Origin of the sequence: Chryseobacterium sp. C3 (genome assembly GCF_014218905.1) — a bacterium.
Lineage (GTDB): Bacteria > Bacteroidota > Bacteroidia > Flavobacteriales > Weeksellaceae > Chryseobacterium > Chryseobacterium mucoviscidosis.
On record NZ_JACLCU010000001.1, the window covers coordinates 177,486 to 235,156 of the forward strand.

Genomic DNA, 57,671 nt, shown 5'->3' on the forward strand with positions numbered 1-57,671 from the left:
CTGTTATCGATATTTTTAGGATTTACGATTCGCCCGAAAGTTCCGGAAAGACTGGTTGTAAGGTTTTCCGCCCCTCCAAAAATATTTCTCGTGGTAAGATCGATGGAAGGAGAAACCCCGAAATTCAGGACTTCGGAATAGTTTAAATCTGTTCCCACTTTCAGGTCGTATTTCGGAAGCGGTTTTAACACGTATGTTACATCTACGATGCTGTCATTCGGGCTTGTACCGCCACCTCTTCTTAAAGAATCTCTGGCTTTCAGAATGCTGAAATTATTCATTGCCAGAATATTTCTTTTGGTGAGATCGAGCTTTTTCTGATCGTAAACCTGCTTATTTCCTACGATAATGGCTCTCCAGATCGCACGGGAATCGTAGCTGTTGTCTGTTTTATGAAAACGGATACCTCTTAAGCTGTCTTTTTTTGTGTTATTCGGAAAATCTTTTGCTTCGTCTACAATAGCAACATCAATATTTCCGATGGTTGCCTGTTTATAAGGACTATCAAGAGAATCTTTGCGGATTTCCATAACCAGCGGAACCTGTTTTGTGCTTTTTAGAGAATCTGCCACAAAACCTACCTCATCGCCCAAACTGTTAAAACGGTAATATCCATATTCCCTCATAAGATCATTAATCCTTCCAACTTCTTTTTCCAAAACAGTCTGATCCAGAATTTGTCCTTTCTTTATAAGAGTTTCACGGATTTTCTGCTGATAAAGGCTTTTGATATTTGGATCTGATATATTGTAATAATAATCCTTAATATAAGTAGGCTGATTGTGGGTAATAAAATAATTAACGGCAGCTTTTTTTGCAGCGGAATCAAGTTCATGCTTAAATTTCACTTCTGCATCCCAATAGCCGCGGTACGTCATCCTTTTTTGGATAGATTCAGCACTTTTTGAAGTTTTTGTCTGGTCGAGAATCACCGGTGCGGAACCCCAGTTGTGGTATAACCTGTCGAAAAACAGACTTTTACCCACACTGTTTTTCATGTTGTATTTAATGAAAAGAGAATCTCTCAGTTTTTGATTTCTCAGTTCATTAGGGTACGTCATGTACTCGTTAAGAAGCGTGTCGTATTTGGGATTGGCAGCATTGTAAAGCCAAAGGCTTAAAGGCATGAAAAGAAGCTGTCTTTTATTGGGCTTTTGCTGTACGTAATCTTTCAGTTCGCCATCGAAAGGTTCTTTCTTATCTTCAAACTGAAAATTGTTTTTTACCAGCAAATATTCGCCGTCCGGAACTTTTTTAGTGGTACTACAAGCATAAAGGAGACCTACAAATGTTGCAAATGATATAATTTTATAATACTTTTGAGGAGAATTCTTATAATGCTTACAGCTCATACAATAAAAATTTTACAGTCTTTAGATAAAAAGAAGTTCAGGCAAAAATACAATTTGTTTTTGGTTGAAGGTAATAAAATCATTCGTGAACTTCCTGATTCCAGATTTAAAATTAAAGAAATATTTTCTACGGATCCGCAAAAATTAGACCGTATGGAAGCTCCGGTAACTCATATCTCTGAAAATGAGTTGAAAAAAATCAGTTTTCTGCAAAATCCAAAAGATTCTGTGGCGGTCTGTTATCTTCATCCTGAAGAAAAAACAGAGGATAAAAATCTCCAGTTGGTTTTGGATGGGATTCAGGATCCCGGAAATCTGGGAACGATGATCCGTCTTGCAGACTGGTTCGGTATCGAGCAGATTGTCTGCAGTGAAGATACCGTAGATTTCTATAATCCTAAAGTTATTATGGCAAGTATGGGTTCTTTTACGAGGGTAAATATCGTTTATACAAACCTGACTGAATATTTATCCGAAACAGAAAATATCAACATCGGAACCGATATGGACGGTGAAAATATCTACACTTTCGAAAGACCTGAAAAAATGAATTTAATTTTAGGAAATGAAGGCAACGGGATGCGTCCGGAAACGGAAAAACTGCTTCATAAAAGTGTGATGATTCCTAGATTCGGAAAATCGCAGTCTACAGAAAGTCTTAATGTTTCAATGGCAGCAGGGATTATTTTAGGACAGTTGTTTGGAGGAAGTGAGTAAGTTTGAGTAGTAGAGTTTTAGAGTGGGAGTGTTTGAGTTTTTTTATAACCCTTAAAAAATCTCCGACTCTAAAACTCTAAAACAAAATTAGATAAGCTGTTCCATACTGGAAACACTTTTGTTTTTCTGATACGTTTCAAGTTTCTTTCTTACATATCTTAAGGCGACAGGAGCGAGATAGATCATCGCAGCGCCAATTAATTTATTCTTCCAGTTTGAACTTTTAAAGTTTTTTCTGGCATAATTTCCGACAAATGTTGTGACTGCAAGGTTTATCATAATATCCGCCGCATCTCCTTTGAAGGCAGAATTGGCGATTCCCATTGCTGTATTTTTATTGATCAGGGCTCCTTTAATTTCGGAAGTAATCTGTTTAGCAATAACATCTTTTCGCAGGACTACTTTTTCATCACCGTCTTCATCTACTTTTTCCTGAAGGTACTGGTCTGTTAAGCCATTGGTAAAAGCACTAAGGCTTTCCTTGGTATTTTTGAAGGTAAGGAGATCTTCCAGACCGTCTATTTCCTGCTTCAGCAGCTTTTTCTTTCTTCTTAGTTCCTCTAAGCTTTCATATTTTCTGCTCATAGTTTAATGATTTAAAAATTTAATTACCTGATCTGCCACATAATTTACGATTTTCTTTTTAAACAGCACGATAAGAATCATGGTTAAAAGATAGAATGCGGCTACAATAAGGAATCCGTAAGATTGGTCGCCCAATGCTTTACCGATAAGAAAGGCAATTCCGAAGTTGAACAGAATGATGAAAAAACCAAAAGCGACCAGTAAAACCACGAAATAGGTGATCATTCCTGCCGAAAGAGAGGATTTTTCGGTAGCTTCAATTTTCAGGAGATCGATCCTTTTCAAAGCGTATTCTTTAATAGTTTCAATCATTGTTTTTCTTTAAAGTTACAAAAAAAGGAACTTTCGTTTATAAAGTTCCTTCTCATAATTTACCTAAAAAAATAAACTATATTATTATTTTAGATCATTTAGTTCAGATTCTACATTTTTTACTACGTCTGCAGTTTTAGAAACGATCTGATCTTTGTATTTATCATATCCGTCTTTTACAGTGTTTGCAACACTGTTTGCTGTTTCTTTAAAAGTAGAAGAGATGTTACCATACTGGTCTTTTACTTTTTCAGAAACTTCTCCGTATTTATTTTTAGCCTGATCTTTAAGATCGTTCGCTTTTGTTTTAATTTTCTTTCTTGTTTCTTTACCTTCTTCAGGAGCATAAAGCATTCCTAAGATAACACCCGCTGCAGCACCTGCAAGAAGTCCTGCCAAAATACCCGCTGTATTGTTTTTTTTAGACATTTTCGTTTTTTTTAATAGTTAATAATATTAGCTTTTTACTTATGATGAAATGTACAATTAACATACCAAAGGAGAAAGACATCTATTAAAAAATGTTAAATCTTTTGGATGTGAGATAAAATCTCATCAATAGTTTCTTTTTTAGAAATGTTGGTATTATCAATAACAATGGCATCTTCAGCCTGCTTTAACGGGGCGATCTCGCGTTCGCTGTCTATTCTGTCGCGTTCTATAAGGTTTTCTTTCACCTGCTGTTCATCTGCTTCAATTCCTAAAGAAATCAGTTCCTGATAACGTCTTCTGGTTCTTTCGTCGATACTTGCGGTAAGAAAAAATTTATATTCCGCATTTGGCAGAACTACTGTCCCGATGTCACGTCCGTCCATAATAATGCCGCCTTTTTCTGCCAAATTGCGCTGAGACTGAAGAAGAAAATCTCTTATTTCTTTTTGTTTGGCAACAAAACTTACATTCTCCGAGACTTCATTCGTACGTATTGCTTTGGAAATATCAATATGATTCAGGAAAAGAACCAGTTCTCCATCAAGATTTTTAAATTCAAGCTCGATCTGATCAAACGAAGAAAATAATTTCTCAAGATCAATGGTTCCGCTGTCATTTAAACAGTTCTGAAGAGCAAACCATGTTACTCCTCTGTAAAGCGCACCTGTATCCAGATGAATAAGTCCCAGCTTTGCAGCAATGACTTTAGAAATTGAACTTTTTCCGGTAGACGAGTACCCGTCGATAGCTATTACAGGTTTTTTCATACTGCAAATTTCAAGATTTTTTCTTAAAAATCAAGAAACCTCAAGAGATTTTCTTGAGGTTTCTGATATTTATTTCGTTTTGAAAAATGATTAACGATTAGTATCCTGCATGGCTTGTAAGGTCAATAGAAACTCCTATCTGATTGACATTCGAAGAATTATGATATCTTACATGTGCGTAATCTACACGGAATCTGGAGATTTTAATCCCGAATCCTGCCGAAAGTCCTGAGAAATTTCTCTGATCTGCAACGGCTAATTCATTTCCTCTTTTTACATTGTACCCCAATCTGATGTTGAAGCCTTTTTCCGGAAACAGTTCTGCGCCTATCGAAAAATGATCGGCGATTTTTCTGCCTGTATTTACTTCCTGTCCGTTTACATTGTACTGGGAAGAGATATTAAATTCCTGTAAATCGTGCGCTGTAATGGTAACCGCCAAAGGAATTACTTTTAAAATTCTTGTATATCCCAAATCTACACGAAACGGAAGGTTTTCCCTTGTTCCGTTGAAAGAATTGAACTGATATCCGAAATTTCTGAAAACAACAGATGCTGTTTCCTTATTTTTTTTGTTGTGGTAGGTAATTCCTGCATTTCCTGAAATGGCAGAAGAAGTATAGGTATCAATTTTCGAAGTAATGAAATTCAATCCACCTCCGATCGTCCAGTCTTCTTCAAACTGATAGGCATATCCTGCTCCAATGGCAACATCCGAAGCTTTGAAAGTTCCGTTTTCGAAACCGCTGTCGTCTGTTCGCGGAATATCTCCGTAGCTCATGTATCTTGCATTGATGGTCGCCATGTGACCGTTATCAAAGTCTTTTGCATAGGCAATCGTTCCGTATTTAGAATCTGCAAGATAGGCAGTTGCGTTTACAGACAGTTGGTTGTCGGAATCTTTATTCAGTAGTGAGGGGTTTGCAATAGCAAAGGAAACATCACGATCTCTCACAGAAATTGCATCTCCTCCCAAAGCTGCCTGTCTCGCTGAAACAGGGATATTTAAGAATGGATAAACGTTTGTTCCTGTTTGTGCATAAGAAACAATTCCTGACAGAAATAATGAAAAAATGACAATTTTCTTCAACTCAGTTTATTAGTAATGCAAAAATAATTCTTTTTCGTACTTTTCAAAATATTTCTCACATTATTTATATTTAAATATTTAAGTTTTGTGAAAATCGTGGTTTTCTTTTAGGTTTCATTCCATTTTATTGAAGTTAATTTTTTAACGAAGGATTAGCCAAAAGATTGTATCTATTGTAAATCTTCATGTTTTGTAATTTAATTAAACAGCCATGTATTCACTCAAATTATAAAAACAGGGACTTTATTTATCCGGAAAAATGCTTCGTTGATCCCATAAAACATCACTTTTAAAATTTATAATGTATAATGAAAAATCAACCTTATTAATGATTATATTTGCAAAGTCAAATTTTAGACAGATATATCTAACGAAAAAAAGTTATTTACATACAATGAAATATAAAAGAATCCTTCTGAAACTGAGTGGTGAAGCCTTAATGGGAAACAGACAATATGGTATTGATAATGAAAGGCTACAGGAATATGCTGCAGAAATTAAGAAAGTGGTAGAAAAAGGCTGTGAAGTTGCCATCGTAATCGGAGGAGGAAATATTTTCCGCGGAGTAGCAGGAGCTGCAAAAGGAATGGACAGAGTACAGGGAGATTATATGGGAATGCTTGCAACGGTAATCAACGGGATGGCTTTGCAGGGTGCTCTGGAAGATGCGGGAATTAAAACAAGACTGCAGTCTGCCATCGAAATGGATAAAGTGGCGGAACCATTCATCAAAAGAAGAGCAGTAAGACATCTTGAAAAGGGCAGAGTAGTGATCTTCGGAGCCGGAACAGGAAATCCATATTTCACAACAGATACTGCCGCAACGTTAAGAGCCATCGAAATCGGGGCAGATGTTATTTTGAAAGGAACAAGAGTAGACGGAATCTACGACAGCGATCCTGAAAAAAATGCAGATGCGGTAAAATATAATTCACTATCTTTCGACGAAGTTTATGCGAAGAATCTAAAGGTAATGGATATGACGGCATTTACTTTAAGCCACGAAAACAAACTGCCGATTATTGTTTTTGATATGAACAAAGACGGAAATCTGGAAAAAATTGTTGATGGCGAAAATGTTGGTACTTTAGTTGATTTGTAATAGTAAGTTCAGGGTTTTGAGTTTAAAGTTTTAAAGATTACTCATTACCAATTATTTATTACTTATCATTAACATATGTGTAACTTATCAAATTTTATTATAGTAATGGAAGAATTAGATCTTATAGTAGAGTCTGTACAGCAGGACATGGAAGCAGCTATTAAGCACCTGGATCATGCATTTCAGAGAATCAGAGCGGGACGTGCGTCTACAACAATGGTTCAGGATGTGATGGTGGAATATTACGGAGCATTAACTCCAATTAATCAGGTTGCCAATGTTTCTATTCCCGATGCAATGACGATTTCTATTCAACCTTGGGACTCAAAAGCGATTAATGATATTGAAAAAGCGATCATCAATTCCAATTTAGGTTTTGCCCCTTCTAATAACGGGATCAACATTATCCTTAATGTACCGCCTTTAACGGAGGAAAGAAGACGTGAACTGGCAAAACAGGCTAAGTCTGAAACAGAAGACACGAAAGTAGTTGTAAGAAACGCAAGACAAAACGGTCTGAAAGAGCTTAAAAGACTGGAAGGAGTTTCTGAAGACATCATTAAAGGTATTGAAGCAGATATTCAGACGCTTACCGACAAATATGTAAAAGCTTGCGATGAGCATCTTAAAGTAAAAGAAGCTGAAATTATGAAAGTATAATTTTCGGCTCCTGAAAATATAAAAAGCGGTTTCATTTTGAAGCCGCTTTTGTTTTGGGTAGAGTTTAAAGACAATTGATTTCTTCTTTTCGGTCTTTATTTTTAAGGATTAAATGATAGTTTTTCATCAGATCGGAAATGTTGCATTTTGTTTCTTTATTCGGAACCGAATCAGGATTTTTATTATTGCCTTTTGAACGGATCGTATAATTTTTTTCGAGACATTGAATGGCTTTATTGTTTAAAACGTAGATTCTTTTTTCATTGATATCATCTTTCGTTTCGGGTTTTTCGGGCGTTCCGCCTTCATCAAAATTCCATGCCGTTTCCTCTTTAAAAATGAAAAATACGCTGTTGTTTTTTACATAATATTTTGTGAATGAAGAAAAATGACTGTGTTCTGCATAAGAATCTTTAACCATTCTAAGATCTTTGTTTTCATAATACAAAACAACTTCACCTTCTTTTTCGTCGCAGTTATAGGTGAATTTAGTTGAGTCCAATTGTTTCGCAGACAAAAGATTATTTATAGCTGCATATTCTTTCTTTATATCTTCAACGGAAGTAATGGAATCACTCAATTTTTCAGAAACTGTATTCATGGTTGTATTATCAGCCACTGAATTATTTTGAATGGTTTCTGTATTTTCTTTCTTACAGGAAACAATAGCAAGAAAACCTAAACTGAAAAGAAGTATTTTCATAAAAATGATTTTGATACATCGTACTGCAAAAAATATGCGCAAAACTTATTTAAACTTAATAGCTTTAACCATCGCGAAAGCACAAAGATTGTATCTAAAATAAAATTAAGCATCATCGTTATTGAAAATCTTTGATTTTCTTGCGCCTTAAAGATTTGAGATTAATAAAAATCTTGCTTTTTTGTACTTTTTGACAAGAATATTTCCATTAATAAAAAACTAAAATAAAAAAGCAGCTCCAAACTGAAACTGCCGTAAAAAATATTTTAATTGATTATTTACAATTTTCGTTATAATCGTAGATCACTTCATTCACGATCGAAAGATTATCAGCCATTGCATTGTCGATTTCATTTCGGATGAATTTTCCTAAACCTGATCTCTTTTTGGTGTCATTTTTCAAAGAACCGTATTCTCCTTTTGTTATTTTAGCTTTCACAACAGGACAGTCTGCGGTAATGATTTTTGCTTTTGCAACATTAAGTTCTTCAGGTTTTCCGCCTTTTTTGGAATAAACATAAGCCGGATTTTCTCTCATTCTTTTGTTTTCCTCGTCTGCAACAGCGATTTGTCCGCCTGCTGAGAAAGTAGTCGGGAAACCGTATACCTTGTACACTTTAATTTTTCCGTCTGCCACAACTTCTGCAAACTGATTGCTTTTTGTAAGGTTGTTGAAAGCTTTTAAACCACCGCTTAAACCTCCGTTTTGGGTGTTGTATGCTTCTTTGGTATTGGTGTATTTTATGGTTTCAAAAACTCTTTCCGTATTGTTGTCGATCGCCATATAACCTTTAAGATCATCAACATCATACGTTTTGAATTTTTGCTTTTTCTTTGAGTTGTCAATGTCCGAAGTTGCAATGAATTTCACTTTTTTCTGATTCGTCCACGGATTCATTTCGTCTCCGGCAAGTCTTACAATACCTTCGATCTTTTTCCCGCTTTTATCAATAATGTATCCCGGCTTTTCCCCGATTCTCATTTCATATTCCGTATTGTCTTCCTGCGCATAAGCATTGAAAGAAACAATACTGAATAAGCCAATCAATAATAATTTTCTCATATAGAATTGTTATAATTTTTGACAAAGATAATTTTTTACAGCTAAAATGAAATTGAAATTCATTTTTTAACATACCACAAAAAAATCCGGAAAAATTCCGGATCTTTTTATATTGTATAAGGTACAGCTTATTATTGATACCTTTTGTGTTCTTCATTCTTTACAAAAAGTTTGATAACAGGCTTGAAAGCCGCTTTGTATTTTTCGGCATCAAACAGTTGAGAATCCGTAAGAGCTTTGTACGTCATCCATACTCCGAAAGGAAACAGAACCAGATTCGGAACCCACGCTGCAAGATAAGGGTTGATCTTTCCGGACCACGCCATGTTTTCAAAGCCTACATTAATCACGTAGAAAATAATGAAAATAACAATTGCAATTACCACAGGAAGTCCCATTCCTCCTTTTCGGATAATGGAACCCAAACTCGCACCGATCAGAAAGAAAATGATGCAGGTGAAAGAATACGTCACGATTCTTTGCTGATAAATCACGACTTTGCTGTAATATTTTACGCCTGGATCAATCTCGTTATTTTTTCCTTCAAGCGTACTTTTCAGGTTATCAAGACGACTGTAAGCATTATTAATAATCTCCAGTTTTTTCTCACCTTTCACCGTATCAAGCTTAATGCTCTGTTTCGGTTTTGCCTTTGCACTGTTCTGTTTGGTGTCCATATAACTTACCACAGAATTGGTCTGTCCCAAAACATCATTGCTTACATTGGTGAAGAATTTCTGATTGTCTTTCTTTGTTTTATCAATCGTTGTATTCAGTTCATTGAAGGTCTGAAAACGGTAATCATCCGTGATTTTTTCTTCTTCAATGGCTTTGTTAATGATCTCACTTACGTCGAAGTGGAGCGTTAGAGTATCAAATTTAATTACCTGATCGGGCTGTTTTAAACGGACATTTTCTCCTTTTCCGGCAAAATTATCTTCATAAACAAATCCGTTAAACAATTTAAGTTTCAGATAATTCGTATTTTCTGCCGGAGCAAAAACACCTTTCTGGGCAATTACAGTCTGCTGATTTTCATAGGAACTTGCTTTCTTATGAACAAAAACGCCTTCTATATTTTCATCATTTTTACCATAAATTTTATCGAACTTCACCATGTTTCCGGGAATCTGATCGATAAACTGTCCCGGTGTGAAATTCAGGGCAGGTTTGGTTTGCGCAATATTGAAAAGCATATTTTTCGCCTTCCTCTGAAAATCCGGAATGATATTATTGGAGAAAAAATACAGCATGATGGAAAGTACAACGGTTACTCCCAAAAGTGGCATCATTACTCTGGTGAGCGAAATTCCTGCGGCTTTCATGGCAGCAAGTTCATATCGTTCCCCGAATTCCCCGAAAGACATAATGCTCGCAAGAAGAATCGTGAGCGGTAAAACCATACTGATTACACTTACCCCGAGGTAAAAAAGAAGTTTCATGATTTGCCAGTAGCTCAGTCCTTTTCCCATAAACTGACCTAGCTGAATCCAGATAATGTTCACAATAAAGATGAAAAACAATACGCTGAATATAAAGAAAAACGGTCCGAAGAAGGTTTTTATAATATATCGGTCTAGTATTTTTAACATTCGCCAAAATTAAACAAAAAGCCACAAAGTTTTCTTTGCAGCTCTTATATTTTATGAAATTTTTATAATAAGTTTCTTTAAACTAATTTTAAATGTAACCGCAAAAGAGACGAAAGACTTTGTTGAGTTTATTTAAAGTATTTCAAAAGTCTGCAAAGAGAAAAATCTTTGATTTTTTTAACTTATGTGCTCTTTTTACATTTAAGTATTAAACTTAATGACTAAAGTGTTACAATCTTTTGCATCTTTTGCGGTAAAAAAGTTTAGACAAGTTTAATTAAAAGCAAATCCGCGTATTCGCTTATCTGCTGATTATTTTTAAAGTTCTGTGATCAGGTAATTTTTGTATTTGTTTTTATCAAATGTAAACATTCCCGGATCCAAAGTCTGGTTTTCCTTGTATTCTTTAATCGCAATTACGGCAAGGTCTTTATTGTTTCCGTGCTGTTCCAGTTTTACCATCTGTTTTTTAGCAGAATCTACAAAAAGATACACATATTTAATTCCGTTGGATTTTACCGGAGTTAATTTAATGAAATCCGCATTTACACCATCTACATTTTTCTTTCCTCCGTACGTTACATTATAATCTTTTCTGTAGGTAGAAAGGTAATTGATAGGGGAGAACATGGAGCTGCTTCCGTTAGGTTTCGCTACCGTAACTTCCATATCTTCTGTATTGATGTTATAGATTTTACTTCCGTCGAAGATCTGCTCCGTTTCCATGATCTTCAGTTTGTATTTATCTCCCGCAGCGTAATAAATTCCTGGTTCCGATTTATCTACTTTTCCGTTGGTTCCGCTTCCGAAAGAAAACTTGAAATACGAATTTTTCTTAGAGTTATAATTAGCTGTAATATCATCAAGAATTTTTTTTGCCTTTGCATCAATCTTCTGTGCATTCGTAAATCCGACCGCTCCAACTACCAAACTGCTTACTATAACTTTTGAAATAATATTTTTCATTTTATTAAATTCTTTAATCTTTAGACTTTCTTTAATGTTAAAAGTTAAACTGAAATTTCGCTTTAACTGCGCAGATCTTCCAAAAACTGTTCCAAAGAATGAAGGTCACTGATGAGAACCTCTCTTGCTTTTGCCCCGTTAAATCCGCCGACAATTCCGCTGGCTTCCAGTTGATCCATAATTCTTCCGGCTCTGTTGTAGCCCAGTTTCAGTTGTCTTTGAAGCATTGAGGTAGAACCTTGCTGAGTAGAAACAATAATTCTCGCTGCATCTTCGAACAAAGCATCTTTTTCATTCGGATCAAAAGCTCCCACTGTACTGGTAGAATCTTCAGAAACATATTCCGGAAGAATGAATGCGGAAGCGTATCCTTTTTGTTCCCCGATAAATTCTGCAAGTCTTTCCACTTCCGGAGTGTCTACAAATGCACACTGAAGTCTTAAAATTTCATTTCCGTTAAAATAAAGCATATCTCCTTTCCCAATAAGCTGATCTGCTCCCGGAGAATCCAGAATCGTTCTGGAATCTACACTGGAAATTACCCTGAACGCTGCTCTTGCAGGGAAGTTCGCTTTAATCATACCTGTAATTACATTTACGGAAGGTCTTTGTGTTGCAACAATTAAGTGGATTCCCACCGCTCTTGCCAACTGAGCCAATCTGGCAATCGGTAATTCAACCTCTTTTCCGGCAGTCATAATTAAATCGGCAAATTCGTCCACCACCAAAACAATGTATGGTAAGTAACGGTGACCGTTTTCAGGATTTAATTTTCTTTCCGCAAATTTTTTATTGTATTCCTTTAAATTTTTACAAAATGCATTTTTAAGCAGATCATATCTCGTATCCATTTCGATACAGAGAGAATTCAGCGTGTTGATTACTTTATTCGTGTCTGTAATAATTGCCTCTTCTGCATCCGGAAGTTTGGCAAGATAATGTCTTTCGATTTTTGAATACAATGAAAGTTCCACTTTCTTAGGATCTACCATTACAAATTTCAGTTCGCTCGGATGCTTTTTGTATAATAGTGAAGTAAGAATTGCATTAATACCGACCGATTTACCCTGTCCTGTTGCTCCTGCCATCAGTAAGTGAGGCATTTTGGATAAATCTGCCATAAAAATTTCATTGGAAATGGTTTTACCGAAAACAACCGGAAGATCCATATCTGTATTCTGGAATTTTTGCGAAGCAATCACCGAACGCATAGAAACCATCGTCGGATTTTTTCTCGGAACTTCAATCCCGATTGTCCCTTTTCCAGGCATTGGTGCAATAATACGGATTCCCAAAGCGGAAAGATTCAGGGCAATATCATCCTGCAGTTTTTTAATCGCTGCTACACGAATTCCTGCTTCCGGTACAATTTCATATAAAGTTACAGTCGGTCCTATCGTTGCTTTAATTTCGGCAATTCCTACGTTAAAGTTTTTCAGCAATCCGACAATTTTATTTTTGTTTTCTTCCAGTTCGTCTTTGTTGATCGAAATTTCTTCGTTTCCGTAATCTTTCAGCAATTCAACAGGCGGCATCTGGAATTTGGCAAGATCCAGTTTATGATCGTACAATCCATGTTTATCTACCAATTCCTGAGACTGTCTTTCGGAATCATCAAGAATATCGATAACCGGAGCTACTTCTACATTAAATTTAATATTTTCCTGAGGTGCAGCCGCAATAACTGTACTTACCGGAATAGAAGGTGTCATATCAAAAGCCTGTTCCGGACTTGTAGTAGGAACTTTAGGTCTGGAGTCAAGATTTAAATTGATGGAGTTTGAAAAATCATTCTTAGGTTCCTCATCAAAAGAAGTTTTATTCGGCGTTACAATCGGATCCAGATTGCTTGATACCGGAACTTCCGGAAAACCTTTCGGAACTTTTACAGGTTCAGGCTCCGCCATTTTGGGAGCTGGTTTTTCTGCAACTTCCGTTACTTTTATTTTAGGTTGTTCTTCTTCCTGTTCTGCCGTTTCTATTTCCTCAATCAGTTCTTCATCCGCTTCAAAATTTTCATCAGAACTCGGCATCATCGATCTTACTTTTCCGATGGTATTTTCATTGATGTCATTTAATTTAGACTTGATAGAACTCGGACGAAGATTAAACTCTAAAATAAAATACAAAGCAATACTTGCAATTAAAACCAGCCAAAGACCATAAGAACCAATAATCGTATTCAGAGACTCCATGATCTGATATCCGTAAACTCCGCTTAAAACACCCTGTCCTTTAGTAATCGCTCCAAACAGAATCGGAAGCCAGCAAATGAAAAACAGGGAATGCCCCACCGTTTTCCAAGGTTTGAACATTTTCTTTTTCAGGATAACGGTTCCGAAAACCAGAAATAAAAAGGCAATGATGAATGAAGCCACTCCGATGCTTTCGAAAATAAAAATATTTCCGAGCCAGTCGCCCAGTTTTCCGAAAAGATTGGAAGATTTTATACTTTTATCGAGCATCGTTCCTGCCTGACTCTGATCTGCCTTCCAGTTCATCAGGTAAGAAACGAACGAAAAAGTAAGCACTACAGAAAAAAGGATGAAAGTAAGCCCGAAAAATACTCTTGGCTTAGATAGAAATTTGCCCTTATCAGGCGATTCAGTCGGTTTGTTTTGTGTGTTTTTATTCATAATGTCAATTGGCAAATTTAATGTTTTTCTTACATTAAACGGATGCGCATAAGCTTAAAAAAGTAACTAATTTTTCCCTTATTTTAAAAGAAATTTAGATTGATTTGGTTTTAATGATTAAAAATATTTAAAATAAAATGAACTGGGAAAAAATATTCGATCATTTTTTACTGTTTTAAAAATTTGAATCAAATAAAGATTAAAAATTTGGGAAAGATAGAGCTTGTCAATCAGTTTTATAGCTTTTATGAATTCAATTCTGATGATTTTTTCGTTTTAAATTTTCCTCAAAGGAAATTTGCTTATTAAGAATCAATAAAAATAAGATTAAAAGCAGTCTCAACTGATAAATGACAGTTTTTTTTGGAGTCTTTATGGTTTATCATCCTTATTTTTGCATGTCAAGTATATAAATCATGAAGAAGCTGCAAGATATTCTTATCTCGACCAGGACAATGGCTGTATTGTTACTGGTGTATGCATTTGCGATGGCTTATGCAACGTTCTTGGAAAACGACTACGGTACTCCTACAGCAAAAGCATTAATTTACGAAGCAAAATGGTTCGAACTTATCATGTTCCTGCTCATTCTCAACTTCATCGGAAACATCGGAAGATACCGACTTTGGAAGAGAGAAAAATGGCCGGTTCTGGTGTTTCACCTTGCTTTTATACTCATCTTCATCGGTGGTGCAATCACAAGGTACATCAGTTTCGAAGGGACTATGCACATCCGTGAAGGGGAAACATCCAATGAAATCGTAACGGATAAAAACTTCCTCAAAGTACAGATTGAAGAGAAAGGTGATGTTCTTAACTATAAAGATATTCCTTACTTAATGTCTCCTTTGCACAAGGATCTGGAAGCAACCTACGATTTCCACGGAAAGCAGGTGAAAGTAGTTGCTAAAGAATATGTTCAGCGAAAAAAAGACAGTCTTCTGGCTGATCAGAATGGGGCAGAATATCTTCATTTGGTTTCCACAGGACAAACCGGAAGACAGAATATTTTCATCAAGCCGGGCGAAACAAAATCAATCAACGGAACTTTGGTAACGTTCAACAGAGCTATTGAAGGTGCGGTTGAATTTAAAAACGAAGGCGGAAAACTGTTCATCAAAACTCCTGTGGATGCAAGTTATATGACGATGGCAACTCAGGCAACCGGAACAACGGTGAAAGATGAATTCCAGCCTTTGGCTTTAAGAAGTTTATATTCCATCAACGAATTAAAATTAGTAGTTCCGGAAGGTCTTAAAAAAGGAAAACTGATGGCGATTGAAGGCGACAGAAAGAAAGATCAGAATGTTCCGGATATGTTAACCGTAGAACTTCAGGGGCCTAAAACAAAGCAAATGGTAGATCTTTCGGTAGAAAAAGGAAATCCGAATGCTTACAAACAGGTAACAATGGACGGTTTGAACATTATGATCGGTTTTGGTCCTAAAATTTACAATACACCTTTCTCGCTTAAACTGGATGATTTCATCATGGAAACTTATCCGGGAAGTTCTTCTCCGAGTGCGTACGAAAGCCACATTAAAATTATTGATGAAGGAAAACAGACTCCTTTTAAAATCTATATGAACCACGTTCTGAACCATAAAGGATACCGTTTTTTCCAGTCGAGCTTCGATCCGGACAGAATGGGAACGGTTCTTTCCGTAAACCACGATTATTGGGGAACTTTGATTTCCTATATCGGGTATACATTCTTATTCGGGGGAATGTTCTTTATGTTCTTCTGGAAAGGAACCCACTTCTGGAAATTAAACAAAATGCTGAAAGACGTTAACAAAAAGAAAGCAGCAGCAGTAATTTTATTATTGTTGAGTTTCGGCTTAAATGCCCAGAAAATTGAGACACATGGCACAACCGACGGAAGCAGGGAACATATCCATGTAGAAGGGGATAATCACAGTCACGCTCAGGGCTCAGAAACATTAAAACCACAGGGAGCGCAGCCGTTTACAAAAATGAAAGTGGTTTCTGCCGATGAAATTATTGCAAGAAATAAAATCAGCGCAGAACATGCTGATAAATTCGGATATCTTTTGGTGCAGAATTTTGAAGGAAGAATCGTTCCGATTAATACCGAAGCTTTGGATGTTTTAAGAAAGCTTTATAAAAAGGACGAGTTTAAAGGAACAGACGGAAAATCTTTAACAGCAAACCAATGGTTTTTATCGGTGAATATCGATACGCCAAGCTGGACAATGGTTCCGATGATTAAAGTAGGAACAAAAGGCGGAGACGAACTGAAAAATAAAACCAAAGCAGACGAAGATGGATATACTTCTTTAATGAATCTTTTCCCGGCAGATGCCAACGGAAATTTAAGATATATCCTTGAAAGCGATTACAACACTGCGTTCCGTAAAAAACCGGCTGAACAGACCAATTATGATAAAGAAGTGATTGCGGTAAACGAAAGAGTTCAGATCTTCAACGAATTTTTTAGCGGTCAGTTCATGAGAATTGTTCCGGTAAAGAACGACGCCAATCACACATGGCATTCATGGCTGGATCAGAAAATGGAACCGGATATGGAGTCTCAACAGGTTATGGGACCATACTTTGCAGAAGTTTTGCAGGCTCAGCAATCAGGAAATTGGGCAAAAGCAGATGCGCAACTGGCGAAACTTTCAGAATATCAGCAAAAATGGGGCAAAGCTGTCGTTCCTGCAAAATCTAAAGTTGATCTTGAGGTGTTCATGAATAAAGTGAATATCAACTTCAAATTGTTGATCTTCTACACATTAATCGGAGGATTGTTATTAATCTTAGGTTTTGTTGAATTATTTAAGTCTAAAAAAGTTTTAAACAAAGCAATTAAAGTTATCATTGTTTTAGGAATTGTAGGATATCTTTTCCATTTCCTTGGTTTAGTGGCAAGATGGTATATTTCCGGTCACGCTCCGTGGAGTAACGGGTATGAAGCCATTATTTTCATTTCTTGGGTAGGTATTACAGCAGGTTTATTACTTTACAGAAATTCCAATGCCTTAATTCCGGCAGCCGGATTTATGGTAGCTGTAATTATGATGGGATTTGCGCACGGAGGTTCTGCTCTTGATCCGCAGATTACACCTTTGGTTCCTGTATTGAAATCGTATTGGCTGATTGTTCACGTTGCAATTATTACCTCAAGTTATGGGTTCTTTGCACTGTCGATGATCATTGCAGTAATCAGTTTGGTATTTTATATCATTTCCAATAAAGAAACATATAAATTGCATCACGATACAACATTGAAAGAACTGGTAATCGTTTCTGAAATGTCTTTAACCATAGGTTTGTTTGCATTAACCGTAGGAAACTTCTTAGGAGGAATCTGGGCAAACGAATCATGGGGAAGATACTGGAGCTGGGATCCGAAGGAAACATGGGCATTCATTTCCATTATGGTATATGCATTTGTTCTTCACATGAGACTGGTTCCGGGATTAAGAAGCAGATGGGCATTTCACGTTGCGACGATGTTTGCATTTTGCTCGATGGTCATGACGTATTTCGGAGTAAATTATTACCTGAGCGGACTTCACTCTTACGCAGCGGGAGATCCGGTTCCGGTTCCGGCTTGGGTTTATATCGGACTTGCAACAATGGCACTTTTATCAGCCGCATCTTATTACAAGTTCAGAATTTTAAATAAAAAATAAATTTAAGATTTATCATATATACGATCCCTGAAATTAATTTTTCAGGGATTTTTTTGTGCTTAGAATTTAACCGACAAGTCAAAAGAAATTTTAAAATAAATGATTTTTCATGTGAAAAAAGTCATACCTTTATGATATCAAAATAATATCAAATTAAAAAATCAATATCATGGAAAAAATCTTAAAACCAATGTCGGGATACTTTACTTTGGTCATTTGTCTTGGATTGTTTGCCGTTTCCGTTTATTTATTTGCAATCGGTGTCGATAACAGTGTTACGCTTGTCGTTTTATCATTATTGTCATTTATTCTGTTTTGCTTTTTTATGAAAGGGTTAATGATTATTCAGCCTAATCATTCAAGAGTGCTGAACTTTTTCGGAAAATATGTCGGAACCGTAAAAGACAACGGTTTATTTTTTATCAATCCTTTATATTCCTCACAGAAAATCAGTCTCCGTTCAGAAAATTTACAGGGACAGACTCTTAAAGTGAATGACAAGTTGGGGAATCCGATTGAAATTGCAGTTGTGATTGTCTGGAAAGTGGGAGATACCTACAAAGCGGCTTTTGACGTTGAACGGTATTCAGATTTTGTGAAAATGCAGAGTGAAGCCGCGGTACGTCATCTGGCGATGAGTTTTCCTTACGACAATTTAGAAGACGATCATGCGCCGATTACTTTAAGAGAAGGCGGTGAAAAGATCAATGCAATCTTAGAGCAGGAGCTTACCGAAAGACTTTCAAAGGCAGGAATTACCATTCAGGAAGCAAGAATTTCACACTTGGCTTACGCATCAGAAATCGCAGGAGCGATGTTGCAGAGACAGCAGGCAACGGCAATTGTAGCCGCAAGAACAAAGATCGTAGAAGGAGCTGTAGGAATGGTGGATTTAGCCCTGAAAAAGCTTTCGGAAGAAAATATCGTAGAATTGGATGACGAAAGAAAAGCAGCCATGGTGAGCAATTTAATGGTGGTTCTTTGCGGGGAAAAAGCTGCACAACCAATTTTAAATGCCGGAACTTTGTATAATTGATAATTAAAATTTTCGCAATATTTGTCATTCCGTAGGAAAGCTGTGTATTTAGAAGAATAGCATTAGAAACGTCAATTTGAGCGAAATAGAAAATTTATATTTAAAAGATTTTCACTCTACTGTGCTCTGTTCTGAATGACTATATAACCTTACATCTTTGCTGAGTGAAACGCCTTGGCGAACATAAAAACATAAAGTAGTTCAGAAAAATCTTTGTGCACTTTGCGTTAAATACAAATTAAGCAAAAGAAAAATAGAAAAAATGAAATCAGAAAAAGCTCAGGATCCTTCCGAAAATAAAGGCAAAAAATCTTTTGTTTTAAGGATTGATGAGTCTACATTTAAGCTTCTGGAAAAATGGGCAAATGACGAATTCCGGAGTGTAAACGGACAGATTGAGTATTTGCTGCATCAGAGCCTGATTAATTCAGGAAGGAAAAAGAAAGAATAAAATATCGTCATTACTAATGACCTTGAATCCAAAACAAAAGCTGAGAAATTTCTCAGCTTTTTGTATCTATATATCAATTAATTAATCAAAAATTCCGGTAATATAATCGGAGATCACCGTCCAGAAATTTTTCCCCAGAAAATAAATCAGCGTAGAAGTAATAATTCCTTTGACGGTAAAAAATATAATTCCGCCGATCCCGAATTTCTTTACCAGACTTTTCCATCTGGAGGATTTTTTTTCCTCTGTGGCAGGTTCGTTATTAATCTTATTATTTTCCATTCCTGAAATAAAATGATTCCTATACAAAGATAACTATGTTTATAATTAGTCCAAATAAAAAATTGTTAAAAAATTAAAATTTTGGGATTCGCATAATATTTCTATCTTTAGAGGAAACGAAAAGTAAAATTTTTATGTCTAAAAAAGTAAAGGATTTTGGGATCGAAAAAACACTCAAAAATCTAGGAATTAAGGATGAAAATAAGGGAACTTCAGTAGGCGGAAAATACTTTGCATCAGGGAAAACCATCGAAAGTTACTCTCCTGTAGACGGAAATCTGATTGCTAAAGTGAAGACTTCCGGAGAATCTGATTATGACAAGGTAATTGAGACGGCTGAAAAAGCTTTTAAAGAGTTCAGATTGATTCCGGCTCCTAAAAGAGGGGAAATTGTAAGACAGTTAGGTCAGAAATTAAGACAGTACAAAGACGATTTGGGGAAACTGGTTTCCTATGAAATGGGAAAATCCCTGCAGGAAGGTCTTGGAGAAGTTCAGGAAATGATTGATATCTGCGATTTTGCAGTAGGGGTTTCAAGACAGCTTCACGGGTACACAATGCACTCGGAAAGACCGGGACACAGAATGTATGAGCAGTATCATCCGCTGGGAATCGTGGGGATCATCACCGCGTTCAACTTTCCGGTAGCGGTTTGGGCTTGGAACACAGCTTTAGCATGGATCTGCGGTAACGTTACGATCTGGAAACCGTCAGAAAAAACACCGCTTTGCGCCATTGCCTGCCAAAACATCATGAACGAAGTGTTAAAGGAAAATAACCTTTCCGAAGGTATTTCCAGCGTATTGGTTGCAGATCATGAAATCGGGCAGAAATTAGTGGATGACAAGAGAGTCGCTTTAGTTTCTTTTACCGGTTCTACAAGAGTCGGAAGAATGGTTTCAGCAAATGTTGCGCAGAGATTCGGGAAATCGATCCTTGAATTAGGTGGAAATAATGCCATCATCATTTCTAAAGATGCAGATATTGATATGTCGATCATCGGAGCAGTTTTCGGAGCTGTAGGAACAGCAGGACAGAGATGTACTTCCACAAGAAGACTGATTATCCACGAAAGTGTTTATGATGAAGTAAAGAACAGACTGGTAAAAGCGTACGGACAACTGAAAATCGGAAATCCTCTGGATGAAACAAATCATGTAGGTCCGCTTATTGATATCGATGCGGTAAATATGTATCAGGAAGCCATCAAAAAAGGTAAAAAAGAAGGCGCAAAATTCATCGTGGAAGGTGAAGTCCTGAAAGGAAAAGGATACGAATCCGGTTGTTACGTAAAACCATGTATCGCTGAAGTAAAGAATTCTTATGAAATCGTTCAGCATGAAACTTTCGCACCTATTTTATATTTAATCAAATACAAAACTTTAGAAGAAGCAATTGCTATTCAGAATGATGTTCCTCAAGGATTGTCGTCTGCAATCATGACGCAGAACTTAAGAGAGGCAGAATTATTCCTTTCTCATGCAGGTTCAGACTGTGGAATTGCCAATGTAAACATCGGAACTTCAGGTGCGGAAATCGGCGGAGCTTTCGGTGGAGAAAAAGAAACCGGAGGCGGAAGAGAATCCGGATCAGATGTTTGGAAGTATTACATGAGAAGACAGACCAACACCATCAATTATACCACAAACTTACCTTTAGCACAGGGAATTAAGTTTGACCTTTAAAAACTAACATCATGAGTTTAAAAATTTGGAAACAGATTTTTAAGTCTCAAATTATTATTAAATTTTAATCACCCCTAAGATTTTTATTTAAAAATGGAACAGACAATTGAAATAAAAGCAAATAAAGTAAAAGAAACCGTTGGAAGACACGTTTTGGCAGATGGTTTCGATTTCGTGATGGATATTGAAAAATCCCACGGTTCATGGCTGTACGATAAACTTACAGACAGAGAATATTTAGATATGTTTTCCATGTTTGCTTCGGCATCCATCGGTTACAATCATCCCTATATCGTTGAGAAATCGGCATGGCTGGGAAAAATGGCAGTCAACAAACCCACTTTGGCAGATGTATATTCTGAAGAATATGCGCATTTCTTAGAAGTTTTTGAAAGAGTGGTAATTCCTGAAGAACTGCAGTATGCTTTCTTTATCGAAGGCGGAACTTTAGGAGTAGAAAATGCCCTGAAAGCGTGTTTCGACTGGAAAACGCGTAAAAATTTTGAAAAAGGTCTTAATCTGGAAGCGGGAATCTGCATTCATTTCAAACAGGCATTCCACGGAAGAAGCGGGTATACGTTAAGTTTAACAAATACTTCAGATCCCAGAAAATATCAGTATTTCCCGATGTTCGACTGGCCAAGAATCCTAAATCCTAAACTTACTTTCCCGATCACGGAAGAGAATTTGGAAGAAACCATTAAAAACGAAAGACTGGCTTTATTAAATATTGAAGAAGCGATTTTAATGAATCCTGATAAAGTGGCGTGTATCATCATCGAGCCGATTCAGGCTGAAGGCGGAGACAACCATTTCAGAGACGAATTTTTAATGGGATTGAGAAAGATTTGCGATCAGCATGACATTCTTTTAATTTTTGATGAAGTTCAGACCGGTATCGGAATTACAGGTAAAATGTGGGCATTTGAACATTTTACAGCAAAACCGGATATTATTTCTTTCGGTAAAAAAGCGCAGGTTTGCGGAGTTTTAGCCAATAAAGAAAAATTTGATGAAGTTCCGAACAATGTTTTCAGAGAAAGCTCAAGAATTAATTCCACTTTCGGAGGTAATTTTATCGATATGCTACGTTTCCAGTTGGTAATGGAAGTTATCGAAAAAGAAAACCTTGTGGAAAATGCAAGAGTGGTAGGAGAATATTTGCTTAACGGATTAATCGGTCTTGCAGAAAAATATCCTGAAAAACTATCCAATGCAAGAGGAAGAGGACTGATGTGCGCCATCGATCTTCCGACTTCTGAACAGAGAAATGCATTAAGAGACGAGCTTTGGAACGACGGAATGATTATCCTTTCATGTGGAGATCAGTCACTTCGCTTCAGACCGCATCTGAACGTTACGAAAGAAGAAATTCAGATCGCTTTAGATAAAATCGAAAATAATATTCATAAAATTTAAAAGCTGAAATTTGTGATTTTCAAAAAAACGTTATATATTTAGATACTCAAACGAGATAGAATATGGAAAGAAGTACAAGAGTATCAGTTTTTGAAAGTGACAAACCTGCAGAAATCCAATTGATAAAGTCTAAACTGGATGATGCGCAGATTAAAAATTCAGTAGAAAACAATTACCTTACTTTTACAACCACGCCCACGGCGACATCGCTGAAAGTAATGGTGAAACTTGAAGATGAGAAAAAAGCATTCGAAATTATCGATGCATATCTTCAGCAAAGTGAAAATTAACAAAAACAATTTCATAATTTTAAATTTTACTACTTCGAACCGAAAATTAATATTATTAGTTTTCGGTTTTTTATTTATCTGATAATCATACATTTGTATGAAATAATGAACATAAATAACTGTCATATTTTAACAAAACAAATATGGTTTAACGTTTAACCTTTGTTTTATTTTTAGTATATTAGATGATAATTCAAAAAACAAAAATATGATAGAGCAGATAATTGGTTATTCGGGAGCATTAATTTCATCCATTTCTTTTTTACCGCAGGTAATCAAATTGTGGAAGACAAAATCCGGAAAAGACCTTTCCATGGTTACTTTATCATTTCTTACTTTAAACGCTTTGCTTTGGGCTGTTTACGGAATGATGAAGGATGCAAAACCTCTTTGGATTACAAACGTTTTAATGCTAATTATGCTGATTGTGATGATATTTCTAAAAATAAAATACAGAAATAATAAAACTGATTCTTAATAAACAAACTTAAAATCAATAGAATAAACGTGGCACAGGAAATTAAGCTGAGAAGAGCAGAAATTGAAGACAGAGATATAATCTGGAATATTCTGCAGCAGGCAATCGAAAGAAGAAGAAAAGACGGAAGTACCCAATGGCAGGAAGGTTACCCGAATTTGGGAACCGTGGAAAGCGATATTGCAAAAGGTTTCGGATATGTAATGACGGTAGATGGGGAAATTTCTGTTTACGTTGCTTTAATCCTGAATGATGAACCCGCATACAGCACCATTGAAGGAGCCTGGCTGAGCAACGGAGAATTCGTCGTGGTACACAGAGTTGCTGTTGATGAAAAATTTGCAGGACAGGGAATGGTAAAAATTCTTTTCAACCACATTGAAGAATTCACCAGATCTCATGGAATTCAGAGCATTAAGGTCGATACCAACTATGATAATATTCCGATGCTGAAAATTCTTGAGAACAAAGGCTACAGCTACTGCGGCGAAGTAGTTCTCGCAGGAGGCGTAAGAAAAGCCTTTGAGAAGATTATTTTTTAGTCCAAAAGTTAAATCCGTTTTCATTGAAATTTTAAAAAGCCTGATATTTATAAACTCTATCAGGTTTGTTCGTTTAGTTCAGAACTAATTTCTATTTTTGTTTCAAATTTATATACAATGCATAAGAGTATAGAAATTGATGAAAAAATTTTTCAGAATGCCGTAAAGTTCTACGGTACCATTTTCAGCCTTCCGCCGTTAGCTTCAAAGATTTACGCGTACCTTTTATTCGATTATGATAAAGTGGGCATTACTTTTGATGAATTTGTGGAAGTGCTTTCCGCGAGCAAAAGTTCGGTCTCTACAAGTATTTCTTTACTGCTGAACGCAGAGCTCATCGTAGATCACAACAAAATGGACGAGAGGAAACGGTATTTTTTCATCAATGACGGTTATAAGAAGATAAGATTTGAAAAAATAGTTCAAAAAATGCAAGACGAATTACAACTACTGGATGATTTAGACAATTTTAAAAAAAATCATGACGATTACAATGAAAAGATGGAAGCTTATAAAGCTCTTTTAAACAGGAACATTAAAAATATTCAGGAATCTCTTAATAAACTATAAAAATGAATAATAAGCTAGTTATACTTTCTGTTGCAGCTCTCTCTTTAGTGGCTTGCAAAAAAGAAGCTCCGAAGCAGGACGGTCCGAAACCGTATCCTGTGGTAAAGGTGGAGGCGAAAAATATAGTGGGCTATCAGACTTTTCCGGCTACCATTCAGGGTAAAGTTAATAATGATGTCCGTGCTAAAATTCAGGGATATATCACACAGGTTTTGGTAGATGAAGGGCAGTATGTAACCAAAGGACAGCCGCTTTTCCGTCTGGAAACCAATATCCTGAATGAAAATGCGGCGGCTTCAAAAGCAGGAATCAGTGCTGCAGAATCCAATATTGCGGCAGCTCAGGCTGCTGTTGCGGCGGCAAATGTTGAAGTGAACAAACTTAAACCGCTGGTTCAGAAAAACATCATCAGCAATGTTCAGTTACAGACCGCACAGGCAAATTTAGCACAGGCTCAGGCGCAGCTAAAACAGGCACAGGCTGCAAAAAGTCAGGCAGTTGCCAATTATAAAGGAGTAGAAGCCAATATCGAATATTCTGTTATTCGTGCGCCTATTTCCGGAGTAATCGGAAAGCTTCCTTTAAAAGTAGGAAGTCTGGTAGGACCTTCAGATCAGACTCCTTTAACCACTATTTCAGATACTTCTCAGATTTACGCCTATTTTTCAATGAACGAAAAAGAATATTTTGATTTCCTTGAAAAATCTCCGGGTGCATCCATGCCCGAAAAAATAAAAAACCTTCCGATGGTGGAATTACAGCTTGCCAACGGAAGTCTTTATCCTGAAAAAGGAAGAATAGAAGCCATTACAGGACAGATCGATCCAACAACGGGAACCATCCAGTTCAGAGTTGCGTTTACCAATGCGCAGAAGCTTTTAAGCAACGGAAATAGCGGAACCATAAGATTCCCTCAACGTTACGACAATGTTCTGGTAGTTCCGGAAAGTGCCACTTACGAACAACAGGGAATTGTTTACGTATATAAAGTGGATAAAGACACTGCGAAAAATGTGGTGATTAATGTTATTGATAGAATCGACAATATGGCATTGATAAAATCCGGAGTTAACAAAGGGGAAACCGTAATTGCAGCAGGAATCGGAGGTCTGAAACCGGGAACTGCCGTGATAAAGAAACCTGTGAAAATGGATAGTCTTGTTCAATCTATAAAACCGAAATTCTAATGATTAAAAATTTTATCAACAGACCGGTTTTATCTACCGTAATCTCAATTTTAATTGTGATTCTCGGTGTTTTAGGACTGATCTCGTTACCCGTAACGCAGTATCCTGATATTGCGCCGCCGACGGTAAGTGTCTCGGCAAACTACACCGGAGCGAACGCAGAAACCGTAATGAAAAGTGTGGTTGTTCCTCTGGAAGAACAGATCAACGGGGTGGAAGGAATGGATTATATTACTTCATCTGCCGGAAATGACGGTTCTGCACAGATTCAGGTGTTTTTTAAGCAGGGAATTGATCCGGACATTGCAGCGGTAAATGTACAAAACCGTGTCGCAAGAGCAACTCCTTTACTTCCAAGTGAAGTAACGCGTTCCGGAGTGGTTACCCAGAAACAGCAGACGAGTGCTTTGATGTATATGTCTTTCTATTCTGAAAATAAAGATCTGGATGATGTCTATCTTCAGAACTTTTTGAACATCAATGTTATTCCGAATTTAAAAAGGATTAACGGAGTAGGAGATGCCAATGTTTTCGGAGGTAAAAATTACTCGATGAGAATCTGGCTGGATCCCGCTAAAATGGCAGCTTACGGATTAACGCCTACCGATGTTACCAATGCCATCAATGAGCAGAGTAGAGAAGCTGCCGCAGGTTCTATCGGACAAAACAGCGGAAGTTCTTTCGAATATATCATTAAATATGTAGGGAAATTCAACGATAAGGAACAGTACGATAATATCATCATTAAATCTTTAGCAGACGGACAGAATTTAATGTTAAAAGATGTTGCCAAAGTAGAACTTGCAGGACAGTCTTACACGGGAATCGGGGAAAACGGAAATAACCCTTCCATCAGTATGGGGATTTTCCAGACACCGGGTTCCAATGCGCAGGAAATTATTAAAAATATCAAGTCTTACCTGAAATCGGCAGAAGGAAGTTTTCCGCAGGGAATTAAATATACTTTCAATTTTGATACGAACGAATTTTTGGATGCTTCTATTGAAAAGGTAGTGCATACCTTAATTGAAGCGTTTATTTTGGTTTTCATCGTGGTATATATTTTCTTACAGGATTTCAGATCCACTTTAATTCCGGCAATTGCAGTTCCGGTTTCTATTGTGGGAGCCTTTTTCTTCCTGAATTTATTCGGATATTCATTAAACCTGTTAACATTATTTGCTTTGGTTCTTGCGATCGGTATTGTAGTGGATGATGCGATTGTCGTCGTCGAAGCCGTTCATGCCAAAATGGAACACGGTATTTCGGATGCCAAAAAAGCAACCGTGGAAGCAATGGACGAAATTACAGGAGCTATTATTTCAATTACTTTGGTAATGGCATCTGTATTTATTCCGGTAACATTCATTACAGGTCCTACCGGAGTTTTTTATCAGCAGTTCGGGATCACTCTTATTGTAGCGATCATTATTTCTGCGATCAATGCATTAACGTTGAGTCCGGTTTTATGTTCATTATTCTTAAAACCTCACGATGCGCACCATAAAGAATATAAAAATTTAAATTTCATTCAGAAGTTTTTCTATAAATTCAATATTGCTTTTAAAACAACAACAGAACGTTACGGAAGAGGATTTATCTTCTTACTGAGACACAAATGGGTTACGCTGATTATTTTTGCTGTAACAGGCGGAATTTTATACTGGGCGAGTTCTACCATGAAAAAAGGTTTCGTACCTACGGAAGACCGCGGAATTATCTTTACCGATGTTCAGCTTCCTCCGGGAGCGTCTATGGAAAGAACCTACAATGCATTGAAGACGCTTCAGGCAAATGCTTTAAAAGTTCCGGGAGTACAAAACGTTACAATTTCCACCGGTAGAGGATTCTTATCCGGAAACGGAAGCAACAACGGTTTGGCTTTCATTAAATTAAAACCTTTTGAAGAACGTAAAAAAGACGGGCAGACTTCTGAAGATATTACGAAAAGACTATTCGGAATTTCAGGAAAAGTTCCGGATGCAAAAGTGGTTTTCTTCCAGCCGCCGAGTGTACCCGGTTTTGGTAGCAGTGCCGGTTTTGAAATGGTACTTTTAGACAAATCAGGAGGAGAATATGCAGATTTAGATTCAAAAACCAATGAATTTATCGGAAAACTGATCGAAAGACCGGAAATCGATTTTGCCCAGACTTCATTCAATACAAAATATCCTCAGTATGAAATGAAGATCAATGTTCCTTTGGCTAAACAGTTGGGAGTTTCTGTAAGTGATATCTTAGCAACGATGCAGGGATACATCGGAGGAGTTTATACAGCCGATTTTACAAAATACGGAAAACAGTTCAGGGTAATGGTTCAGGCACTTCCTGAAAACAGACAGAATATTGAAAACCTGAACGAACTGTATGTAAAAACAGGTTCCGGAGCCATGTCGCCGATCTCACAGTTTGTAACGCTTACCAAAGCTTACGGACCACAGTCAGTAAGCCGTTATAACCTTTTTACTTCGGTGAAAATTACAGGAGCAAACTCTGTGGGATTCAGTTCCGGAGATGCCATTTCAGCAGTGCAGCAGGTAGCGAAAGAAACCCTGAACCAGAATTATGATGTAGAATTTACAGGGCTTTCAAGAGAGGAGTTAAATTCCGGATCTCAGACAGTTTTGATCTTCGGATTGAGTTTGATCTTCGTTTATTTCATCCTTTCTGCACAGTATGAAAGTTATATTCTTCCTTTAATTGTAGTGATTTCTCTTCCTCTTGGAGTGATGGGCGCTTATTTCGGGCAGAAAATCATGGGCTTGGAAAATAACATTTATTTCCAGATCGCCCTGATTATGTTGGTCGGTTTATTAGCAAAGAATGCGATTTTGATTGTGGAATTTGCCGTTCAGAGAAGACATCATGGTGAAACCATCGTTATGTCGGCAATTAATGCGGCTAAAGCGAGATTAAGACCGATTCTGATGACTTCATTTGCCTTCATCTTCGGTTTATTGCCATTGGTTTTGGCAAGCGGAATCGGGGCGGTAGGAAACAGATCCATCGCAACAGGAGCAGCAATCGGTTTGTTGATAGGAACTATTTTAGGACTTTTCGTGATCCCTGTTTTATATGTCATTTTTGAATATTTACAGGAGAAAGTAAAACCGATCAAACCGAAAGAAATCAATTTAGCAGAATAAAATTAAGTGAGTTCGGGGTTTTTGATGTAAAGTTTAAATAATAACTAAAAACTGAAAAGCCCTGATCTTTAAACCTTAAACTTCAAATAATGAAGAGTATTTTAAACATCATAAAAGGAATAACATTTTCAGTCGCTGTTCTTGCCGCCATATCATCGTGTATGGCGAGGAAAGAATACCAGAGACCGGATAATGTGGTAGACGAAAAACTCTACCGTACAGATATGCTTCCTACAGACAGCACCAATATCGCGAATGTTTCCTGGAAAGAAATTTTCACAGATCCTGTTCTTCAGGGACATATTACAAAGGCTTTGGAAAATAATCTGGACATCAGAATTGCTTTGCAGAGTATTTCTTCAGCAGAATCTTATTTAAAACAAAGCAAGGCAGCGTATGAGCCAACCTTATCAATAGGACCGAATTACACATTCCAGACCCAGTCTATCAATACCCAGTTTGGGCAGATTATCGGAGAAAGACGATATGTAAATCAGTTCGATATTACGGCAAGTCTTGGTTGGGAAGCCGATATTTGGGGAAAACTCAGAGCACAGGAAAAAGCGCAGTTAGCAACATATTTAGGGACTGTGGAAGCTCACAAAGCTGTAAAAACAGACCTTATTGCTTCTGTGGCTTCATCATATTATCAGTTGCTTACCTACGATGCCCAGAAAAGAATCATCACAGAAACCATTAAAGTACGTGAGCAGAATTTAGAGACGACAAAAGCTTTGAAGACGGCGGGAACTTTAACAGAAGTTGCAGTTCAGCAGAGTGAAGCTTTGGTGTACAACGCAAAATCTTTGTTGATTGATATTGATACACAGATTCAGTTGCTGGAGAACACCATGAGTCTTCTGATGGGAGAGCCATCTCATACCATTGAACGTTCATCTTTGGAAAATCAGAACGTTCCGATTGATCTTAAATTAGGATATCCTGTACAACTATTATCCAACAGACCGGATGTAAAAAGAGCGGAATATAATCTGATGAATGCTTTTGAACTGACAAATTCTGCAAAAGCACAGTTTTATCCGACTTTAAAATTAACAGGAAGCGGAGGCGTTCAGTCGGTGGATATCGATCATCTTTTCAGCGTTAATTCTTTATTTGCGAATGTTGTTGCAGGTCTTGCACAGCCGTTGCTGAACAAAAGAGCCATCAGAACCAATTACGAAGTAAGTCTTGCCAATCAGGAAACCGCTTATCTGAATTTCCGAAAAGCCATTCTTACCGCAGGAAAAGAAGTTTCTGATGCCATAAGAGTGTATTCCGTTCAGGATCAGTACATCGATTTAAAACAGAAAGAACTGGTGAATTATAAAAATTCTGTAAACTATTCTCAGGAATTAGTAAACTACGGAATGGCAAATTATCTTGAGGTACTGAATGCCAGTGTTAATTCTTTAAATGCAGAATTGAATATTGCCAATGCACAGTACAGTAAAATGAAGGCCGGAATAGAGCTTTATCAGGCTCTCGGCGGCGGTTGGAAATAAATTCTGACAATAAAAGTAAAAAGAAAAGCGCATACGGATTTATTTCTGTATGCGTTTTTTATTTGGTCTTAAAAAAATCATTTCTGCTAAAATATTTACAGATATTTCCATCAGTTTTTAAAGAAAATGTAATAAAATGTTTGTATATGTGGTTTAAATACTTACTTTTGTACGGCTTCGGAATTTTGAAGAAAACGAGAGGGGGATTAGCTCATCTGGCTAGAGCGTTAGACTGGCAGTCTAAAGGTGGTGGGTTCGAGTCCCATATCCTCCACAAAAATTGTTTAACTATTTGTAAACTATGAAGAAAATATTTTTACTTTTATTAACAGCTTTCTTATTCGTTGGTTGTGGCAAAGATGAAGATACGATTTATGATTTCATCGGAACCTGGGCGGGAACGTACGAAGGAACCGAAAAAGGCGACTGGAATGTAGTGGTAGCTACCGACGGAAAAGTAACCGGAACATTACATTCTGATCAGACGACAGAAAACTATTATATTTCAGGACATCTTAGCGAATCCGGAGATCTTGTTGCAACGATCGGTTTTCCTGAAGATGGCGAATTCAGAGGAACTTTCACAAGAGAAGACAAAAAAGCTACGGGAACATGGTCTAATGCCGTTCCTACGCCTACAAGAGCCGGAACATGGAAAGGTGCTAAAACTTCAAAATAAAAAGATTTTTACATACAATATAATAAAGCTATCCTTCTGGGATAGCTTTTTTTATTAAGTTTTAAGCAGCGGTTATATGAAAAAGACTTTATTGGATTTATTTTTTGAATATCCGTTAAACAACCTATTACTTTGCACTGATATGAAAATCAATTATTTATAACAGGCACTTCGACAAGCTCAGTGTGACACCTCTAATACTAAACGCTTGATTTCTAGCGATGTCAAGCTGAGCCTGTCGAAGCTTTAGGTTAATAAACGGACAATCAAAATTTATTTAAACTATTTCAAAAGCCTGCAAAGAGAAAAAATCTTTAATTTTTTAACTTATGTACTCTTCCACTTAAGTATTAAACTTAAAAAACTAAAGTGTTTAAATCTTTTGTGGTAAAAAAGTTTAAACATCTAATGTCTTTGTTAGGCTAAAAAATCAACAGACAATTTTAAAAAGAAAACTTCGCATTCTTTGAGTTTAAAAAAATAATATCATTCAAATAAACAGTCTTAAAATTTTTGTGGTATTTCTTACTTAAGCTCTGCGAAAGCATAATTTTATTATATTTGTATAGATTGTAAAATTCAGGGAAATATGATGGATAGATTTTTAGGCAAAAAAAAGTTTGTTAAAAACATATTTATTGTATCACTGTTTTCCGTATTTATCATTTCCTGCGGAAGTTCAAAAAACGTAGTAAAAAAAGCTCCGGTTACCAAAACCGTTGCCAAATCTGAAAACCTCAGAAAACTTGATTCCAGATTTGACGGGAAAATTTCAAAATCCATCAACGAGCTCCTGAAAGACGCAGAAAAATATTTGGGTGCGCCTTATAAATTCGGCGGAAATACTTCTTCAGGTTTCGACTGTTCCGGATTTACCGTAAAAGTTTTTGAGGAAAATGACTTCAAACTTCCGAGAAGATCAGCAGATCAGGCAGAAGCAGGATCTCAGATTGACATCAAAGATGTAAAGCCGGGAGATCTTCTGTTTTTTGCGACAGCGGGAGGAAGCAGAGTTTCACACGTCGGAATCGTTCATGACATCGGAAGTGACGGCGAAGTAAAATTTATTCACGCTTCCACATCAAAAGGCGTTATCATTTCTTCCTTAAATGAAACCTACTGGAACAAAGCCTATCTTCACGCGCAGAGAGTTCTGTAGTTTAAGTTGTTTAGCTGTTTTGTTAAACAAAGAATATTTAAATACCTTCTGATAATCAAAACATTACATTTGTTTTTTGTGTTGCCTTAATAAACAAAAAGGCATTGTATAACTTAAAAACATAAGATTTTTAAAGTAAAAGAGTTTTGCTCCTTTAGGAGCAGAATCTGTGTAGAAATAGTAATAAAAAGACCAACCATCAATCCGTAGGATTGATATCTTTAATGCGACAATATTTTAAACATAAGCGTTTCTGTGACACACTAAACATATTATTTAAATATATCAATAGAAATGGGCTTTAGCCCATTTTTAATAATTAAGAATACAATTGGCTTTAGCCAAAACGTATCATAAATTTCTGCTTTAGCCAATTTTGATTTGCTTAAATCGCATCTGGCTTATACAATTAAATTAAAACATTGTTTAAAGCATCCTGAATATTAAAATCATGAAGTTGTTTAAACTAATTTTAACTTTAGATTTTATTGGATATATTTAAAATATTTCAAAAGTCTGCAAAGAGAAAAAATCTTTGATTTTTTAAAACTTAGGTGCACTTTTTTTCTATTTAACGATTAAACTGAACTTAAAAAACTAAAGTGTTCAAATCTTTTGCGGTAAAAAAGTTTAAACAAGTTTCATTTTAAACAAAATACTTTCAAAAGGTTTTGCTGATCTTTTTTGTATCTTTGGCAGCGTATAATTTTTCAATTTAATATTAAATAATAAACATGTCGTTACAACAAACTATTGAAAATATCTGGGAAAACAGAGAACTATTGCAGAATGAAGACAGCCAGAAGGCGATTAGAGAGGTGATTTCTTTGGTGGATAAAGGAGAGCTTCGTACCGCAGAACCTACAGAAAACGGATGGCAGGTAAACGAGTGGGTGAAAAAAGCAGTAGTAATGTACTTCCCGATTCAGAAAATGGAAACGATTGAAGTCGGTCCGTTCGAATTTCATGATAAAATGCCTTTGAAGAGAAACTACGCTGAAAAAGGAGTAAGAGTTGTTCCGCATGCAATCGCAAGAGAAGGAGCTTATATTGCGCCTGGAGTTATTATGATGCCGTCTTACGTAAATATCGGTGCTTATGTAGATTCCGGAACCATGGTGGATACATGGGCAACAGTTGGAAGCTGCGCGCAGATCGGTAAAAACGTTCACCTGAGTGGTGGTGTTGGTATCGGTGGTGTTTTAGAACCGCTTCAGGCTGCTCCGGTAATTATCGAGGACGATTGTTTCGTAGGATCAAGATGCATCGTTGTAGAAGGAGTTCATGTTGAAAAAGAAGCTGTTTTGGGAGCTAATGTAGTTTTAACGGCATCTACAAAAATTATTGATGTAACAGGTGAAACTCCGGTTGAGATCAAAGGAAGAGTTCCTGCGAGATCAGTAGTTATTCCGGGAAGTTATACCAAAACCTTTCCTGCGGGAGAATATCAGGTTCCATGTGCATTGATTATCGGAAAAAGAAAGGAATCTACAGACAAAAAAACGTCTTTAAATGATGCGTTGAGAGAGAATAATGTTGCTGTTTAAGATTAATATTTTAAACTAAAACCTCACATCTTGAAAGAAAAAATTCTTAAAATATTGCTAAACCCTAAATACATATTTGGGGTTTATCTTATTATAGCTGTTGCAACGGCGTTATCTAAATATTTCAGAGGACCACAGGCGATTAACAATTATCTGATCTTCAAAAATGTTTTCGTGAATACCATCGAGCAGAAAAATCTCTACTTGCAGTATCCCGAAAGATACTTAGATGCCAATCATTATGGAATATTTTTCAGTATTCTGATTGCTCCTTTTGCTTTGATTCCCGATTGGCTTGGAATCTCTTTATGGAACGTTGCCAACGCAGCCATTTTCCTGTTTGCCATTTACAAACTTCCGTTTTCAGACGCTAAAAAGGCACTTTTTGCACTGCTTTGTCTTCAGGAATATATTACGGCAGCAGTAAGTCTTCAGTTCAATATCGCTTTGGTGGGACTGCTTATGCTGTCTGCCATTTTTATTTATGAAAAAAAAGAAGTACAGTCTGCTACAGCCATTTTAGTGGGAGTATTTGTAAAACTGTACGGAATTTTGGGACTTTCGCAGTTTTTCTTCATCAAAAACAAGCTCAAATTTATTCTGTCCGGAATTGCAATTGCGGTTTTATTTTTTGTATTACCGATGGCAATTTCCAGCCCGCAGTTTGTTGTACAGAGCTATACAGACTGGTTCCATTCTCTGGCTGAAAAAAACGGACTCAATCAAAGTCTGGATTCTTATCAGGACATTTCTTTAATGGGATTTGTAAGAAGAATTTTGCAGGATGCTTCAATTTCCAACCTTACTTTTATGGCTTTCGGAGCGCCTTTGTTCTTTTTGCCGTATGTAAGAATTAAACAGTACAAACATTACGCATATCAATTGATGATTCTGGCTTCAACCTTACTTTTTTTAGTATTGTTCAGTTCAGGATCAGAATCTCCAACATACATTATTGCAGTAGCGGGAGTGATGATCTGGTTTTTCCTTCAGAAAAAAAGAACACCGATTGTTTATGCTATGTTGATTTTTGTAATTATTCTCACCTGTTTTTCACCATCAGACTTATTTCCAAAATTTATAAAACAGAATTATATTGTTAAATATTCCCTAAAAGCTTTACCTTGCATCGTTGTCTGGTTCAGGATCATTTATGAACTGGTAACAAAAGACTTCGAAAAAGACTACAGCCTGAACTGATTATGAAAAAAATTTCAATTGTAATTCCTGCGCATAACGAAGAAGGAAACGTGGCTTTGGTTCATCAGAAAATTAAAGAAGTTTTTGATGGACTGGATGATTACGGCTTTGAAATTATTTTCGTGAACGACGGAAGCCGCGACAAAACCCAGCAGAAGCTCGAAGAACTTTCCGCAAAATATGACGAAGTAAAATTCATTGAATTTTCACGTAATTTCGGACATCAACCCGCCGTAAAAGCAGGAATGGATAATGCCTTCGGAAATGCAGTCATTTCCATGGACGGCGATCTGCAGCATCCACCCGAAATGATTCCTGAAATGATTAAAAAGTGGGAAGAAGGCTACGATATTGTTTTTACGATTCGAACCTATCCGAAGCAGATTTCTTATTTTAAAAGAAAAACATCTGACTTTTTTTATAAAATCCTGTCGAGTTTATCCGATGTTAATTTAACAAAAGGAGGCGGATCAGATTTCAGACTGATGGATGCGAATGCGGTAGAAGTGATGAGAACTTTCAACGAGGATGATCTCTTTTTACGGGGTTTAACAAGCTGGATGGGCTTTAAACAGACCGGAATCGAATTTACAGCCAATGAAAGACTTTCAGGCGAAAGCAGCTATAACCTCAAGAAAATGATCACTTTTGCATTTACAGGGATTACGGCTTTCAGTGTAAAACCGCTATATATTGCAGCCTATTTAGGATTTCTTTTTTCCGCATTTTCAATTGTCGGATACGGTTTGTATGTCATTTATTCCTTCGTTGCAAAAACCGAAATTTCAGGTTGGGCTTCATTAATTATGACCATCGTATTTTTTGGCGGTCTGCAACTGATTATTTTAGGAATTATGGGAATTTATTTAGGTAAAATTTTCAAACAGGTAAAAGAAAGACCCAATTATATCATCAAAAATAAAAATTTTTAAATGGTTTTATTAAGTTTTGACATCGAGGAATTTGATATGCCATTGGAATACAAAGGAGAAATTTCCTTTGAACAGCAAATCTCAATTTCTCAGAAAGGCGTCGAAAGAATTTTAGATATTCTCAAAAAACACCATGCAAAAGCAACGTTCTTTTCAACCGTAGTTTTTGCAGAAAACAGCAAAGAACTCATCAGAAGACTGTTAAATGAAGGGCACGAATTGGCTTCTCACACATGGTTTCATTCAGATTTTGAAGAAAAACACCTTAAAGAATCCAAAGAACGACTCGAAGAACTGTTTTCAACACAGGTTACAGGACTTCGAATGCCCAGAATGATGCCTGTCAGCAAAAATGCTGTGGAAAACGCAGGATATTCTTACAATTCGTCCATCAATCCCACCTATCTTCCCGGAAGATACAATAATTTAAAAATATCGAGAACTTATTTTAACGAGGGAAAAGTCGTGCAGATTCCGGCTTCCGTTTCACCCAACTTCAGAATCCCGTTGTTTTGGCTGAGTTTTCACAATTTTCCATTGTTTTTCTACAAAAAACTAGCCTCAAACGTTTTGAAAAAAGACAAATATCTCAACATCTACTTTCATCCGTGGGAATTTACAGAAATAAAAGATGAAGCCTTTAAATTACCCGGTTTTACCGTGAAAAATTCAGGAATAGAGATGGTAAAAAGGTTCGATGAATTTCTTACATGGTTAAAAAGTAAAAATTATTCATTCGGAACATTTCAGGAATTTCAAAAACAAATACAGCCATGAAGATAGCATTTGATGCCAAAAGATTTTTTCACAACACTTCCGGTTTAGGGAATTATTCCCGCGATCTCGTTAGAATTTTAGCACAGTATTTCCCTGAAAACGAATATATTCTGCTCAACAAAAACAAATCGGAAAGAGGTTCGGATATTTTAGAAAATTCCAACGTTCATTTTGTGGAAACTTCCAAAGGAAAAATGTCCCGACAGTTTAAAATGGGGAAGGATGCCCAAAAACAGAACGCCGATATTTTTCATGGATTATCCGGCGAATTGCCTTTGAAATGGGATAAAAAACCCATCAAAAAAATTGTCACCATTCACGACCTTATTTTTGAAAGATATCCGCAATATTATTCTTTTTTCGACCGTAAAATTCACTTCTGGAAATTCAGAAAAGCCGCAAATGCTGCCGATAAAATCATTGCCATTTCAGAACAGACCAAGCGCGATATTATCCAGTTCTTAAAAGTTCCCGAATCGAAGATCGAAGTCATTTATCAGGGATGTCATAAAGCGTTTAAAGAACAGCAATCCGAAGAATTCATTCAGAAAACCAAAGAAAAATACAGTCTTCCGGAAAAATTCATTCTCAATGTCGGAACCATCGAAGAACGTAAAAATCTTCTCAATGTGGTAAAAGCGCTGAAAGACACGAATATTCCGCTGGTGGTTGTCGGAAAAAAAACAAAATACTTCAGGAAAGTAGAACAGTTTGTTCAGCAGCATAAAATCAGCGTGCAGTTTCTCGAAGGAGTTTCCATGGATGAACTCGCGGCAATCTACAAACTTGCCGATATCTTCGTTTATCCAAGCTTTTTCGAAGGTTTCGGAATTCCCGTCATCGAAGCATTATTTTCAAAAACAGTAGTTATTACAAGCAATACAAGCTGTCTTCCCGAAGCGGGCGGTCCCGATTCCGTCTATGTAGATCCGGAAAATTATCTCGATATTCAGTCTAAAATTAAATTTTTATGGGACAACGAATCCGAACGTAAACGCCGTGCTGAAAAGGGTTTTGAGTTTGTACAAAAGTTTAATGATCAGCCCATTACTCAGGAATTAATAAAACTTTATGAAAATATTTTAAAATAATATTTGCATTATTAAAATTTATTGGCTTAAATTTGCATCATACAATTCAAACAAATGAAACCGAATTTTTTAACAGTACATCATTATCATCATCATCTCTGCTAAGACGGAATTGATTGATATGTACTTATGTTAAAAATCAAAATAATTAAAACCGTCTGAGTAAACAGGCGGTTTTTTGTTTCTAAATTCATCCCGGGCAATTTATTTCCAAACCATCTTTTTACTCAGGCACAACAAAAAAGTGAAATGAGTAAATTAAAAATAGCCATACAGAAAAGCGGTCGTCTTTACGAAGAATCTCTTCAGCTTTTAAAAGACTGCGGTATTTTTGTTAACAACGGAAAAGACCAACTAAAAGTTTCCGTAGAAAATTTTCCGATGGAAATCATGTATCTCAGAAATTCGGATATTCCTCAGTATCTTGAAGATGGAGTGGTAGATATTGCCATTGTGGGAGAAAATCTTCTGGTGGAAAAACAGAAAAAAATTGAAATCGTTCAGCCTTTAGGATTTTCAAAATGCAGGGTTTCTCTGGCAGTTCCGAAAGAAATTGAAACCGACGACATCACCTATTTTCAGGGAAAAAAAATTGCCACTTCTTATCCGAATACCCTGAAAAACTTTTTGGATAATAACAATATTTCCGCAGACATTCACATCATTTCAGGTTCTGTAGAAATCGCACCGAACATTGGTCTTGCCGACGGAATCTGCGATATTGTAAGCTCAGGAAGCACCCTTTTCAAAAACGGATTAAGAGAAACCGTTACTATACTTGCTTCTGAAGCCGTTCTGGCAAAAACATTCAGACTGGATGAAGAAAAAACCAGAATTCTTGAAAAATTTCTCTTCAGAATTAAAGCCGTTCTTAAAGCAAAAAATTCAAAATATATTCTCATGAATGTTCCGAACGACAAGATCGGAGAAGTTTCAAAAGCGCTTCCTGTGCTGAAAAGTCCTACGGTAATTCCGTTGGCGGAAGAAGGATGGAGCAGTATTCATTCGGTGATAGACGAAGCGCGTTTCTGGGAAGTGATTGATGAACTGAAAGACAAAGGAGCGCAGGATATTTTAATAATTCCAATCGATAAAATGGTGATTTAATATGCAAATAGAAAGATATCCTGAAAGGGAAAAATGGTCTGAATTAACAAAAAGACCCGTTATAAAAAGAGAAAGATTAACAGAAATCGTTGCCGGAATTTTCGATGAAGTAAAGAACAACGGAGATCAGGCGCTGATTGATTTTGCTAAAAAATTTGATTCCGCAGAAATAAATAATATTAAAATTTCTGAAGAAGAAGTTGAAACCGCTGAAAATCTGATCAGTGAAGAACTGAAAACAGCCATTCAGGAAGCAAAATCAAATATTACCAAGTTTCACGCTTCACAAATTCCTGCAATCGAAAAAATAGAAACGACAAAAGGAATAGTTTGCTGGAGAGAAAACCGGGCCATTGAAAAAGTAGGAATTTATATTCCGGGAGGAACAGCACCGTTGTTTTCTACAGTTTTAATGCTTGCCATTCCGGCTCAGTTAGCGGGTTGTAAAGAAATTATTCTGTGTACGCCGCCCGATAAAAACGGCAATGTAAATCCTGCCATTTTATATACGGCAAAATTGTGCGGAGTAACGCAGATTTTCAAAACGGGAGGCGCTCAGGCGATTGCAGCAATGACTTTCGGAACCGAAAGTATTCCCAATGTCTACAAGATTTTCGGGCCGGGAAATCAGTATGTTGTAGCCGCTAAAGAATATGCGCAAAACTACAATATTGCCATTGATATGCCTGCCGGACCGAGTGAAGTTCTTGTGATTGCCGATGAAAAAGCGATTCCTGAATTCTGTGCAGCAGATTTGCTTTCTCAGGCAGAACACGGAAGCGACAGTCAGGTGATTTTCCTTTCCACAGACGAGAAAATTCTTAATGAAACCATTCTGGAAACCCAAAAACAGCTTGAAGCACTTCCAAGAAATGAAATGGCAGCAGAATCTTTGAAAAACAGCTACTTTATTTTGCTGAATTCAATTGATGAAGCTTTGGAATTCAGCAATTTGTACGCTCCGGAACACTTGATTTTAGCAGTCAATGATTTTAAAAATTATATTCCGAAAATTCAGAATGCCGGTTCTGTGTTCTTAGGAAATTATTCTTGCGAGAGTGCAGGAGATTACGCGAGCGGAACCAATCACACCCTTCCTACGAACGGTTTTGCGAAAAATTACAGCGGTGTTTCTCTTGACAGTTTTGTGAAGAAAATTACTTTCCAGAATCTGTCGGAACAGGGATTGAAAAATTTAGGAAAAACCATTGAAATAATGGCTGAAGCGGAAGGATTATTCGCTCACAAAAATGCAGTAAGTATCAGATTAAAAGAACAGAATGAAAGAATTTAATATCAAAGATTTAGTACGAAAAAATATTTTGGAACTGCAGCCTTATGTGAGTTTCAGGGACAACAATACATTTGAAAATCCTGTTTTTCTGGATGCGAATGAAAGCGCATTCGGAGAACTGAACCGCTATCCGGATTCTACCCAGAAAGAATTGAAAGAGAAATTGGCTGCACTGAAAAATGTTTCAGCAAAACAGATTGCAGTCGGAAACGGAAGCGACGAACTGATCGATCTTATCGTGAAAGTTTTTTGTGAACCGAAAAAAGATGCTATTTTGATGATGAATCCTTCTTTTGCGATGTACGGATTTTATGCTTCGGTGAATGAAAATAAAGTGGCTAAACTGAATCTGAATGAAAATTTTGAAATCGATAAAGAAGAGTTTTTAAAAATCTCAAACGAAGAAAAACCAAAAGTTTTCTTTTTATGTTCGCCCAATAATCCTACCGGAAATTCAATCGAAGATATTGAATTTTACATTCAGAATTTTGAAGGAATTGTTGTGGTGGATGAAGCTTATATTGAATTTTCAGGAAAGAAATCGTGTATTGAACTATTGAAAAAATTTCCTAATCTTATCGTTCTTCAGACATTTTCCAAAGCTTGGGGAATGGCAGGAGCAAGAGTCGGAATTGCATATGCTTCAGAAGAGATTATTCAACTGATCAATACAGTAAAATCTCCGTATAATGTTAATTCTTTAAGTTTAAATAAAATATCAGAACTTATTATTAATAAAGAATTTATAAAATCCAATATAGAAAATACTTTAAATGAGATCTCTTGGTTAAGAAATAAATTAGAGACAATAAATTGCATCAAAAAAATATTTCCAAGCGACGCAAATTTCTTCCTGATTCAGTTTGAAAACGTAAATAAGGTGTACCAGAAATTGCTGGAAAATGAGATTCTGACGAGCAAAAGAAGTCCGCAGATTCCGGATTGCATTAGAATTAATGTGGGCAATAGAGAAGAAAACAATAAGCTGATTAACGTCTTAAAAAGTATTTAATTAAATCTGAAACCTAACAGATTTTTTAAAACCTGTGGGGTGTAGAAAAAGTAAAAGAAAAGTAAAATGAAAAAAGTATTATTTATAGACCGTGACGGAACTTTAATCTTAGAACCGCCCATTGATTTTCAGGTTGATTCTCTTGAAAAGCTAGAATATTATCCCGGAGTTTTCCAGAATCTTTCCCGGATTGCCAGAGAACTTGATTTTGAACTGGTAATGGTAACCAATCAGGATGGTTTGGGAACCGAAAGTTTTCCTTATGAGGATTTCATCAAACCACAGGAAAAAATGTTAAAAGCTTTTGAAAATGAAGGAATTGTTTTCAGTGATATTCTGATTGACAGAAGTTTTGAAAGTGAAAACCTGCCTACAAGAAAACCGGGAACCGGAATGTTGGGAAAATATATTTATGGAGACTACGATCTGGAAAATTCATTTGTGATTGGAGACCGGCTTACAGATATTCAGTTGGCAAAAAATTTAGGAGCAAAATCTATATTGATCAATAAAGTTCAGAATGATGAAGCCGATTTAACGACGGAAAGCTGGAGCGAAATCGCACAGTTTTTAACGAATATTCCGAGAAAAGCAAAAGTATCCAGAAAAACCAATGAAACAGAAATTGAAATTGAAGTTAATCTTGATGGAAGCGGAGCCTCTGAAATTTCAACCGGATTACACTTTTTTGATCATATGCTCGAACAGATTTCCAAACACGGAAATTTAGATTTGAAAATTAACGTGAAAGGAGATTTGCAGGTTGATGAACACCATACGATTGAAGATACAGGAATTGTTCTTGGAGAAGCTGTTTTAAAAGCTTTGGGAAAGAAAAAAGGAATTGAACGTTACGGGTTCCTGCTTCCGATGGATGATTGTTTGGCGCAGGTCGCCATCGATTTCGGAGGAAGACCGTGGTTAATGTGGGAAGCAGATTTCAAACGTGAGAAAATTGGCGATGTTCCGACTGAAATGTTTTATCACTTTTTTAAATCCTTCACCGATTCTTCAAAGTGTAATCTCAACATTAAAGTGGAAGGTGATAACGAACACCACAAGATCGAATCTATTTTTAAAGCATTTGCCAAAGCGGTAAAAATGGCAGTAAAACAGACCGATAAGAATTTTAATTTACCATCAACCAAAGGAAGTTTATAATGATTGCCATCATCAAATACAACGGCGGAAATGTCAGTTCCGTGCAGAATTCATTGAACAGATTACATGTAGAATCTGTGGTAACTGATGATTTTGACCTGATAAGAAAAGCCGACAAAGTTATTTTTCCGGGAGTGGGTGAAGCGTCTTCCACCATGAAATTATTAAAGGAAAAAGGTCTGGATCAGTTAATTCCTACTTTAAAACAGCCGGTTTTAGGCGTTTGTCTGGGCATGCAGCTCATGTGTAAAAATAATGAAGAGGGAAATACAGTCGGGATGGGAATTTTTGATATCAATGTTAAAAAGTTTCCTGCAAAGAATATTGTTCCGCACATGGGATGGAATACGATTTCAGATTTTAAATCCGGGATATTTTCAGACATTGAAGAAAACAGTGATGTGTATTTCGTTCACAGTTTCTACTGCGAATTATCGGAAAATACGACATCGGTGTGCGATTACATTCTGCCGTTCAGTGCATCTCTGCAAAAGGATAATTTTTACGCGATGCAGTTTCACCCCGAAAAATCAGGAGATATAGGAAGCCGTTTACTGGAAAACTTTTTAAAACAATAAAACTGAATATGAAAATTATTCCCGCTATAGACATCATCGACGGAAAATGCGTCCGTTTGTCGAAAGGAGATTATGATACTAAAAAAATCTATAATGAAAATCCGCTTGAAGTTGCCAAAGAATTTGAAAGTTTTGGCATACAATATCTTCATCTGGTGGATCTTGACGGTGCAAAATCGAAGCATATTGTTAACCAAAAGATTTTGGAAACCATTGCAAAAGAGACTTCTCTGGAAATTGATTTCGGGGGCGGACTGAAAACTCTGGAAGACATTGAAATTGCCTTTAATTCTGGAGCAAAGGAGATTACCATCGGAAGTATTGCGGTTCAGAATCCTGATTTCTGTTTTGATTTAATTGAAAAATACGGTCCGGAAAAAATTATTCTCGGAGCCGATTGCGAAAACCGCAAGATAAAAACTTCGGGCTGGCTGGAAGAAAGTCAACTGGATGTGATTGATTTTATTCTCAAATATAAAAATAAAGGAATTAAAAACGTGATCTGTACGGATATTTCCAAAGACGGAATGCTTCAGGGCGCATCGGATGAACTGTACAGAGAAATTGTAGAAAAGACAGCAGTTCAGTTAATTGCAAGCGGCGGAATTTCGTGTATTGAAGATGTTGAACAGATGAAAAACATCGGCTGTTCCGGAACGATTATCGGAAAGGCAATTTATGAAGGCAGAATAAGTTTGCAGCAACTCCAAAATTTTATTGAAAATGCTTAAAAAAAGAATCATTCCGTGTCTGGATATCAAAGACGGAACTACGGTAAAAGGAATTAATTTTGAAGGATTAAGAAATGCGGGAGATCCTGTAGAACTTGCCAAAAGATATGAAAGAGAAGGCGCAGACGAATTGGTTTTTCTGGATATTACCGCAACGATAGAAGAACGGAAAACTTTTGCCGGACTGGTACAGAAAATCGCAGCAGAATTAAGCATTCCTTTTACTGTCGGTGGCGGAATTTCAACAGTGGAAGATGTAAGAAGACTCTTGGAAGCAGGAGCAGACAAGATCAGTATCAATTCTTCAGCAGTTAAAAATCCGGCTTTAATTTCGGAGTTATCAAAAGAGTTTGGAAGTCAGTGTGTTGTGGTTGCAATTGATACAAGATTGGTAAACGGATCGGACTGGGTTCACGTAAAAGGAGGAAGGGAAATAACGGATCTGAAAACATTAGACTGGGCAAAGAAAGCAGAAGAACTGGGAGCAGGAGACATTCTTCTTACTTCAATGGATGGCGATGGAACCAAAAACGGATTTGATCTCAGAATAACGAAGTTAATTTCCGAAAGTGTAAATATTCCCATCATAGCTTCCGGAGGTGCCGGAAAAATGGAAGATTTTGAAGCCGTTTTTAATCAGACAAAAGCAACAGGAGCTTTGGCGGCAAGTATTTTCCATTTTGGAGAAGTGCAGATTCAGGATCTTAAAAATAATTTGAAAATTAAAAAAATTGCAGTACGATGAATATCGATTTTAATAAAAGTGAAGGCTTGGTTCCGGTGATTATTCAGGACGACAGAACGTTGCAAGTTTTAATGTTGGGTTACATGAATGAAGAAGCTTTTGAAAGAACTCAAAAAGAAGGAATTGTAACGTTTTTCAGCCGTTCCAAAAATCGACTTTGGACAAAAGGTGAGGAGTCCGGAAATTTTTTAACCGTTAAAAATATTGCCGTAGACTGCGATCAGGATACGGTTTTAATTAAGGCAATTCCTACGAATGTTGTTTGCCACACCGGAAGTTTCAGTTGTTTCGGGGATAAAGATTCTAAAGGTTTTCTGTATGAGCTGGAAGAAAAAATAGGTCAAAGAATTGATGAAAAAACCGAAGGTTCCTATACGTATTCATTATTTCAGAGAGGCATCAATAAAATGGCTCAGAAAGTGGGAGAGGAAGCCGTAGAAGTGGTGATTGAAGCCAAAGACAGCAATGATGACCTGTTTAAAAATGAAGCGGCAGATCTGCTGTATCACCTTTTAATTTTACTGAAAGCTAAGAATTTTACTTTAGAAGATATTGAAGAAATTTTGCTTTCCCGAAACCGATAAAGTTGTATTTTTATCTCTAAACTCATTAAGAATCAACCGCAAAAGAGGCAAAAAACCATTATGTTGGAAGAATTAGAATATTCAAAGCTATCAGAAGAATAAAATCGAAGATTTTTTAAACTGTTTTAAATGAAATTTCAGCTTATTTTTGTGACTTATGTGTTTTAAATACAATTCATTAAAAATTATCCCATGAAAGAAGACAACAAAGAAAATCAGCAATCCAAAACCGAACCGGAAAGTAAAGGAAAAATTAACCCTGAAAAGGGAAAAGTAAAAGAAGTAAAACGTCCTAATTCTGATGCTGCAAAAGGCGGTACAAGAGCCGGATAAATTAGAAGCCAGTCGGATTTTTCGGCTGGCTTTTTTTAATAATTATTTCGATTATCTCTATTTTTTCGAAGCGACAGCGAAATGCTGCAATGCTCCGATTGCCGCTTTACCAATATTAAAAACATATTGTACATCAGTATTCGCAAAAGTATCATCCGCAGTATGAGGAAGATCGCTTCTGAGATATTCAAAAAATCCGGTGATTACTTCACCTTTCTTCTCAAAAGAGATGTAGTCGGTATCTTCTGCGGGATCGATTTTTGCCTGTAATGGAGAATAAAGAGTTGTGCAGGTCATCAGTTCTTTGGTAACCTGTTTAGAAGTTTCATTGTTTTTGGAATTTCCTCCCTGATCTTCATCACAAAAAACAGTGTCGTTGAACATTCCTTTTTTACCACCGACCTGATCCAGATTGAAGACCATTTTTATATCAATCTGCCTGGTTTTGTTCTGATAAACGACTTCATTTACATAATGTCTGCTTCCGTACAATCCCTGTTCTTCTCCTGAAAAATGAATGAATTTTATGGAATATTCAGTTGGGATATCTTTCAGGATTTTTGCGGCTTCCAGAATGATGGATGTTCCGCTGCCGTTGTCGTTTACTCCGGGTCCGTTTATACTGTCGAAATGTCCGCAAATAATGATATATTTATCCGGATATAAAGTTCCTTTCTTAGTAATGATCAGGTTTTTAGATTTTAATTTTCCAATAGAAAAAGGATCTTCTTCCATTTGGTTTTCGGAATATCCGAAAGATAAATATTTATTTTTGATCCAGTTCAGGGCATTTTCATTTTCTATAGAACCTGTGGTTTTAACACCCAGTTTCTCAAATTCCTTTAAATGGGATACGATGTCCTCTTTTTTTAATAAGTTAACTCTGTCCTGATAAGCCTGGATAAAACTTTGTGCCTGAAATCCAACTGCTGTTACCGAAAAAAGAAGAATGGCTATTATTTTTTTGAAATTCATATTGGTAATTAGTTTACTATTTTACAAATATAGAAATAAAAAATCCCGAGAAAGAAACTCAGGATTTTGCTTGACCGTTGATTATTTTCCAATAATTATTTTTCTTACCGCTTTTTGGTCTTTTGTTTTAACTGTTGCGATATACGTTCCGTTTGGTAATTCTGAAACATTTACTTTCGTTTCATTTTCCTTATTTAAAATAAGCCTGCCGTTTATATCTGAAATTTCAAGAGTGAAATCTTTAACATCTTCCGGAAGTTCGACATTTAAATAATCTTTCGCAGGATTAGGATAGATTTTTATAGATTCTATAGAATTTCCGGAAAGTAACACTTCTTTTTTCTGTAAAGAATTTGCTGCTACTGCAAAGTGCTGTAAAGCTCCCAAAGAAGCTTTTGCTACATTATAAATATAAACAGGATCTGTATTAGCAAATGTATCGTTTGAAGTATGAGGATAATTACTTCTTATTTTTTCAAAAAAGCCTGTAATAATTTCGCCTTTTCTTTCAAAAGGAATATAATCTGTAGCTTCAGCCGGATCCACCGCCGTTAAAAGAGGAGAATACAAAGCGGTACAGTTTCGCAATTGCTGTGTAACGTTTGCTGAAGCTGCATTATTGCTGGACAGACCTCCCTGATCTTCATCACAATAGATCGTATTGTTATTATTCCCCATTTTTCCGCCAACCTGATCCAGATTGAAGACTAATTTAATATCTACTTTCTTAATATTATTTTGATAAACAACGTTATTTACGTAATGTGAACTTCCAATAAGCCCTTGTTCTTCACCTGAAAAATGGATGAATTTAATTGAATATTCTGTAGGAACGTCTTTTAAAATTCTTGCCGCTTCCAGAATGATGGATGTTCCGCTACCGTTATCGTTTACTCCGGGACCGTTTATAGTGTCGAAATGTCCGCAAATGATAACGTATTTATTAGGATAAACGGTTCCTGTTTTAGTGATGATTAAATTTTTTGAACTTTTGCCGTTGTAAGTGAAGGCATCTTCCGAAATCTGGTTTGAAGAATATCCGAAAGCCAGATATTTATTTTTAAGCCAGTTGAAAGTGTTATTATTCGCTGTTGAGCCGGTGGTTTTAATCCCTAAATTGGCAAAACTCTGTAAGTTTGTTGTAATATTGGTCTGTGTTACCATATTAGCTCTGTCCTGATAAGCCTGAATAAAAGATTGTGCATTGAAACTTAAAGCAGATAAAGAAAAAAGCAGAAATGTAGATGTCTTTTTCATTTTGTTATTAATTTTTGTAATTTGATTGGTATACAAATGTAATAATAAAAAAATCCTAAACAAAAGTTCAGGATTTTAATTTTATAGAAAAATAAAAATTATTTACCGATAATTATTTTTCTTACCGCTTTTTGGTCTTTTGTTTTAACAGTTGCCATATAAACACCGTTTGCTAATCCTGAAATATTAACTTTAACTTCATTTTGTTTGTTTAAAACAAGTCTGCCGTTCATATCCGAAATCTCAAGACTGAAGTTTTTAACGTCTTTAGGAAGTTCAACATGTAAAAGATCTTTCGCCGGATTGGGATAAATCTTTACGGTTTCCAGATTATTAACTGTCTTTTCATCCGTCGCCAATAAACTTGTAGAAGCCGTTGCAAAATGCTGTAAAGCTCCTACAGCCGCCTTTCCTACGTTGAAAACATACGTAGGATCTACATTCGCAAAAGTATCATTTACGGTGTGTTCGTTATAACTTCTTACTGTTTCATAAAAGCCTGTAATAATGTCTCCTTTCGCTTCAAAAGGCATATAATCGGAAGAGTAGGCGTTCGACATTACCGTCTGTAATGGTGAATACAGCGTTGTACACGCCGCAAGCTGCTGCGTAACGGAAAGAGAGGCAGCATTGTTTCCTGTTTGCCCGCTTTGATCACTTTCGCAGTTGATAGCAACATTCGAATTGCCTATTTTTCCACCCACCTGATCTAAATTAAAGACCAGTTTGATGTTTAACTGACGGACACTGTTCTGGAAAACCACACTGTTTACATAATGTGCACTTCCCTGTAATCCCTGTTCTTCACCGGAAAAGTGGATGAATTTAATAGAATATTCTGTCGGAACATCTTTTAAAATTCTTGCCGCTTCCAGAATAATAGAAGTTCCGCTTCCGTTATCGCTTACTCCGGGACCGGTAATGGTGTCGTAATGTCCGCAAATAATAACGTACGTATTCGGATAAACGGTTCCTGTTTTGGTAATAATTAAATTTTTAGAACTTGTAGAGCCAAATGTGAAAGGATCTTCTACGATCTGACTTGCTGTATAACCGTAAGACTGATATTTTGCTTTAAGCCAGTTCAAAGCATTGGTATTGGCAGTAGAACCCGTTGTTTTTATGCCAAGATTCCCAAATTCCTGAAGTAACGTTGTTATATTGGTCTGGGTAACCAAATTGGCTCTGTTCTGATAAGCCTGAATAAAACTTTGAGCCTGAAATGCATATGTTCCTAATGAAAACAGCAGAAGAGTAGTTATTTTTTTCACTTTAAAGGAAAATTTTATAAATTTAATAATATTACGCAAATGTAAATAATAAAAAAATCCCAAGCAAAAAACCTGGGACTTATATTGATAACAAAAATTTTACATTATTTTACTTGATCTACAACTGCTTTGAAAGCTTCAGGGTGATTCATTGCTAAATCTGCTAAAACTTTTCTGTTAAGCTCAATGTTGTTCTTTTTAAGAGCTCCCATAAACTGAGAGTAAGACATTCCGTGCTCTCTGGTTCCCGCGTTGATACGAGTGATCCAAAGTGCTCTGAAGTTTCTTTTCTTCTCTTTTCTACCACGGTAAGCATATTGCATTGCTTTTTCTACCGCGTTTTTAGCTACTGTCCAAACGTTCTTTCTTCTTCCGAAATAACCTTTAGCGTGCTTAAAAATTTTCTTTCTTCTAGCTCTTGAAGCTACCGAATTTACTGATCTTGGCATAATTTAAATTGTTTTTTTGAAATGTGCGGTAATTATTTCATTACTCTTAGTGGCTCCATTTCAGGGTTAAAATGTTGAATTTGTTTGAATTCTTATAAACCGACTATAGATTTATAAAAACTACTTAATTGCTAATTGACGCAATACGCTTTTCTCGTCCACAGCAGCAACGTAAGAAGTCGTAGTAAGATTTCTCTTCTGCTTCGTTTCTTTCTTCGTTAAGATGTGGCTTTTGTAAGCGTTCTTTCTTTTGATCTTACCAGATCCGGTAAGAGCAAAACGTTTCTTAGCACCTGATTTCGTTTTTAATTTTGGCATTGTTTTGCTTTTTATTGTTTTGTTATCAATATCTGTTTTGGCTATTTCCGATTGCCCGGAATAATAGTCTGCAAAATTACAGAAAAATTTCGAGATTTAAAAAAGATTTTTTGAATGAAATAGGGAAGTGGATGAAGCTTTAGGTGTTACCGTTTTTGTGAGGTAAATTTTATTTGAAGCTGTTTCCTGCTTTCCACTGTATCTTTTTGGTTTCGGACTGCGCTTAGCTCCGCCCGCAACCAAAAAGGATGTCGTTCCAATCAGGGCTAGAGTGGCAGTTCCCAATATAAATAGTAAACGAATATCCATACTATTTGTCATGCTGAAAGCATCTAAACAAAGTATTTAATGTATTTTTGAAACCCTTTTCAGGATGACAAACTTTGTAAATATTTTTGAACAAAAATTACTGAAAAGTTCCGGCAAAACCGCTTGAAATAAAAACAGCAACCAAAATACTCTGATTGCTGCTTTTACTTATATGTATGTCGAAAAAATTAAGCCTCAATAAATTCCAGAAGATCCTTATTAATCGTCTGATGTTCAGTAGTAGGCATTCCGTGAGGGAATCCCGGATAAGTAATCAGCTTACCGTTTTTCAATAATTTAGCAGATTTTATAGCGGAATTTTCAATAGGCACAATCTGGTCGTCTTCACCGTGCAGCAACAGTACCGGAATATCAACAGCTTTCAGGTCTTCTGTAAAATCTGTCTCAGAAAAAGCTTTGATTCCGTCATAATGAGCCACAATTCCTCCCATCATTCCCTGTCTCCACCAGTTGGTCTGTACACCTTGCTTCACTACGGCACCTTCTCTGTTGTAACCGTAGAAAGGAACCGTTAAATCCATAAAAAACTGATTTCTGTTATTTAAAGTCTGATCTCTGATGTTGTCAAAAACCTCCATCGGAACGCCATCCGGATTGTTTTCGCTTTTTACCATTACCGGAGGAACTGCGCTTATCAATACTGCTTTTTTTGCTCTTCCGTTGGCATATTTGTTTACATAACGGATCACTTCACCGCCACCGGTAGAATGTCCGATATGGATAACATCTTTCAGATCCAGAAATTCTACCAATTCTGCGGCATCAGAAGCATATTGTTCAATCGTATGATTATAAATATTCTGGCTGGAACGTCCGTGACCTCTTCTGTCGTGAGCAATTACCCTGTAACCTCTCTGCAAAAAGAAGATCACCTGTGCATCCCAGTCATCAGAAGATAAAGGCCATCCATGGTGAAACATCAATACTGGTCCTTCTCCCTGATCTTTGTAAAAAATTTCTGTTCCGTCTTTTAATTTTAATGTACTCATTGCTTTGTTGTTTAATTTGTTATTCAATTTTAATTTTTAAATAAGCTTATTATTGTCTTATTTTTCTAAAGCAAATGTAGTCGTAAATTAAATCGATAATCTTGATCTATGTTAAAAATTAAAAAATATTTAATAATTAATATAAAATTCTGAATTTTAATTAATCTCGGATTTAACAATCATAATACATAAAAAAAGCCTCAAAAATAATTTGAGGCTGTATATTTTAGTTTCAGATCCGTAGATCCGGCTGTAGATTATTTAGCTGGTTTTTTAGGACTCATCATCATAATCATTCTTTTTCCTTCAAGCTTAGGAAGCTGGTCTACTTTTCCAACGTGCTCCAATTCCTGAGCAAGCTTTAAAAGTAAGATTTCTCCCTGGTCTTTAAAGATAATCGAACGTCCTTTAAAAAATACGTAGGTCTTTAATTTTGAACCTTCTTCAAGGAATTTCTCAGCATGTTTCTTTTTGAATTCGTAATCGTGCTCATCTGTCTGAGGTCCGAAACGGATTTCTTTCACAACTACTTTTACCTGCTTAGCTTTTAATTCCTTCTGCTTTTTCTTTTGCTCGTATAAGAACTTTTTATAGTCCAGAATCCTTGCAATAAACGGTTCAGCCTTATCGGAGATTACTACAAGATCAAGTTCCTGCTCCTGCGCAATCTGTCTTGCCTTATCAGTAGGATAAACTCCCGGCTCTACGTTATCGCCCACCAAACGAAGCTCTCTCACACGAATTTTATCGTTGATTAAGTGTGCGTCCTCCTGTACCGGACGTCTCTGTGGGCCCCTGTTGTTAAATCTTTGTGCTATTGTATTATAATTTTATTGGTTAACTTCTATTTTTATCAATTATTCTGAATAAAAAGTAATTTTTAATCATTCAGAATGATATTTTTAAGATTTAAGCGTTAAACTCAAATCCTGTTTTTGACTGTTCTTTAAAATAAGAAACAAAATCTTCAATCTTCATTACTCCTAAATCGCCTTCACTACGTCTTCTTACAGAAATTGTGCCATCCTTTTCTTCATTTTCTCCCACTACAATCATGAATGGAATCTTCTTTAATTCGGCATCGCGGATCTTTTTACCCGTTTTTTCGTTTCTGTCGTCAATTAATCCGCTAATATCGTGATTTTCCAGTAATTGAGAAACTTTTTTAGCATAATCTACGTATTTTTCACTGATCGGAAGAATGATAAACTGATCAGGAGCCAGCCACAATGGGAAATCTCCCGCTGTATTCTCAATAAGAATCGCAATGAATCTTTCCATAGAACCAAATGGCGCTCTGTGAATCATTACCGGTCTGTGCTTTTCGCCGTCGCTTCCTGTATACCAAAGATCGAATCTTTCCGGTAAGTTATAATCCACCTGAATCGTTCCAAGCTGCCATTTTCTGCCTAAAGCATCTTTCACCATGAAATCCAGTTTAGGACCGTAGAATGCGGCTTCACCGTATTCAGTTACTGTATTCAACCCTTTTTCCGTTGCTGCTGTTACGATTGCATTTTCTGCTTTCTCCCAGTTTTCGTCGGTTCCGATGTATTTTTCCTTATTTTCAGAATCTCTTAAAGAAATCTGAGCGGTAAAATCAGCAAAACCTAATGAACCGAAAACATATAGAACCAAATCAATTGTTTTCTTAAATTCGTCCATCAGCTGATCCGGAGTACAGAATAAATGCGCATCATCCTGCGTAAATCCGCGAACTCTCGTTAAACCGTGAAGCTCACCACTTTGCTCATATCTGTAAACGGTACCAAATTCTGCATATCTTTTAGGCAAATCTCTGTAGCTCCATTGTGAAGTTTTGTAGATTTCACAGTGATGCGGACAGTTCATCGGTTTCAGCATGAATTCTTCTCCTTCATTCGGCGTTTTAATCGGCTGGAAGCTGTCTGCTCCATATTTGTCCCAGTGACCGGAAGTTACGTACAATTCCTTTGCACCGATATGCGGAGAAATTACAAACTCGTAACCTGCTTTTTTCTGAGCTTCAGAAAGGAAATTCTCTAATTTTTTTCTTAAAGCAGCTCCTTTTGGTAACCATAACGGCAATCCCTGACCTACTTTTTCAGAGAAAGCGAAAATTCCAAGTTCTTTACCCAGTTTTCTGTGGTCTCTTTTTTTAGCTTCCTCTAAAAGTTCAAGATATTCTGTTAAATCTTTCTGTTTTGGGAAAGAAATACCATAAACTCTTGTTAACTGAGGATTTTTTTCGTTTCCTCTCCAGTATGCTCCGGCAGCATTCAAAATTTTCATTGCCTTTACAATACTTGTGTTCGGAATGTGTCCACCACGACAAAGATCTGTGAAGTCATCATGCGTTACGAAAGTGATTTCTCCATCATTAAGATTAGAGATCAGTTCCACTTTATAAGGATTGTCTGCATATACTTTTAAAGCTTCTTCTTTAGAAACCGGATATAAAGAGAATGTAGATCCCTTTTTAGCATTTTCTAAAACCTTCTTTTCGATCTTTTCGAAATCTTTATCAGATAAACTTTCGTCCCCGAAATCTACGTCATAATAGAATCCTTTTTCGATGGCAGGACCGATCGTTAACTTAGCATTAGGATAAAACTCAAGGATCGCCTGCGCCAAAAGGTGGGCAGAAGAATGCCAGAAAGCCTTCTTTCCAAGATCATCATTCCAGGTTAGCAATTGTACCGTAGCATCCGTGGTTATAGGTGTGGTCGTCTCTACTTGTTTGTCGTTTACAACTGCGGAAATGGTATTTCTAGCCAATCCCTCGCTTATAGATTTTGCCACATCTAGCGGAGTAACTCCCGCCTCGAATTCTCTGACACTATTGTCTGGAAGTGTAATTTTTATCATTGTTTACTAAGAAATTTTAAGATGCAAAAATACGGATTTTTTATTTAAAATACTACTTTCACGCATTTTTGAGATGAGATTTAATACGAAAAATCTCAGAATACCGTCATAAATAATTAACGTTTAACCAACGGTCTAATTATGAATAGGTTAAATTAAGACTGATGCTTTCTTTTGTACCGTACTTTTTCTTTAATAATCTCAATAACATCCACATTTCTCACTTTAGACTGTACCCAACCGTGAATATCTATGTACAGCAAAGACCTTCTGTAGTATTCATTTTCAGAAAAAAGAGTTAATTTTTCATCAAATTTTTTGAAAGATTCCAATTGTTTGTCCGGTGTTATATTATTCAGGTTTTTGAAAAAATGAATGCTTTCAAAGTGAAATTCATCCGGCTTTTTCATCTTTTTGGTGAATTTTAAAGTTGCTTTGATAAATTCATCATAATCTTCATCGTTTCCGGATTCGTGTTTCGCCATCAGGATCAAAATTCGGGTGTGGAACAGTAAATCTTCCTGAACATTTCCTTTGGATTCGATCACTTTCAAAGAATAACTGATGGATTCTTCAAATTTTTTGCTTCCAAAGAACATCGCTGCCATTTTTAAATAAAGAATCATGAAATGATGCTCATCAATTTTATCACGGAGCTTTTCCATTTTCAGCTCGATTTCAGGAATTAATTTCGAGCCGGAGAAGAATTCCCCTTTTACAAAGTGAATGTTCATTAAAGTATTGTAATGCGTCAGAAAAATAAGCGATTGCAGGTTTTCATTTTGAGCAAAACTTGAAGAATGAACAACCTCATTGAAATCCTTGAAACTTTCCTCAAGAATGTCAATATTTCCGTAAAGAAATAAGATTTTCAGCAGGTAGGTATTTCCTTTAATGTACCAAACGGGATGACTCACGATCATTTCAGGATTTTTGTGAAATAAATCCACCCATTGAAAAGCATATTTCAACGTATATTTATATTCCTGAAGCAATTGGTTTTTCCAGACGTGCGCTTTAAAATACCACAATTTCTCTGTGAAATTCAGCTTTTTGAAATTAATTTTCTGAATCTGCGAATTGAATATCTGCATGATTTCGGCACGGTCTTCATCGTTTTTTACATAACCTTTTGTCAGCATTTCACTGTACAGTTTAAGCGAAAGATTGGATAGTTCCGTTGCATAATGATTCTGTTTGCTGATTTCTGTAGACTGTCTGATCAGTTCATCGGCACGACCTTCAATACTCCGGGTAATGAACTGGGATTCAATTACTTTTTCCAGATCGATAATTTCCGAAGCAATACTTTTTTCATCCAATTCCAATGCGGTCTGTTTTGCTTTATCTAAAATTTTTAAAGCCTGTTTATAGAGCCCTTTTTGGTATAAAATATTCGCAAAATCAAGCTGTTCACGCAGCTGAATTCTGTAATTCTGATGACTCGGGTTCATCCGTAAACTTACCAGAATCTGCTTGTAAAGATGCGCTTTCAGGTTCGACAACTGTTGTTTGGTCGAAATTTTTTTGTTGATGATGATATGTTCATCGTATTCCTTCATCTTATCCAGTTCTGAAAAAAGAAGAAGAAATTTGGCATCCGCGTTAATTCCGAGACGGTTTACATACAAGGTGAATTGCCTTTTTTCTGAAGTTGTCAGTGATTTAATGAGTACGAATAAAAAATCTTTATGCAATTCTGCCATTGTAAATTTTTAAAATTTAAAATAATGATAATCAAATAATTGAAATTAAAATACAATATTTCGAGTATTGTATTTTTTATAAAAACCGAAACTGAATAAACGTTTCATCTTTTTAGTTTTGAATCAAAATTAAGTAAAAACTTCATTATGAAATCCGAAAAAGTCGAAATTTTTGATACAACCCTGCGTGATGGAGAGCAGGTTCCCGGCTGTAAGTTAAATACTGAGCAAAAATTAATTATAGCCGAAAAACTGGATGAACTGGGAGTAGATGTCATTGAAGCCGGTTTCCCGATTTCCAGTCCCGGAGATTTTCATTCGGTTTCGGAGATTTCAAAATTAGTGAAAAATGCGAAAGTCTGTGGATTGACAAGAGCCAATCAGAAAGATATTGATACCGCAGCCGAAGCATTAAAATACGCCAAAAGACCGAGAATTCACACCGGAATCGGAACTTCGGATTCTCATATCAGATTTAAATTCAATTCAAACAGGGAAGATATTGTTGAAAGAGCGGTTCAGGCGGTAAAATATGCCAAATCGTATGTGGAAGATGTAGAATTTTATGCGGAAGATGCAGGAAGAACAGACAACGATTATCTGGCAAGAGTTTGCGAAGAAGTGATAAAAGCAGGGGCAACCGTGCTTAATATTCCGGACACAACGGGATATTGTCTTCCTGAAGAGTATGGTGCAAAAATAAAATACCTGAAAGATAATGTAAAAGGCATTGATCGCGTGATCTTATCCTGTCACTGCCACAACGATCTGGGAATGGCAACCGCCAATTCTATCGCAGGAGTCATCAACGGAGCAAGACAGATAGAATGCACCATCAACGGATTGGGAGAAAGAGCCGGAAATACGGCGCTGGAAGAAGTGGTGATGATTTTAAAACAGCATCCATATTTAGAATTATATACTGACGTTCAGTCCAAAATGCTCAATCCCATGAGTGTTTTGGTTTCTGAATTGATGGGAATGCCGGTTCAGCCGAACAAAGCGATTGTGGGAGCGAATGCTTTTGCGCACAGTTCCGGAATTCATCAGGACGGAGTCATTAAAAACAGGGAGACTTACGAAATTATTGATCCTGCGGAAGTGGGCGTGAATGCTTCTACCATTGTTTTAACAGCAAGAAGCGGACGTTCTGCTTTGGCATACAGATTTAAACATATTGGTTTTGAAGTTACTAAAAATGAACTTGATTTTCTGTATCAGGAGTTTTTGAAAATTGCTGACGGTAAAAAAGAAGTCAATAATGACGATTTAAGCTCAATGATTGAAAAAGTGACAAGAAAAATAGGGTAAAAGAATTGATTCTCCATTACATAAATTAGAATGAATACAAAAATGACACTGTTTGATAAAGTCTGGGATGCGCACGTTGTAGAGACGATTCCGGACGGACCTCAGATTATTTATATTGATAAACATCTCATCCATGAAGTAACCAGTCCACAGGCTTTTGCGGAACTGGAAGCGAGAAATCTTGAGGTTTTCAGACCGAAACAGATTGTAGCGACTGCGGATCATAATGTTCCGACTCTGGATCAGGATCAGCCGATTCGCGATGCATCATCCAGAAATCAGGTGGAGCAGTTAACGGAAAACTGTAAGAAAAACAACATAGAATTGTATGGTTTGGGACACCAATATCAGGGAATTGTTCACATCATTGCTCCGGAATTAGGTGTTACACAGCCGGGAATGAGCATCGTTTGCGGAGACAGCCATACTTCTACACACGGCGCTTTCGGCTCGATTGCTTTCGGGATAGGAACAAGTCAGGTGGCGCAGGTTTTTGCGAGCCAGTGTTTACTGCTGAATAAGCCAAAATCGATGAGAATTACCGTAAATGGTAAGTTAAATAAAAATGTTCAGCCCAAAGATGTGATTTTGTATATCATTTCAAAAGTGGGAACTGACGGCGGAACAGGTTATTTCTGCGAATATGCCGGAAATGTCTTCGAAGAAATGTCGATGGAGGGAAGAATGACGGTTTGTAATATGAGCATCGAAATGGGCGCCCGCGGAGGAATGATTGCTCCCGATGAAACGACTTTTGAGTACGTAAAAGGAAGAACTTTCGCACCGAAAGGCGAGGAATGGGAAGAAAAACTGGAATACTGGAAAACTTTAAAAACCGATGAAGGAGCAGTTTTTGATGCTGAATTTTCTTTCGATGCTTCGGAAATTTATCCGATGGTAACCTATGGAACCAATCCGGGGATGGGAATTTCCATCAGTCAGAATATCCCGAATCCTCAGAACGAATCTGAAGAGAAGGCTTTAAAATACATGGGTTTAAAAGCGGGACAGGCTCTTTCTGATATTAAAGTGAATTATGTCTTCATCGGAAGCTGTAC

At 36.5% G+C, this 57,671-nt stretch carries 55 protein-coding genes and 1 tRNA gene (2 of these 56 cut by a window edge); 34 read left to right on the forward strand and 22 right to left on the reverse strand.

The features are described 5' to 3' along the window. Positions 1-1,352: the 5' portion of a BamA/TamA family outer membrane protein gene (locus H6W53_RS00780; RefSeq protein ID WP_185204474.1), read on the reverse strand. Its footprint begins 1,246 nt before the window's first position; only the first 1,352 of its 2,598 coding nucleotides appear in the window; the start codon lies at positions 1,350-1,352; the stop codon falls past the left edge of the window. On the opposite strand from H6W53_RS00780, the gene H6W53_RS00785 reads away from it, so the two are divergent. Next, a complete protein-coding gene (locus H6W53_RS00785) occupies positions 1,338-2,069 on the forward strand; it encodes a TrmH family RNA methyltransferase (protein ID WP_185204475.1) in 732 nt (243 codons plus the stop codon). The two genes, H6W53_RS00780 and H6W53_RS00785, sit on opposite strands and share 15 nt — an antisense overlap. An 87-nt stretch (positions 2,070-2,156) precedes the next feature. Here H6W53_RS00785 and H6W53_RS00790 read toward each other — a convergent pair whose 3' ends face one another. The 5 genes from H6W53_RS00790 to porQ all read right to left on the reverse strand — a co-directional run bounded on the left by H6W53_RS00790 (position 2,157) and on the right by porQ (position 5,255). Next, positions 2,157-2,654, reverse strand: a complete 498-nt coding sequence (locus tag H6W53_RS00790) for a phosphoribosyl-ATP pyrophosphatase (protein ID WP_087710037.1) — start codon at positions 2,652-2,654, stop codon at positions 2,157-2,159. A gap of 3 nt (positions 2,655-2,657) precedes the next feature. Next, positions 2,658-2,966, reverse strand: coding sequence for a phage holin family protein (locus H6W53_RS00795; protein WP_185204476.1), 309 nt, complete (start codon positions 2,964-2,966; stop codon positions 2,658-2,660). Between the two features lie 84 nt (positions 2,967-3,050). Then, positions 3,051-3,395 carry a YtxH domain-containing protein gene (locus H6W53_RS00800; RefSeq protein WP_076390302.1) on the reverse strand — a complete coding sequence of 115 codons (345 nt, stop codon included), beginning with the start codon at positions 3,393-3,395 and terminating at the stop codon, positions 3,051-3,053. 95 nt (positions 3,396-3,490) lie between these two features. Continuing rightward, positions 3,491-4,165, reverse strand: a complete 675-nt coding sequence (gene cmk, locus H6W53_RS00805) for a (d)CMP kinase (RefSeq protein WP_185204477.1) — start codon at positions 4,163-4,165, stop codon at positions 3,491-3,493. 97 nt (positions 4,166-4,262) lie between these two features. Further along, a complete protein-coding gene (gene porQ / locus H6W53_RS00810) occupies positions 4,263-5,255 on the reverse strand; it encodes a type IX secretion system protein PorQ (protein ID WP_076390300.1) in 993 nt (330 codons plus the stop codon). A gap of 394 nt (positions 5,256-5,649) precedes the next feature. Between porQ and pyrH the strand changes: the two genes are divergently transcribed. Further along, positions 5,650-6,357, forward strand: coding sequence for a UMP kinase (gene pyrH / locus H6W53_RS00815; protein WP_040999212.1), 708 nt, complete (start codon positions 5,650-5,652; stop codon positions 6,355-6,357). Positions 6,358-6,462: 105 nt separating this feature from the next. Continuing rightward, on the forward strand, positions 6,463-7,017 hold the full coding sequence (gene frr, locus H6W53_RS00820; protein ID WP_087710043.1) for a ribosome recycling factor: 555 nt from the start codon (positions 6,463-6,465) through the stop codon (positions 7,015-7,017). Between the two features lie 64 nt (positions 7,018-7,081). Here the strand turns inward: frr and H6W53_RS00825 are convergent, their stop codons facing one another. The 5 genes from H6W53_RS00825 to H6W53_RS00845 all read right to left on the reverse strand — a co-directional run bounded on the left by H6W53_RS00825 (position 7,082) and on the right by H6W53_RS00845 (position 13,977). After that, the gene (locus H6W53_RS00825; RefSeq protein WP_185204478.1) at positions 7,082-7,720 is read right to left on the reverse strand and encodes a hypothetical protein; all 639 of its coding nucleotides are present in this window, start codon (positions 7,718-7,720) and stop codon (positions 7,082-7,084) included. A gap of 274 nt (positions 7,721-7,994) precedes the next feature. Further along, positions 7,995-8,783, reverse strand: a complete 789-nt coding sequence (locus H6W53_RS00830) for a hypothetical protein (protein ID WP_116099241.1) — start codon at positions 8,781-8,783, stop codon at positions 7,995-7,997. 131 nt (positions 8,784-8,914) lie between these two features. After that, entirely contained in the window at positions 8,915-10,375 is a 1,461-nt protein-coding gene (locus tag H6W53_RS00835; protein ID WP_185204479.1) for an LptF/LptG family permease, read from the reverse strand. A 318-nt stretch (positions 10,376-10,693) separates the two neighbouring features. Continuing rightward, a complete protein-coding gene (locus tag H6W53_RS00840) occupies positions 10,694-11,341 on the reverse strand; it encodes a LolA family protein (protein WP_185204480.1) in 648 nt (215 codons plus the stop codon). A gap of 62 nt (positions 11,342-11,403) precedes the next feature. After that, positions 11,404-13,977: an FtsK/SpoIIIE family DNA translocase gene (locus tag H6W53_RS00845; protein WP_185204481.1), complete on the reverse strand. Its 2,574-nt coding sequence runs from the start codon at positions 13,975-13,977 to the stop codon at positions 11,404-11,406. 416 nt (positions 13,978-14,393) lie between these two features. On the opposite strand from H6W53_RS00845, the gene ccsA reads away from it, so the two are divergent. The 3 genes from ccsA (at position 14,394) to H6W53_RS00860 (ending at position 19,126) form a co-directional block, all read left to right on the forward strand. Then, positions 14,394-17,639, forward strand: coding sequence for a cytochrome c biogenesis protein (gene ccsA / locus H6W53_RS00850; RefSeq protein WP_185204482.1), 3,246 nt, complete (start codon positions 14,394-14,396; stop codon positions 17,637-17,639). Positions 17,640-17,808: 169 nt separating this feature from the next. Beyond that, the gene (locus H6W53_RS00855) at positions 17,809-18,675 is read left to right on the forward strand and encodes an SPFH domain-containing protein (protein WP_185204483.1); all 867 of its coding nucleotides are present in this window, start codon (positions 17,809-17,811) and stop codon (positions 18,673-18,675) included. Positions 18,676-18,937: 262 nt separating this feature from the next. Next, positions 18,938-19,126 carry an Arc family DNA binding domain-containing protein gene (locus tag H6W53_RS00860; protein WP_185204484.1) on the forward strand — a complete coding sequence of 63 codons (189 nt, stop codon included), beginning with the start codon at positions 18,938-18,940 and terminating at the stop codon, positions 19,124-19,126. An 81-nt stretch (positions 19,127-19,207) separates the two neighbouring features. Here H6W53_RS00860 and H6W53_RS00865 read toward each other — a convergent pair whose 3' ends face one another. Continuing rightward, a complete protein-coding gene (locus H6W53_RS00865; protein ID WP_185204485.1) occupies positions 19,208-19,435 on the reverse strand; it encodes a hypothetical protein in 228 nt (75 codons plus the stop codon). A 107-nt stretch (positions 19,436-19,542) separates the two neighbouring features. Between H6W53_RS00865 and H6W53_RS00870 the strand changes: the two genes are divergently transcribed. From H6W53_RS00870 to H6W53_RS00995, 26 genes are all read left to right on the forward strand, one after another. After that, a complete protein-coding gene (locus tag H6W53_RS00870; protein ID WP_185204486.1) occupies positions 19,543-21,093 on the forward strand; it encodes an aldehyde dehydrogenase family protein in 1,551 nt (516 codons plus the stop codon). A 93-nt stretch (positions 21,094-21,186) separates the two neighbouring features. After that, the gene (lat, locus tag H6W53_RS00875; RefSeq protein ID WP_116099234.1) at positions 21,187-22,512 is read left to right on the forward strand and encodes an L-lysine 6-transaminase; all 1,326 of its coding nucleotides are present in this window, start codon (positions 21,187-21,189) and stop codon (positions 22,510-22,512) included. A 62-nt stretch (positions 22,513-22,574) separates the two neighbouring features. After that, on the forward strand, positions 22,575-22,802 hold the full coding sequence (locus tag H6W53_RS00880) for a DUF2007 domain-containing protein (RefSeq protein ID WP_076390287.1): 228 nt from the start codon (positions 22,575-22,577) through the stop codon (positions 22,800-22,802). A 208-nt stretch (positions 22,803-23,010) separates the two neighbouring features. After that, the gene (locus H6W53_RS00885; RefSeq protein WP_087710065.1) at positions 23,011-23,280 is read left to right on the forward strand and encodes a SemiSWEET family sugar transporter; all 270 of its coding nucleotides are present in this window, start codon (positions 23,011-23,013) and stop codon (positions 23,278-23,280) included. A 29-nt stretch (positions 23,281-23,309) separates the two neighbouring features. Next, the gene (locus H6W53_RS00890) at positions 23,310-23,822 is read left to right on the forward strand and encodes a GNAT family N-acetyltransferase (protein ID WP_185204487.1); all 513 of its coding nucleotides are present in this window, start codon (positions 23,310-23,312) and stop codon (positions 23,820-23,822) included. Between the two features lie 117 nt (positions 23,823-23,939). After that, complete coding sequence (locus tag H6W53_RS00895; RefSeq protein ID WP_087710068.1) at positions 23,940-24,392, forward strand: transcriptional regulator; 453 nt, start codon at positions 23,940-23,942, stop codon at positions 24,390-24,392. Between the two features lie 2 nt (positions 24,393-24,394). Beyond that, on the forward strand, positions 24,395-25,579 hold the full coding sequence (locus H6W53_RS00900) for an efflux RND transporter periplasmic adaptor subunit (protein WP_185204488.1): 1,185 nt from the start codon (positions 24,395-24,397) through the stop codon (positions 25,577-25,579). Beyond that, a complete protein-coding gene (locus tag H6W53_RS00905; RefSeq protein WP_185204489.1) occupies positions 25,579-28,725 on the forward strand; it encodes an efflux RND transporter permease subunit in 3,147 nt (1,048 codons plus the stop codon). Before H6W53_RS00900 ends, H6W53_RS00905 begins: the two co-directional genes overlap by 1 nt. An 89-nt stretch (positions 28,726-28,814) precedes the next feature. Continuing rightward, a complete protein-coding gene (locus tag H6W53_RS00910; RefSeq protein ID WP_185204490.1) occupies positions 28,815-30,230 on the forward strand; it encodes a TolC family protein in 1,416 nt (471 codons plus the stop codon). Positions 30,231-30,430: 200 nt separating this feature from the next. Continuing rightward, positions 30,431-30,504: transfer RNA gene (locus H6W53_RS00915), tRNA-Ala, on the forward strand. A gap of 27 nt (positions 30,505-30,531) precedes the next feature. Then, positions 30,532-30,909 carry a hypothetical protein gene (locus tag H6W53_RS00920; RefSeq protein WP_076390280.1) on the forward strand — a complete coding sequence of 126 codons (378 nt, stop codon included), beginning with the start codon at positions 30,532-30,534 and terminating at the stop codon, positions 30,907-30,909. A 592-nt stretch (positions 30,910-31,501) separates the two neighbouring features. Next, complete coding sequence (locus tag H6W53_RS00925; protein ID WP_185204931.1) at positions 31,502-32,068, forward strand: C40 family peptidase; 567 nt, start codon at positions 31,502-31,504, stop codon at positions 32,066-32,068. A gap of 734 nt (positions 32,069-32,802) precedes the next feature. Next, entirely contained in the window at positions 32,803-33,615 is an 813-nt protein-coding gene (locus H6W53_RS00930) for a 2,3,4,5-tetrahydropyridine-2,6-dicarboxylate N-succinyltransferase (RefSeq protein WP_076390279.1), read from the forward strand. A gap of 30 nt (positions 33,616-33,645) precedes the next feature. Next, positions 33,646-34,815, forward strand: a complete 1,170-nt coding sequence (locus H6W53_RS00935) for a glycosyltransferase family 87 protein (RefSeq protein ID WP_185204491.1) — start codon at positions 33,646-33,648, stop codon at positions 34,813-34,815. A gap of 2 nt (positions 34,816-34,817) precedes the next feature. Beyond that, positions 34,818-35,747: a glycosyltransferase family 2 protein gene (locus tag H6W53_RS00940; protein ID WP_116099227.1), complete on the forward strand. Its 930-nt coding sequence runs from the start codon at positions 34,818-34,820 to the stop codon at positions 35,745-35,747. After that, on the forward strand, positions 35,748-36,524 hold the full coding sequence (locus tag H6W53_RS00945; RefSeq protein ID WP_185204492.1) for a polysaccharide deacetylase family protein: 777 nt from the start codon (positions 35,748-35,750) through the stop codon (positions 36,522-36,524). It abuts the gene before it with no gap. Further along, positions 36,521-37,615, forward strand: a complete 1,095-nt coding sequence (locus H6W53_RS00950; RefSeq protein WP_185204493.1) for a glycosyltransferase family 4 protein — start codon at positions 36,521-36,523, stop codon at positions 37,613-37,615. Before H6W53_RS00945 ends, H6W53_RS00950 begins: the two co-directional genes overlap by 4 nt. Positions 37,616-37,864: 249 nt before the next feature. Next, entirely contained in the window at positions 37,865-38,722 is an 858-nt protein-coding gene (gene hisG / locus H6W53_RS00955) for an ATP phosphoribosyltransferase (protein ID WP_185204494.1), read from the forward strand. A gap of 1 nt (position 38,723) precedes the next feature. Beyond that, positions 38,724-40,016 (forward strand): histidinol dehydrogenase, encoded by a 1,293-nt coding sequence (hisD, locus tag H6W53_RS00960; protein WP_185204495.1) that lies wholly within the window; start codon positions 38,724-38,726, stop codon positions 40,014-40,016. Further along, complete coding sequence (hisC, locus tag H6W53_RS00965; protein WP_185204496.1) at positions 40,003-41,028, forward strand: histidinol-phosphate transaminase; 1,026 nt, start codon at positions 40,003-40,005, stop codon at positions 41,026-41,028. Before hisD ends, hisC begins: the two co-directional genes overlap by 14 nt. Positions 41,029-41,094: 66 nt before the next feature. Next, positions 41,095-42,189 (forward strand): bifunctional histidinol-phosphatase/imidazoleglycerol-phosphate dehydratase HisB, encoded by a 1,095-nt coding sequence (gene hisB / locus H6W53_RS00970; protein WP_185204497.1) that lies wholly within the window; start codon positions 41,095-41,097, stop codon positions 42,187-42,189. Next, positions 42,189-42,767, forward strand: coding sequence for an imidazole glycerol phosphate synthase subunit HisH (hisH, locus tag H6W53_RS00975; protein ID WP_185204498.1), 579 nt, complete (start codon positions 42,189-42,191; stop codon positions 42,765-42,767). The genes hisB and hisH overlap by 1 nt, the downstream gene beginning before the upstream one ends. Positions 42,768-42,775: 8 nt before the next feature. After that, a complete protein-coding gene (gene hisA, locus H6W53_RS00980; protein WP_185204499.1) occupies positions 42,776-43,498 on the forward strand; it encodes a 1-(5-phosphoribosyl)-5-[(5-phosphoribosylamino)methylideneamino]imidazole-4-carboxamide isomerase in 723 nt (240 codons plus the stop codon). After that, the gene (gene hisF / locus H6W53_RS00985) at positions 43,491-44,243 is read left to right on the forward strand and encodes an imidazole glycerol phosphate synthase subunit HisF (RefSeq protein WP_185204500.1); all 753 of its coding nucleotides are present in this window, start codon (positions 43,491-43,493) and stop codon (positions 44,241-44,243) included. Before hisA ends, hisF begins: the two co-directional genes overlap by 8 nt. Further along, on the forward strand, positions 44,240-44,827 hold the full coding sequence (gene hisIE / locus H6W53_RS00990; RefSeq protein WP_185204501.1) for a bifunctional phosphoribosyl-AMP cyclohydrolase/phosphoribosyl-ATP diphosphatase HisIE: 588 nt from the start codon (positions 44,240-44,242) through the stop codon (positions 44,825-44,827). The genes hisF and hisIE overlap by 4 nt, the downstream gene beginning before the upstream one ends. Before the next feature lie 192 nt (positions 44,828-45,019). Continuing rightward, positions 45,020-45,160, forward strand: a complete 141-nt coding sequence (locus H6W53_RS00995) for a hypothetical protein (protein ID WP_185204502.1) — start codon at positions 45,020-45,022, stop codon at positions 45,158-45,160. Between the two features lie 57 nt (positions 45,161-45,217). Here H6W53_RS00995 and H6W53_RS01000 read toward each other — a convergent pair whose 3' ends face one another. The 10 genes from H6W53_RS01000 to H6W53_RS01045 form a co-directional block, all read right to left on the reverse strand. Further along, positions 45,218-46,135, reverse strand: coding sequence for a M28 family metallopeptidase (locus H6W53_RS01000; protein WP_185204503.1), 918 nt, complete (start codon positions 46,133-46,135; stop codon positions 45,218-45,220). A gap of 81 nt (positions 46,136-46,216) precedes the next feature. Then, a complete protein-coding gene (locus tag H6W53_RS01005; RefSeq protein WP_185204504.1) occupies positions 46,217-47,392 on the reverse strand; it encodes a M28 family peptidase in 1,176 nt (391 codons plus the stop codon). A 98-nt stretch (positions 47,393-47,490) separates the two neighbouring features. Beyond that, entirely contained in the window at positions 47,491-48,663 is a 1,173-nt protein-coding gene (locus H6W53_RS01010) for a M28 family peptidase (protein ID WP_185204505.1), read from the reverse strand. A 104-nt stretch (positions 48,664-48,767) separates the two neighbouring features. Continuing rightward, positions 48,768-49,112, reverse strand: coding sequence for a 50S ribosomal protein L20 (rplT, locus tag H6W53_RS01015; RefSeq protein ID WP_029293267.1), 345 nt, complete (start codon positions 49,110-49,112; stop codon positions 48,768-48,770). Positions 49,113-49,232: 120 nt separating this feature from the next. Continuing rightward, positions 49,233-49,430: a 50S ribosomal protein L35 gene (rpmI, locus tag H6W53_RS01020; RefSeq protein ID WP_076390550.1), complete on the reverse strand. Its 198-nt coding sequence runs from the start codon at positions 49,428-49,430 to the stop codon at positions 49,233-49,235. 96 nt (positions 49,431-49,526) lie between these two features. After that, on the reverse strand, positions 49,527-49,739 hold the full coding sequence (locus H6W53_RS01025; protein WP_185204506.1) for a hypothetical protein: 213 nt from the start codon (positions 49,737-49,739) through the stop codon (positions 49,527-49,529). A gap of 188 nt (positions 49,740-49,927) precedes the next feature. Continuing rightward, complete coding sequence (locus H6W53_RS01030) at positions 49,928-50,749, reverse strand: alpha/beta fold hydrolase (RefSeq protein WP_185204507.1); 822 nt, start codon at positions 50,747-50,749, stop codon at positions 49,928-49,930. Between the two features lie 257 nt (positions 50,750-51,006). Further along, complete coding sequence (gene infC / locus H6W53_RS01035; protein WP_076390259.1) at positions 51,007-51,567, reverse strand: translation initiation factor IF-3; 561 nt, start codon at positions 51,565-51,567, stop codon at positions 51,007-51,009. Positions 51,568-51,658: 91 nt separating this feature from the next. After that, positions 51,659-53,596 (reverse strand): threonine--tRNA ligase, encoded by a 1,938-nt coding sequence (gene thrS, locus H6W53_RS01040; protein WP_185204508.1) that lies wholly within the window; start codon positions 53,594-53,596, stop codon positions 51,659-51,661. Positions 53,597-53,751: 155 nt separating this feature from the next. Further along, positions 53,752-55,302 carry a hypothetical protein gene (locus tag H6W53_RS01045; RefSeq protein ID WP_185204509.1) on the reverse strand — a complete coding sequence of 517 codons (1,551 nt, stop codon included), beginning with the start codon at positions 55,300-55,302 and terminating at the stop codon, positions 53,752-53,754. 147 nt (positions 55,303-55,449) lie between these two features. Here H6W53_RS01045 and H6W53_RS01050 point away from each other — a divergent pair, with 147 nt between their 5' ends. Together H6W53_RS01050 and leuC are read left to right on the forward strand one after the other, a co-directional pair. Continuing rightward, complete coding sequence (locus H6W53_RS01050) at positions 55,450-56,613, forward strand: 2-isopropylmalate synthase (RefSeq protein ID WP_185204510.1); 1,164 nt, start codon at positions 55,450-55,452, stop codon at positions 56,611-56,613. A gap of 30 nt (positions 56,614-56,643) precedes the next feature. Next, positions 56,644-57,671, forward strand: partial view of a 3-isopropylmalate dehydratase large subunit gene (leuC, locus tag H6W53_RS01055; protein ID WP_185204511.1) — the 5' portion only. Its footprint extends 352 nt past the window's final position; only the first 1,028 of its 1,380 coding nucleotides appear in the window; its start codon is at positions 56,644-56,646; its stop codon lies beyond the right edge, outside the window.

Coding starts and splice junctions, on each gene's coding strand:
- H6W53_RS00920 (WP_076390280.1), top strand. CDS start 30,532: ATGAAGAAAATATTTTTACTTTTATTAACAGCTTTCTTATTCGTTGGT.
- H6W53_RS01025 (WP_185204506.1), bottom strand. CDS start 49,739: ATGGATATTCGTTTACTATTTATATTGGGAACTGCCACTCTAGCCCTG.
- H6W53_RS01045 (WP_185204509.1), bottom strand. CDS start 55,302: ATGGCAGAATTGCATAAAGATTTTTTATTCGTACTCATTAAATCACTG.
- H6W53_RS00855 (WP_185204483.1), top strand. CDS start 17,809: ATGGAAAAAATCTTAAAACCAATGTCGGGATACTTTACTTTGGTCATT.
- H6W53_RS00945 (WP_185204492.1), top strand. CDS start 35,748: ATGGTTTTATTAAGTTTTGACATCGAGGAATTTGATATGCCATTGGAA.
- H6W53_RS01000 (WP_185204503.1), bottom strand. CDS start 46,135: ATGAATTTCAAAAAAATAATAGCCATTCTTCTTTTTTCGGTAACAGCA.
- H6W53_RS00885 (WP_087710065.1), top strand. CDS start 23,011: ATGATAGAGCAGATAATTGGTTATTCGGGAGCATTAATTTCATCCATT.
- pyrH (WP_040999212.1), top strand. CDS start 5,650: ATGAAATATAAAAGAATCCTTCTGAAACTGAGTGGTGAAGCCTTAATG.
- H6W53_RS00840 (WP_185204480.1), bottom strand. CDS start 11,341: ATGAAAAATATTATTTCAAAAGTTATAGTAAGCAGTTTGGTAGTTGGA.
- H6W53_RS01050 (WP_185204510.1), top strand. CDS start 55,450: ATGAAATCCGAAAAAGTCGAAATTTTTGATACAACCCTGCGTGATGGA.
- H6W53_RS00905 (WP_185204489.1), top strand. CDS start 25,579: ATGATTAAAAATTTTATCAACAGACCGGTTTTATCTACCGTAATCTCA.
- hisF (WP_185204500.1), top strand. CDS start 43,491: ATGCTTAAAAAAAGAATCATTCCGTGTCTGGATATCAAAGACGGAACT.
- H6W53_RS00895 (WP_087710068.1), top strand. CDS start 23,940: ATGCATAAGAGTATAGAAATTGATGAAAAAATTTTTCAGAATGCCGTA.
- hisH (WP_185204498.1), top strand. CDS start 42,189: ATGATTGCCATCATCAAATACAACGGCGGAAATGTCAGTTCCGTGCAG.
- H6W53_RS00825 (WP_185204478.1), bottom strand. CDS start 7,720: ATGAAAATACTTCTTTTCAGTTTAGGTTTTCTTGCTATTGTTTCCTGT.
- H6W53_RS00795 (WP_185204476.1), bottom strand. CDS start 2,966: ATGATTGAAACTATTAAAGAATACGCTTTGAAAAGGATCGATCTCCTG.
- hisA (WP_185204499.1), top strand. CDS start 42,776: ATGAAAATTATTCCCGCTATAGACATCATCGACGGAAAATGCGTCCGT.
- H6W53_RS00790 (WP_087710037.1), bottom strand. CDS start 2,654: ATGAGCAGAAAATATGAAAGCTTAGAGGAACTAAGAAGAAAGAAAAAG.
- H6W53_RS00900 (WP_185204488.1), top strand. CDS start 24,395: ATGAATAATAAGCTAGTTATACTTTCTGTTGCAGCTCTCTCTTTAGTG.
- hisIE (WP_185204501.1), top strand. CDS start 44,240: ATGAATATCGATTTTAATAAAAGTGAAGGCTTGGTTCCGGTGATTATT.
- hisB (WP_185204497.1), top strand. CDS start 41,095: ATGAAAAAAGTATTATTTATAGACCGTGACGGAACTTTAATCTTAGAA.
- H6W53_RS00925 (WP_185204931.1), top strand. CDS start 31,502: ATGGATAGATTTTTAGGCAAAAAAAAGTTTGTTAAAAACATATTTATT.
- frr (WP_087710043.1), top strand. CDS start 6,463: ATGGAAGAATTAGATCTTATAGTAGAGTCTGTACAGCAGGACATGGAA.
- H6W53_RS00845 (WP_185204481.1), bottom strand. CDS start 13,977: ATGAATAAAAACACACAAAACAAACCGACTGAATCGCCTGATAAGGGC.
- ccsA (WP_185204482.1), top strand. CDS start 14,394: ATGAAGAAGCTGCAAGATATTCTTATCTCGACCAGGACAATGGCTGTA.
- H6W53_RS00910 (WP_185204490.1), top strand. CDS start 28,815: ATGAAGAGTATTTTAAACATCATAAAAGGAATAACATTTTCAGTCGCT.
- cmk (WP_185204477.1), bottom strand. CDS start 4,165: ATGAAAAAACCTGTAATAGCTATCGACGGGTACTCGTCTACCGGAAAA.
- H6W53_RS00800 (WP_076390302.1), bottom strand. CDS start 3,395: ATGTCTAAAAAAAACAATACAGCGGGTATTTTGGCAGGACTTCTTGCA.
- H6W53_RS00830 (WP_116099241.1), bottom strand. CDS start 8,783: ATGAGAAAATTATTATTGATTGGCTTATTCAGTATTGTTTCTTTCAAT.
- H6W53_RS01030 (WP_185204507.1), bottom strand. CDS start 50,749: ATGAGTACATTAAAATTAAAAGACGGAACAGAAATTTTTTACAAAGAT.
- rpmI (WP_076390550.1), bottom strand. CDS start 49,430: ATGCCAAAATTAAAAACGAAATCAGGTGCTAAGAAACGTTTTGCTCTT.
- H6W53_RS00860 (WP_185204484.1), top strand. CDS start 18,938: ATGAAATCAGAAAAAGCTCAGGATCCTTCCGAAAATAAAGGCAAAAAA.
- lat (WP_116099234.1), top strand. CDS start 21,187: ATGGAACAGACAATTGAAATAAAAGCAAATAAAGTAAAAGAAACCGTT.
- H6W53_RS00880 (WP_076390287.1), top strand. CDS start 22,575: ATGGAAAGAAGTACAAGAGTATCAGTTTTTGAAAGTGACAAACCTGCA.
- hisD (WP_185204495.1), top strand. CDS start 38,724: ATGCAAATAGAAAGATATCCTGAAAGGGAAAAATGGTCTGAATTAACA.
- H6W53_RS00950 (WP_185204493.1), top strand. CDS start 36,521: ATGAAGATAGCATTTGATGCCAAAAGATTTTTTCACAACACTTCCGGT.
- H6W53_RS00930 (WP_076390279.1), top strand. CDS start 32,803: ATGTCGTTACAACAAACTATTGAAAATATCTGGGAAAACAGAGAACTA.
- H6W53_RS00835 (WP_185204479.1), bottom strand. CDS start 10,375: ATGTTAAAAATACTAGACCGATATATTATAAAAACCTTCTTCGGACCG.
- H6W53_RS00870 (WP_185204486.1), top strand. CDS start 19,543: ATGTCTAAAAAAGTAAAGGATTTTGGGATCGAAAAAACACTCAAAAAT.
- rplT (WP_029293267.1), bottom strand. CDS start 49,112: ATGCCAAGATCAGTAAATTCGGTAGCTTCAAGAGCTAGAAGAAAGAAA.
- H6W53_RS00940 (WP_116099227.1), top strand. CDS start 34,818: ATGAAAAAAATTTCAATTGTAATTCCTGCGCATAACGAAGAAGGAAAC.
- hisC (WP_185204496.1), top strand. CDS start 40,003: ATGAAAGAATTTAATATCAAAGATTTAGTACGAAAAAATATTTTGGAA.
- hisG (WP_185204494.1), top strand. CDS start 37,865: ATGAGTAAATTAAAAATAGCCATACAGAAAAGCGGTCGTCTTTACGAA.
- H6W53_RS00995 (WP_185204502.1), top strand. CDS start 45,020: ATGAAAGAAGACAACAAAGAAAATCAGCAATCCAAAACCGAACCGGAA.
- thrS (WP_185204508.1), bottom strand. CDS start 53,596: ATGATAAAAATTACACTTCCAGACAATAGTGTCAGAGAATTCGAGGCG.
- H6W53_RS00785 (WP_185204475.1), top strand. CDS start 1,338: ATGCTTACAGCTCATACAATAAAAATTTTACAGTCTTTAGATAAAAAG.
- H6W53_RS01005 (WP_185204504.1), bottom strand. CDS start 47,392: ATGAAAAAGACATCTACATTTCTGCTTTTTTCTTTATCTGCTTTAAGT.